The organism is Anabaena sp. UHCC 0187 (genome assembly GCF_009712035.1).
GTDB lineage: Bacteria > Cyanobacteriota > Cyanobacteriia > Cyanobacteriales > Nostocaceae > Dolichospermum.
In genome coordinates this window covers 1-46,941 of the sequence record NZ_VILB01000032.1, presented here as the reverse complement: position 1 = coordinate 46,941, position 46,941 = coordinate 1, and the positions used below count along the sequence as shown (strand labels likewise).

The following is a 46,941-nucleotide window of genomic DNA, read 5'->3' as shown; positions in this document are numbered from 1 at the left end:
CTAATATAGCAACCTCTCCTTTTCCTGTCAAGGGTTTGGGAAAATATTTTTTTTGGGAGGGAAAATTTAGTGGTTATTTTTAGCTATGAGCTTTATCTAGCAAGGATTGGAAGGATTTCGATAATCATCAAATATCTACAGGATGTTGTCCATAATAAGGAAGAGCCTCAGACCAATGGGGATTTTTTCCTTGCTGCCAATCTAAATAAGCTAATTCCAAAATACTGTTAACGGTGGCTGCTAACTGGGATGTGGCTGAAATTAACTGATAATTGGTATGTCCCAAAGAAGATTGAACGGCTAGGGTTTCTTGCCATGCGGCTGGGGTGAATACTTTATCTGGTAATAGAGCAGTGATGCCAGAATTATCAGAGTTGGGTTGATAAATAGCACCAAAAACTTGTCCCCGCTGTGCTGGCATTTCTACGGCAATTATAGGATGTTGGCAATTTTTTTGGGCTTTATAAGCTTGCCATGCTACTGCGGCTAGGGTGGAAACTGTAAATGCGGGAATTTTTAACTGTTGTGCTAGTGTCCGAGCGGTGACAACACCAATGCGAGTTCCTGTAAAACCACCAGGTCCTTTGGCAACGGCGATAAATTCCAGGTCTGCCCAGGTTCGTGGTTTAATCAGTTCAATTAAGTATTGATGGATATGACTGGATAAGTCACGCCCTAAGTTCCAAACTTGAGATTGGGGATAATCGGTAAAGTTGCTAATTGCTAAACCGAGTTCTGGTGTGGTGGTATGCAATGCTAAAGCGTATTTATCTGGTGAGAGATGTTTAATTATGTTTGTCAAAGTAAATGCAAATATATTTTTCTGATAAATAATACAGCAGAATTAAGGATTGGAGGGAAAAACATGAATAAGAATTGGTGTTGCTGATTTCGAGTGTGAATATTCAGCAACATTTCAGAAGCTATTCTCATTATGTGGGGACTAATTCACCTGGACGTAATTTAGACCATTTACCTGTTTCTTGTTTGAAGCTGAGACAACCGACAACGTCCCATTCCATTTCAATTATTTCGCCTTGTGTGCGAATATTGACGTTGATGGAGGGTTCATTGGGGTCAAAATCTGGTGTTTCTGTCAGGTGTGGCTGTTGGTGCTGGGTTTCTACGGCGTTGTAGGTAACACAGCGGTCTACGTAGTGGCAATTCACGCAAATACACATAATAGAACCAACTCTAAGAAGCTTTATAGTTAATGTAGCTTAAGCCAAAATAATCAGCATTAGTTACTAGGTTGATTTTTATGACAATGGATGAATTAGTTGTTTCTCGTCTAGCTGCCAAAAATTGGCCTTTTAGTCTGGAATATTTGCCACAACCTGTTTATATGGTGGGTGGTGCGGTGCGTGATGCGATTTTGGGTAGGGTTCGGGAATATGTGGATTTAGATTTTATTATCCCAGCGGATGCGGTGAAGGTAGCCCGAAAAATTGCTCAACGTTATCAAGCTGGTTTTGTGTTACTTGATGCTGAAAGAAAAATTGCCCGTGTGGTGTTTGCTCATGCTACGGCTGATTTTGCCCAACAGGAGGGAGAAAGTTTAATTACGGATTTGCATAGAAGGGATTTTACTATTAATGCGATCGCTTATAATCCCCATACTCAAGAAATCATTGATCCTCTCGAAGGATATAAAGATATAGACTCTGGCCTATTACGGATGATATCACCTGTAAATCTGCAAAATGATCCTTTGCGGTTAATGCGGGCTTATCGTCAAGCTGCCCAACTTGGTTTTACTATTGAACCAGTTACTCAAGAGACAATTCGCAGTTTAGCAAAAAGTATCAATCAGGTGGCAGCGGAACGAGTACGGGTAGAAATTGGTTATTTATTAGCAAATTCTCAAGGAACATTTTGGCTAAATACTGCTTGGAAAGATGGTGTTTTGACTAGTTTCTTTAAAAACGCGACTGAGGAAAGTTTCATTAAGTTAACTGCTATTGATCAAGCTGCTGCTTTAATTAGCCAAAGTTGGCAGGAGTTAGCAGAAAAATTAGCAAATTATGTGCGGGAGACTGTGAAAACTTCTTGGTTAGCTACTGCTAAACTTGCTTGTCTGGTTGACTCAAAGCCAGAAATTGCCGAAATCGAATTACAGGAACTTACCTATAGTCGGGCAGAAATTCGGGCTGTGACAACGGGATTAAGACTATTTTCGGAAATAAAAGCGGTAAATATGCCTTTGCGAACACAGTATTTTCTGTTTCGGGAAATGGGAATTTTATTTCCGGCTGTGTTGGTATTAGCTTTAGCAAATGATATTGTAGCTAAGGGAATGTTTGAAGAAAGTATGTTAGTTACATACGAACCTTTAATCAAGCGTTATCTTGACAAAAACGATGCAGTTGCCCATCCTATTCCTTTACTCAATGGTAAAGACATGATGATGGCATTAAACATTCCCGCTTCATCACTGGTAGGCGAATTATTAATGGAGGTTGGTGTTGCTCAAGCTGAGGGGAAAATTTCTACAGTAGAAGCAGCGATAGAATTTGCCAGGAATTTAGTTAAAAAGTAAACTTGCTAAATTCGCTTTTGAGTTATTTAAGTTTTATGGAGTAGGGAATGAGTCTGATTTGGCAAGCTGATTTTTATCGTAGTCCGCTGCAAAATGTGGAAGGGCAAATATTATGGGAGTTATTAGTTTGTGATGCAACTCGCAGTTTTGAATTTACAGCAAGTTGTCCCCAATCCCAGGCTACTTCTACTTGGGTTGCCCAACAATTACAATTAGCTGGCAAGGAAAAGTTACCAGATGTAATTCAAGTATTTCGTCCTCAGTCTTTAAGTTTAATCACAACTGCGGGTAATAATCTAGGTATTAAGGTAGAAGCTACTCGGAGAACTGTGGCACTAAAACAGTGGTTAGCAGCTAAACAATATCCTGTAACTGTGGATAAATTACCTCCATTACCATTACCGGAAAATCTCTGGGGGGAGGAATGGCGATTTGCAACGATTCCATCTGGTGATATTGTGGATGAGTTTATAGAACGACCAATTCCTTTTTTGCAAATACCAGATTTTCTCAAACCAATTAATCTAGGTTTAGCTTCAACAGTACCTATCCCTGGTGTAGTAATTTACGGTGGGAGGCAATCTATGCGTTTAGCGCAATGGTTAAAGGAAAGTAATCCTGTATCATTAAACTATATCGGTGGTGCGCCTGATGGTTTGATTTTAGAAGCTGGTTTGGTAGATAGGTGGGTTTTGGCGACTTTTACAGATGAGGAAGTTACTGCGGCTGGGAAGTTATATCAAGAGCGAAAACAGCTAAGTCAGGGATTGCATTTTTTGTTGGTGCAACCAGATGATTCGGGAATGACTTATAGTGGTTTGTGGTTATTGCGAGATGAAGATTAAAAGCTGACTTTAAGCGCAATTTGAATTTAAGTATGAAAATTAATGTATAATGGTAGACTTAGGCATAGACTAATAAATAATCAAACTAAATAGGAACTAGTATTGTTTGTTAGTGTATCTATACACTAAAGTCCATACACCCCAAATCAAATAATTTTATTTGTGTTTTAGGGTTCTGTCCAGTTGATTATTCATATTGGAACTTGACAAATTAACCAAATGTCTACCCGGTTTTAAAAAAATTATAGCTTAGTCAAGAAAACTTGACCTTTTTTAATAAAAAGTAGACAAACAAAAAGTGTAGTTAAAATATTCAGCTAATTCATTCAAGCTAAAAGCAAATGAGCGAAATTAGTCAGCGTAGGGTTGTTATTGGCGATGTGCATGGCCACTATGAAGGTTTGATGTTGCTGTTGGAGGCAATATCCCCTGCATCAGAGGATCAAGTCTATTTTTTGGGAGATTTAATTGATCGTGGTCCCCAAAGCGCCCAGGTAGTAGAGTTTGTTAAACAAAATGATTACCCTTGTTTACTAGGTAATCATGAGCAGATGTTGTTAAACATCCTGACTGGCAAAGATACTGCGTCAGCAAATATGCAAGCGTGGTTATACAGCGGAGGACAGGCAACGGTTGCTAGTTATCAACCTGGGACAATTCCTCAAGAACATCTAGATTGGTTTGAGAGTTTACCCACATATCTAGATTTGGGAGATTTTTGGTTAACTCATGCAGGTGTTAATCCCCGCAAAACTATTGAAGAACAGACATCAGAAGACTTATGCTGGATTAGAGAGGAGTTTCACAGTATAAATCAACCATATTTTTCTGATAAGTTGATTATAGTTGGTCATACTATAACTTTTACCTTACCTGGAGTTGCTCCTGGTAATTTGGCACAGGGGCAGGGATGGATAGATATTGATACTGGTGCTTATCATCCCCGTAGTGGTTGGTTAACGGGGCTAGATATTACCAATAAGTTGGTTTATCAGGCTAATGTGTTTAGTCACACTGTGAGAACTCTAGTCTGGGAAGAGGCAATTACAATTATTGAGCCAGAGGAATTTATAGGTGGCCGTCGTCATAAACAACGAGCCTAATTACTGCAAAAATGCCCTTATTCTAGCTTGATACGCCGGATTATCTAAGCCATTATTTTTATTACTTGGTTGATTGTTAATCTGACGTTGGAGTTCTTTGATGCGAGTATCTGTGCCGGGATGTGTACTCAAAATCGTAGGTACAGAACTGCTTCCCTGTAGTTTTTTCATGAAAGAAACCATTGCTGACTGGGCATAACCACTGCGGGTGAGGATGTTTAAGCCTCTTTTATCAGCATCTAATTCGTCTTTACGACTGCGGGGAAGATTCAGTGCTAATTGGACACCAAGACCGACGGCTTGACTGCGATCTAAACCTGATACAGTAGCTACACCACTGGTTATAGCTTGTTGTCTCATTTGTTTGATTAAATGTTTACCTTCAATATGACCCATTTCATGAGCTAATACACTAGCGACTTCGGCTTCATTTTCTGCGGCTTTGAGTAACCCTGTGTTGAGATAAAGAAAACCACCAGCGGTTGCAAAAGCATTTACTGCCGGATCTTCGACTACTTGAAAGGTGTAAGAGAGATTTGGGCGAGTGCTATTAGCTGCTAAACGTCTACCTATTTGTTCAACATAGCTATTTAGTTGTGAATTACGGGAAATTCTGACTTCTTGCTGCAATTCCTGATTCATTTGCTGGCCAAGATCAACTTCCTGGCGATCGGATATATTGGATAGGTTAAATATTTGGGTCACTTGTGGGACTATCCGGATCAGATCTCCAAAACCTATAGCTATACTCGACAAGGGTGTACTCAAGCAGACAGTTAAGGCAACGCTTACAGAAATTAATGGATACAAACAATGTCGCTGCCATAAACGGTAATTTGGCCAAAATCCTTTTAGGTTAATCATAATCTAGGGAAATAAGATTGGTGTAAGAACTTAAAATTAGAAGACGGATTTTCAGCTTACTAAGTTGCATTTTCAACTCAATACAGATAGTTAAATGCTATCACTCCAAACTACTGCTATTATGATAGACTGTCGCGTAACATTAATATCTACTTGTTGTCTGATTTAACTCAATTGTCAAGATTGCCCATGATCTTAAAAACTCGTTGGTACAATCAATTACCTAGCTTAAAATTTAACTGCAACTTATCAAAACCTGTTTATGGCTATTTTAGATTCCAAAGGTCGCTTGTTCGGTAAAATCAACCTACTAGATTTAGGTGCTGTATTAGTAATTTTGCTAGTGGTAGTAGGTATTTTTATTTTCCCTGGTACTTCCGGTTCTGTGGCTCAAGTGGGTGCAAAAACAGTACCAATTGAGGTAGATTTGGTGGTACGTGGACTGAATGTTCGTGATCCTCAACAGTTATTTAAACAAGGATTCACAAAAGGTGGTAAAACCAATATTATTATCCGCAATCAAGCCTATGGACAGATGGGGATTAAATCCATTCAACAATTAGATAGGATGCTGACTATTGGTCAACCAGATGGTTCTGTGAAAGAATTGCCAGATCCCAGAAAGAACAACTTTAGTACAGATTTTATTTTGACTTTAGAAGATAACGCAAAAGTAACTAAAGATGGACCAGTTCTGGGTAATGGTAATACAAAAGTGAAAATTGGAATGCCTTTTGAATTAGAAGGTTTTAACTATAATTTCAATGCGTCTGTAATTGATATCCGTTTACAGGATAAATAGAATTTTGCTCAGGGGTGAAATTTTCCTGATTTCATCCTCACCATTAGTAAAAAATATCCATTTATAATTTTGTAATCAAGTAGGTAAATACTGTGACACAGGCTTCGTCTTCTTGGCGACAATTCATCAATCAAATTTCAGAGATTAAGACAGGAATCCCAAAACAGCGAATTTTTAAACATTTCACTGAACCGGGTTTTTTGCTGGGTTTGTTAACAATTATTGTGGCTATGTTGCTTTGGAGTTGGCAACTGTTATTAGCTCTGATTGTTGGCATTAGTATAATGGTGTTGACTTACTCAATCCAAAAATGGAACTGGCAATTACGCTGGTTAGAAATCCGCAAGTTGATGAGTAGCACTAACAGCCGTTTAGCTTATTCTGTTGCTAGTGGTGGTATAGCAACGGTGATAACTTATATGGCCTCGGCAATTTGGGTTGATTCCCCTAGTCATTGGTTGGCTGCTGGTGCTATTGTCCAAGGTATGGGAACGCTATTAACTTTAATTTTGTTGGTGTGGCAAATATTCAGTTTTCAGGGAAATCAAGAGGAAGATTATCTTGATCAATTGTTAAACAACTTAACAGAAAAAGATCCTTTAAAACGGTTGATTTCTATGCGACAATTGCATAAACTAATTACCCGTCAACGAGTTGATGTAACAACGGAAAAAGATATTATAGACTGCTTACAATTACTACTGAGTCAAGAAAAAGAAATCATAATTCGTGAAGCAGCTTTAGATTGTTTGCAAAACATCCATGGGTTGCAAGTTCTCAAACCAATTAATGGAAAAGTGTTGATTCCTATATCAGAAACAGTGAAAAATAAAGTCCTTGTAGATTGATCTAATTTCCTATTTTGTACTTTTAACTTCAGGATTTTGCTGTAATTCTTCCTGTAATATTTGCTGGTAAATCTTGGGTAAGGAACGACTAACAGAATTAGTTTCTATACCGTATCCTAAGCTTGTCCAAGTAGGGGAGAGTTTCCGTAAAACGTCATTTAATTTTTGCTGACGTAATAGCTTAGGGATATCTACACCCCAAACTCGTGAATCATTCAACCAACGGTAAACTACAGTATCTTGATACTCGGCTTCAAAACTATAATTAGTCCAAAGCATTTTCTGTATGGGTTTTGGATGATAGCGAGGAGCAATTTCATACCAAGTAGTATTAATAATTTGATAACGACCGGCGGCTGTGGAACAATTACCTGTATTCGGTCCTGTGATAATCGTGACGCATTTTTGAGGATGATGGGTGAGATCGTTAACCTGCTCACCACCATATAAGAGAGAGTAAGGACGATTACCACTGGCTTCACTGGCAGAAATGGTTCGCATTAATGACCGCAGGTAAGGATCTCCACCTTTCATGACTAGAGGCGGCTGTTTTCTGGTAAATACAGGTTCAGGAGATGATTGTATATCTCCAAAAACATACCACTGAAACAGGTACACAAAGCCCAAAACTGAGGCTATGGGAGCAATAAGTTTTTCTACACCTTTAAGTTCAAAGCTTTTCAGAATTTAACTCCTCTTAATTCTTTCTTTTGACTAATAAAGAAAATTTATCACCTCAGTAATATTGCTATGATGACGGTATTCCAGTATTTAGCTACAATATTAACTATTGTATGATCATCATGAAATATAAAGTTAATGATAAGTTATTGAGATTTTCGTGAAAATTGGATTTTGATGTGAAAAAAGTTCCCGGCATTGGGAATCATTAATATAGACAAACTTCAAAATATACAAAAAACAAATTTATGGTTACAAACAATAGTGAATATCAATCCTGGGAATTAGCAGATGATGACGGATTAAAAGCAGCTAATTTCAGTCAAACTAAATTTTATGGCAATTATCAAGACTGCATGGAAATGTATGCACCTATAGAGCAAGTAGAGGAGTATTTCAATGCTCATGCTTCATGGTTTGGGCGTTGTGCAGAACCGATGAAGGTACACCCCCTAGGGGAAAATAGTTATGCTTTAGCGGTAGGTAAATTTGGCGCTTTTGGTTATGATGTAGAACCTCAGATTGGTTTAGAGTTATTAAAGCCCCAAGATCGTCAATTTCAAATTCGGACTATTCCTGTACCTGATTACCAAGCACCTGGTTATGAGGTGGATTACAAATCATCAACACAATTGATAGGTAATTTAAATGGGATTACACGGGTGGAATGGGAGTTGGATTTGGTTGTTGAGTTGCAGTTTCCCAGATTTATTCAGCGATTATCCCGTTCTTTAATTCAGTCTACAGGCGATCGCATCCTGAATCAAATTGTCCGTCAAGTTTCCCGTCGGCTTACATACAAGGTACAGAATGATTTTCATCAATCTCTAAATATACCTTTTCCGCAGAAGAAACACAGGTGACAATTGACAACAGACAACTGACACCTGACAAACTATGCTTTAGTCAGAATTCTTTGGATAATTTCGACACCAGAGAGAGCTTGCCATAGGAAAAGCCCTAAAATAGCAAAATTTAACAATATATGAGTCATCCGCGCCCAATTTGCTCCTTTTTGCATGAAAGGAGATAGAGATGCGGAAAAAGCAATTAAACCTGTCATCCCTAATCCAGCTAGTAGATGCGGTCCGACAAATAACTTACCATTATTAATGTAGGTAACGGCCATCCCCCCAATTGAACCTGCTACCATCAACCCTAAGATGATAGAACCAAATTGGTGATGTTTAATGGTATAACGCCCTTTAATCAGTTCTTTCTTTTCTTCTCCCTGAGCATTTCTGGTACGCTGTACTTGTAAACCCAAGTATGCAGCATACAAAGAAAGTGCTAATAATACCCACATGATGGCTGGGTGAGCAAAATTCAGCCAGAATTTTACTGTTGGAGTAAGTTCAAAAACCATATTGTTTACTTCCGTTTATTAATTCTTCATAAAACTTAGCATACATTGATTTTCTTCACTCAGCAATTTTCCGCCCTTGCTAAAGTGCTAAAACCATTTCAAACTAAATATTGAGTTGAAATCAGTAACATCTGCCCAAACAGGATATAACGAATGATAGAACATAAAGATACCTCGTTGCTAAAGGCTGTGAAAAGTGGCGATATTATAGAAGTTTCTAGGCTGCTAGTTGATGGTGCTAACGTGGATATCAGCGATGGCCATGGGACTACAGCATTGATGTTTGCGGCGAATTTAGGTTATACAGAAATTGTGCGATCGCTGTTGAATGCGGGTGCTAATATAAATTTAACCAGAAAAACATATGGTTTGACAGCATTAATGCTGGCTGCTAATGCTAATCAAATTGATGTTGTTAAATTACTAATCTCAAAAGAAGCAAATATAAATGCTACTAATGAAGATGGTAGTACAGCATTAATGATAGCAGCACTCAAAGGTAACTTTGAGATTGTGCAAATTCTCTTAGCTGCTGGTGCTAACAGAGAAATCACTGACAAAGATGATGATACCGCTTTAAAACTCGCAGTTAAACACAAACATCCAGCGGTTGTTAAAGCAATAACACAAAATAACAATATTGTCAATAGCAAAAATCCAGAGGGTGAGACAGCATTAATGATTGCTGTAGATTTGGGTTATTTAGAAATAGTACAAGCGCTGCTATCATCTGGGGCTGATGTTAACATCAAAAATGTTGATCATGGAACGGCATTGTTAGCAGCTACAGCAACGGGAAATATTGATATTATAACTGCTTTATTAGATGCAGGTGCGGAAATTAATCATCAAGATAAAGAAGGTGAAACAGCCTTGCATCTTGCCGTTGTGGAAGAATATATTGATGTAGTAAAAATCTTACTCCAGCGGGGAGCAGATGTGCAAATTAGAAACCATCTGGGAGATACACCTTTACTATTAGCAGCATTTCAGGGATATAGCGATATAGTAGCAGTTTTGCTGGGTGCGGGTGCAGATATGGAAAAGAAAAACTTTGGAGAAGTTGCTCTCACATTAGCAGTATCTAAAGGACATTTCAAAACCGTGAAACTATTACTTGAGTATGGTGCAGATATTAATAAGTTAGCCGATGATGGTAAAACTGCTTTAGTTAAAGCCATAGCTGCAAACTATCCCGAAATATTCCAATTATTGCTAGAAAAAGGGGCAAATGTGAATTTTCAAGACTCTTCTGGAGCAACTGCTTTAATGTGGGCTGTAGCTGAAGGTTATAGTCAAGCTGTAGAAATGTTATTACAAGCTGGGGCAGATGTCAACTTAAAAAATCAGGGTGGTTATACGGCTTTAATGATTGCAGAATTTAATAATTATCGTGGTATTGCAAAGATATTAAAACAAGCTGGAGCGCAGGAATAATTTAAAAGTTTAGAAAAAAGAGAAACATCAAGATGAAATTCTTACACGACAAGGGTAGAAAGAAGTAAATTTACCTTTTACCGTTACCTTGTTTCTGCCTTGATGTTTCCTACTGTGCTAGATGTGAACAATATACATTGTTTAATTTTGGTGAGTAGTATTGAAATTGTCAGTTTTTAGGTGATAAAAACTACTTTAAATCCGAATAAATCTCTCTTAGGTGTGATTTTCTGAGTATATTACACAAATTAGGGAGAGGGTAAGTCTGAATCAGGATGCTTAGGATTAGAGGATTTGCAGGATTGTTATTTGATACTTACAAATAATCAATATTACAAAAAAAAGTGCATAACGTGACATACAAAAAAATTTTATGGGTAGGAATTGGTTGTCAAAAAGGAATTTCTCAACAATTGATTAATACCGCAATTCAAAAAGTTTTTCAAGAATACAAACTTATATATAGTGAAATAGCTGGGATTGCAACTATTGATAAAAAAGCCTTAGAAATTGGTTTGCTCGAATTTTGTAAATTAGAAAAATTACCTTTAAAAACCTTTAGTGCCGAACTTTTAAATAATGTATTTGTTCCCAATCCTAATAATAATATTACTAAGTTAATGGGAACATCCAGCGTAGCTGAAGCATCGGCAATTCTCGCAGCTTCGGAAATTACATCTGCGGAAATAACGTTATTAGTTCCTAAACAGATTTTTCGATTAGCAGGGGAAGCAGGAACAGTCACAGTAGCTGTTGCTAAAAGTAATTAAAAACGGATATTTTAATCAACGGCACTGACAACCTGGTTAATAATACCAGAGACAATTGATAGAACAATTGAACCTAAAAAAGCAGGAATAAAACCCCGAATTTCAAAACCATAACCGGGAGTTATTGCACTGGCAAACCATAGAGTTAAGCCATTAATCACAAGAGTAAATAAACCCAAAGTAATTAAGGTAATGGGAAATGCTAAAATCTGTAAAATTGGCCGAACAATGGCATTTACCAAACCAATCACAACAGCGGCAATTAAAGCAGCAGCAAAACTGGTGAGAATGATGCCAGGGACAATTTTAGAGGTAATTAATAACGCTACCGCAGTACCGAGCCAAGTTAAAAGAAAGTGCTTCATGGTTTGATAATGAGAATAAGATTAACTCTACTGGGAAGTGCGTTTCAGGAAAACTTTCCATGTACCACCACCGACTATACCATCAGGTTCTAAACCATAACGAGTTTGAGCAGCTTTGACTGCTCTTTCTGTGGATATTCCGAAATCTCCATCTATCGTACCAGTTAAAAAACCCAGGTTTTGTAGTTGTTTTTGCAACTTAATCACTTCTGCACCACTCATGCCTAAACGCAAAATTGGCCATCCTTCGGGAGTATATTGAATACCAGGTATTTGTTGCTTGGGGGGAGTGGGTTGAATGCTAATATTCGGTTGATTTTTGGGGGTTGTGCGTCTTGTCGTTGGTGGTTTTGTATTCACCGGAGGTTTTTTTGTGGTTTGGGTGGGAACAGTCGTAAAACTACTCACAGGGTTAGGTGCGGAAGAGATAATATTTGATGGACTGGGAAACAGTTTTTGCCAAGTAATATTATCTACATTACCAGTGGGATTTAAGCCGGCAGCTTGTTGAAACTGAGAAACAGCAATGACTGTATTTTGTTGATATGTACCATCCACAGCACCCGAATAAAAGCCCAAGAGTTTCAAAGCGGCTTGGAGTTCTGTAACTCGTTCACCTTGACTACCCATGTTCAAAGGAGGACGATTGATTTTAACGTCTGTGTTGAGTTGGGCAATTTTGACTGGTGCTGCTGTTGATATGAAAGCAGAGGAACTAATCAACACGGGTGTGGTGGTTAACAAGAGTAAGCAATACCAAAAATTTGCGCTCATATAGTTGGGAATACTTGCTATCAAATTATTTTTCATAAAAATTTTATCTTACACTTGTTGCGATCGCTTTGTTTGCCGTTAGTCTTTTTGATATCAAGATAAAACATCACCGAATATTTCTAAGACTTTATTTTGTTGGGTAACATACGTCAACCCAACCTACTCAATTTAAAGTTTTAGAACGTAGCCGTCTGAATTGCTTCCTCTGGCCCTACCAAAGATAAGTATGGTGCTTGTAAATATTTGCAAGCTGCTGTAATTGCCTCCGTTGCAGTAACATTATTAATTAATTCCGGAAACTTTTGATCAAATTCAATCCCTAAACCCAAAATTTCATACCAACCATATATCTGTGCCATATGTCCATTAGTTTGTTTGCCTAAAGCATATTGACCGATAATTTTGTTTTTAGCAGTTTGTAATGCTTCTGCTGACAGTTCAGTGCTACATAACAATTCTACTTCCTGGTGGAGTCCATTAAAAGCAATTTTGGTATTTTCTGGTGCAGTCCCAATATAAACTACAAAGGCAGCGGGAAAAAGTCGCGTAGAATAAATAGCAGATACGTCATAGGCTAAACCTTGCTTTTCTCGTAATTCTACAAATAAACGACTAGAAAGACCATTTCCTAAATAGCTACAAAGTAATTTAAGAGCCGCATATTCTGGGTTATTTACTGATGGTCCTAAATAACCCAACATAATAATTGATTGTTGTGTATTTAAGGGTTTCAGACAGGGTTTAGGTGATATAGTAATGGGTGATAAATCAAGAGTAGGTTTGGCGAAATTTGGTATTTCCCAATCACCAAAAATCTTATTTACTAATTTCTCTGCTTGTGCTGGGGTAATGCGTCCAGCAATGCTAATGACAATATTATCAGGACGGAAATGAGTTTGATGATATTCTACTAAGTCATCACGGGTAATGCTGCTCATGGTTGTTTCATCACCTAAAACTGACATGGAGTAGGGATGATTGGGGTACATTACCTGACGCAATTGTTCAAAAGCCAGGCTAAAAGGTTGCTCTTTTTGGGAACGAATATCTTGAATTGCTAACCGCTTTTCTAATTCTATTTGATTTTCGGGAAAGGTAGGCGATCGCAATAATTGTCCAGCTAATGCTAAAATGTCAATAAAATCAGCAGTTACCGTTTTCAAAGATAGCAAAAAATAGTCTGTAGCTGCATCTGTGCCTAAACTAGCTCCCACAGATTCGACTTTTTCGGCAATTTCTAAACTCGATAAACCATCACATCCCTTTGTCATTACCGCTGATAACAAATGCGCTAAACCAGCTTTTTCTCGCTGTTCATGACAACTACCAGCGCGAATAAAAATCCGTCCAGCAATAATATCAGCAGCTTGATTTTCTGATACTAATAAAACGATGCCATTACTTAATACGGTGCGATGAATGAGAGAGCGACTATTAATAGTTTGCATTTTTCACTTAATAATTAACAAGGTTTGAGAATTGTCACCGCATAATTAGCTGGTGAAAGATACTTTTGAGCTAATTTTTGCAATTCTTGAGGATCGAAAGACTGTATTTCTTGGGGATAATTAACAGCTAATTCAGCATTGGCAATGGTATGATAATAACCATAAAAATCAGTTAGCTCATTTGGTGTTTCTGTAGAAAAGGCATAATCATTACATAAAAACCTCTGAATACGATTTAGTTCTGGCTTGCTAATTTCTTGATTTTGCAATTCTTGTAAATGATCACAAATCAAATCTTCAACTTGTTCCAGATATTCTGATTCTAACCAAGCCGTAATTGTGAATAAACTTGATTCTTGTTGTAGAGAAAAATCACAGCAAATTTCTTGAACAAGTTGCTTTTCTTCCCGCAAATCAGATACTAACCGAGAAATTCTCCCTTCTCCTAACAGCGCTGATAATAATTCTAAACCATGAACAGCCCGAAATTCTTCTACTCCCGGTACTTTCCAAGCCATCATTAACCGCGCTTGTTCCAGTCTGGGTAATATTAACTCATGACGACGAATTCCGTTAATTACTGGTACTGCAACTTTAGTAAATTGGGGACAATTATCCCGTTGGGGAAAATCTGTAAATGTCCGGTTTACCAATTCCCTAGCGGCTGTTTCACTAATTCCCCCCACCACAACCACAGTCATATTTTCTGGTTGATAGTAACTGCGATAAAAGCAGCGCATAGCCTCCGGGGAATACTGCATTAATTCTGACTCAGTTCCCAATACAGAACGTCCGTAAGGGTGCTGTTGGTAAACATTTTTAGCCAAAGATTGAAAACCAACCCAATCATGATCATCATTGTAAGAACGGATTTCTTCTAACACCACATCCCGTTCTTTAATAAATTCATCGTCAGGAATGGCTGCATTCAGGAGTAATTCTCCTAAATGGGGAAGGGTATGCTCTAGCTGATTAGCAGCGGTTGTAATGAAATAATGGGCGTAATCGTGGCTGGTAGCGGCATTACTCACACCACCAATTTTTTCAATATGATAATCAAATTCCCCAGGTAGCAGGTTTGGTGTCCCTTTGAAAATCATGTGTTCTAGAAAATGTGCCATTCCAAACCAAGGTTCTGGTTCTAGGTTAGCTCCCGCACGCACCCAAACGTCAGCTACCACTACGGGTGTAGTGGATATTTCTTGGTGAATGAATGTTAAGCCATTATCTAATTTGATAATTGAACCGGGAAACAGGTTATTAGTTAGTTGTTTTAACAATTTTTGTAGCTTCAACCATAATTTAATTTTGTTATTCTAACCTTGAATTTGCCAAAAAAGAAAGTTAAGTGATACAGATTTAGTAAATTAACAAGTTTTACGGATAAACAATACTTACACTCATTTCAGTTTCAAATTGTATGGCTGTAAAAATAACCAATACATCCAACCAGCCAAATGAATAGCTACAATAATCCAATAAACTGATTGATATGAAGACTTTTTACTTTTATGGTGAAGTGTATTCTGAGCAATAAAACCACCAATCCATCCACCGATTAACTCCCAGAAATGTAAAGTTTGTTCAGGAGTACGCCAATTTCCATCAGTTGCTTGTTTTTTGTCATGTGCATAAAACCAATAAGTAATTAATCCTGTAATTGGATAAATAGCTATCGGTAAAGGATTTCTATAAATCATTGACAGCTTGACTGTTCCCCAAATAGGTAATATTGATAGAATTAGTAAAACAAATATCCACGCTGAAATTTTTTCCTCTATGGATGCGTTGGTAGCAGTCAGTTTGCCTTTTTTATCAGTTATTAGTTGGTATTTAATAATATCCCCTTCTTGAGGACGTTTGCGCTTGTTTCTCAAACTGGAAATATGCAAGAAAACTTTCTTTTCTGTATCATCTAATTGAATAAATCCAAATCCGCGATCATCTTTCCAGATCGTTAATTTTCCTTTGTGCATTTACAAATTTTTGGGGTTATTTGATTTAATGATAGTTTGTTCAAATTATACATTATTTTTGTGTATAATCAAACAGTAATATTAAATATTCTTATGAAAAGAAGACCAGCAATTTTACTACTTACTTTAGCCATCCCTGGTTTCTTGGTAGTATTGATATCCCTTTATTATTTTGCCACTGATTATGATGCACTAATAAAAGCTGAAAATTATTTAGAAAAATTGGTAAAAGAGGAAAAGCCTAATGAAAGAACTTTACAATTTGCATATCATCGAGCTTTAGCCCATCGAATTAATGTTTTCGCAGATGCTACCTGGGGGTTGCTGGGAGGTGTGATTACAGCAGTAGGTATTCATGGTTTAGTGATGTTGAAGGAGAAAGATTAAAACACTTCCTCCTATGAAATTAAACGGCTAAATTTTCCATTTTCCAAGTTGCTAAATCTGCTAAAGAGCGATCTCGATAACGTCCATATTTTTCGGGTTTACTCTTGATTTTTACTCCCAAATCGGGAACGATGCCAAAGTTAGGAGCCATTGGTTGAAAATGTTTTGGTGCGGCGGATCTGATAAACTCAAATAATGCCCCCATCATGGTTGTAATAGGTAAAATTAGGGGTTCTTTTCCTAAAGCTAATCTAGCTGCATTTGTTCCCGCTAACCAACCTCCCGCAGATGCAGCAGTATAACCTTCTGTTCCTATTAATTGTCCCGCAGCTAGTAAAGTTGGACGTTCTTTAAATTGCAAACTTGCAGACATTAATTGGGGTGCATTTAAAAAAGTATTGCGGTGCATGACTCCTAATCTGACAAATTCGGCTTTTTCTAAACCAGGTATCATTTGAAATACTCGTTTTTGTTCACCCCAGCGTAAATTAGTTTGAAATCCGACCATATTCCAAAGTTGACCGGCTTTATCTTCTTGTCGCAATTGAATTACCGCATAGTTACGTTCTCCATTACGAGGATCAGATAGACCCACTGGTTTGAGGGGTCCATAACGCATGGTATCTTCCCCTCTGCGTGCCATTTCTTCAATTGGTAAACAAGCTTCAAAAAATTTCGCTGTTTCTTTTTCAAAGTCTTTTAATTCTGTTTGTTCTGCTTGACAAAGTGCTTCTCGAAATTGTAAATACTGCTCTTTATTCATCGGACAATTAAGATAAGCTGCTTCACCTTTGTCATAACGGGAAGCCATAAAAGCAATATCTTTATTAATAGAATCTCCCACAATAATTGGACTTGCAGCATCAAAAAAGTTGAGATATTCCATTCCCGTAAACCGCTGTAAATCTGCGGCTAAGTCGGGACTGGTTAATGGTCCAGAAGCTAAAACAACGATACCTTCAGGAATGGCTGTAACTTCCCCCCGACGGAAATCAATTAAAGGATGATTTGCTAAGGTTTGGGTTAAATCTTCCCCAAATTGTCCTCTATCTACCGCTAAAGCCCCACCAGCGGGGACTGCGTGTTCATCTGCTTTGGAGATGACAATAGAACCGAGTTGGCGTAATTCTTCGTGTAATAGACCAGCAGCGCGATCGCTCGCCATAGCCCCGAAAGAGTTACTACAGACCAATTCTGCCAAATTTTCCGTATGATGGGCAGGGCTGAAGCGTTTAGGGCGCATCTCGTGGAGAATTACAGGCACGCCGGCTTGGGCTATTTGCCATGCTGCTTCTGTTCCTGCGAGTCCACCGCCAATTACTTGTATCGGTTCTTGTGTCATAGCTGTTTTTTATACTATCAATCATTAAGAGGATGCCAACCACTTATTACCCACCGTTTACGAGCAAATATAATCACTGGGTTATTCATGCGTAGCCTAGTTATTGTAGCGCGACCGATAGCAGTTATACTTTCCACTCTTGTACCGTCAGTTTGCACGAGTTGTAAATTTAACCAGCAAATTGTCCTGATGTGACACATTTGAGACTGAAATAGCAAATAACTATAGCATTTCTCCATTTACAGCAGTCCGCTTTGACTTCCTTTTCACTGCTATAGCAATTATTAGGCTAGAAACTGATGAAAAAAGTTAATATCTACCGCTTTTGTAATTATGCGTTAATGGCTTTGATCTCCTGCTTTTTGGCGTTAAATACAGTTTCCCCAGCTTTGACGCAGACAGTTTCTCTGATTAACTCCACACCCTCACCTACTAATAGCTTGATTTGGCCAACCCAAGGGATTCTGTCTCAAGGTTTCCGTAAATATCAACATGAGGGAATTGATATTGCTGGTGCAAAAGGGACTCCGATTTTAGCTGTTGCTGCGGGGACAGTGGTAAAAGCCGGTTGGGATAATTGGGGGTTAGGCAATTTTATCGAAATTAAACATCTTAATGGCAGTGTAACGGTTTACGGACATCATAGCCGTCTACTGGTCAGGAAAGGGCAACAGGTTAAACAAGGTCAAATTATTGGGGAAATGGGTTCAACAGGCAATAGCACCGCCCCTCATTTGCATTTTGAATTTTACGCAGATGGTCGTTTAGCTAGTAATCCTCTCAGTTTATTGCCGTCCGCCACCATTGCGAAAATTCCAGTAAATCAACCGATTCCCCCAAAACCACAGCCAGCTTTACCTGTGAGTAATAATACTGAATGTAGTGGGACTACAGTTCTGACAGGGGAGACAGCAACAGTCAGTATAAAAGTTTGCGAGGAAAATAGCCAATTATTTTATATCGGAAAATTAAAACAAGAACCCAGTCAAGTTTTGAAAATTCCAGCATGGAAAGTCAACAAAAACAGATATAAGGCAGATAACGGCAGTTTTTCCTACTTAATTAGCCCCGAAAAAATAGAAATTTGGCGCAATGGTAGTCCAATTCGTGCTGATAGTTTTCTCACTTCCCATGGTTTGGGAAACTAAAACTACTAACCACCCTATGTAATTGATGATTTCATTACAAATACCTGATGTGACAGTTCAAATGGCGGAATATAGAAGCCAACGTATTGTGGTAAAGAAGTATAAAATCAATAAAGATTAAAACTAGACAAAAGTATCGCAAAAGTTTAGATAAAGGAGCAGGTGATTATGGAATATTTGGCTTATTCCTATATGTATATAGAAGATGAAAAAACAAATGAAAATTTTGCATTAAATCTTCCCAAATCGTCATTTAATTGGCGGAAAATTTTTAAATCGTCTGCATGGTTAACCTTAGCTGGTGTGACTATATTACTAGCTACAGTTACTCAAATGCAGTTTGCTTCCGCAGAATATGTCAGAACAAATGGTAATTGTCTTTATCTTCGCACAGGCCCTAGCACAGCAAATTCATCTGTAGCTTGTGTCCGCAATGGTTCATACATTGGTGAAACTGGTAGAGTCAGAAATGGATTTGCGAGAATTTCTTCGGGACGTTACCGAGGATACTATGCTGCTGAAAGATGGATTGGTAACACTCCTGGCCGTTCTCACCGCAGATATAACTCTGGATATGGTGTTGGTGGTAGAGTAACGGCAGGATATGGCTCAAGAGGCGAACGAGTTAGAGAAATCCAAAGGGCTTTAGGGATTAGAGTTGATGGCGTTTACGGTTCAAGAACCATTAATGCAGTTCGTTACTTCCAAAGACGTAACGGACTGCGTGTAGATGGTACTGTTGGCCCTCAAACTCGGAGAGCTTTAGGTATTTAGGCTAGGTGATAGGTGACAAATAATTTTTCTTAATTACCAATCACCCTAAGTAATTTTTAACAATTTGCAGGATGCGTTCTGCTGCATGGCCATCGCCAAAGGGATTAATGGCGGTGGCCATTTTGGTGTAAGCAGATGGGTTGCTGAGTAGTTCACTGGCGGCTGTGACAATGTTTGCGGTTTGTGTTCCTACGAGTTTGGCTGTCCCAGCGGTAACGGCTTCTGGTCTTTCGGTGGTGTCTCTGAGAACTAAGACTGGTTTACCAAGGCTGGGGGCTTCTTCTTGTAGGCCACCGGAATCAGTTAAGATTAAATGCGATCGCTCAATAGCTCCTACTAATTCCGCATAGTCTAAGGGTTCTGTTAAGAAAATTCGGGGATGTTTTCCTAACAACTCTTGTAATGGTTCTCTAACTGTGGGATTTTTGTGTAATGGCAGCAATAAGGCTGTATCAGGAAATTGCTCTAAAATTTGTAAAAAACTTTCAGCAATATCTTGCAGCGGTTCTCCCCAATTTTCCCGTCTATGAACTGTTGCTAATATTGTCCTATATTTTTGCCAATCTAAACCCGGTATATCACAAACTGGTTTTTGTGCCGCCACATTTAATAACGCATCAATTACGGTATTACCTGTGAGGTGAATTTCTCCTAATACCCCGGAATGTTGTAAATTTTCCACCGCTAAAGTAGTCGGAGCAAAATGTAATTGTGTAAGTTGGGAAATTAATCTTCTATTAGCTTCTTCGGGAAAAGGATTAAATAAATCATCTGTCCTTAAACCCGCTTCTACATGACCGACGGGGATTTTTTGATAAAAAGCTGCTAAAGTTGCCGCAAAGGCTGTTGTTGTATCACCCTGAACAATCACAAAATCTAACTTTTGTGTTTGAAATAATGCTTCTAAACCTTGTAAACTTCGACAGGTAATATCATTAAGAGATTGTTGACGCTGCATAATCTCTAAATTCCAATCAGCTTTGAGTTTGAACAATTTCATAACTTGTTCAACCATTTCTCGATGTTGTCCCGTCAAAATTACCTGCAATTCAAAATCTGGAGAACTTTGAAAAACTTGAATTACTGGCGCTAATTTAATCGCTTCGGGACGAGTTCCTAAAATGATGCCAATGCGGTGTTTATTAGTCATTAGTCAAATAATTACAATTTACTTTTAATTTGCACTTCCCAAAACATTAAAGGTAAAGGGTGGGGAAACCCCACCCCTACGTTAATTATGGGATTGTTTAAGCAGGTTTCCATGTACCGTGGAAACTGTGGGGGATGACGCTGGGTAATCCCAGTTTACAAACAGGTTCTGCATTTAATCTGTCGCTCGCAAATACCCAAACTTCACTACTATGAGTATGACCATCATAAACCACAGTTAACACCCAACCTTCTTCAGAGTTGTGCGGATTCTGCACATAAATAGGTTCGGAAGGATAGCGATTTTCTCCTATTTTTGCTTGGGTTAAAGTTCCAGTTTTGTGATCAAAACGAGCAATACTATTTAAAAGTTCCTTACTAGCATCTGTTCCTGGTTGAAATCCTGACATATAAGTATAGCGAGAAAATTGACCTACATTTTGGGGAGGAACACTAGGAAATTCACAATGTTGATTTGAAAGTTGTTCAATTTTAATTACCTTTCCAGTTTGAGGATTCAATTGCACTTGTGAAAATGTCCCCTGGGAATTTGTCTGAATTTCCCCGGTAACTACTTCTCGAAGATATTCATTAGTTTGAAAATCCTCATAACGGGCAATATCCACAATTACCGCACCACTAGCATCTACATAACCATTAGCAAAATGCCACTGAAACCAAGATTCAGTTTCTCCCCGACTAACTAAAGATAAACTTTCTCTATCTAGCACTATAATTTTAGTTCCCAATTCAGGATGCCATTCTAGGGAATCACTATAACTCTTTATCCCTACCAAAACAGGCCAAAGATTTAACCGGACTGGGGAAATAAAGAAGACAAGATACTGTCCTGCTAACACAAAATCATGTATTAGTGGGACTCCTTCTAATTGATGTATTGCTGTTTGGATAATTTTACCAGTCAAGTCACTTTTATAAATATTAAGTGTGGCATTTAATCCAGGAGTTACACCAAAATTAAAAATCTCCCCTGTATTTTTGTCCTGCTTATAATGGGCAGAATAACTTAATTCCTTAGTTAAACTGCCTAAATCATCTTCACCACAGGTTTCTAAAGTTTGCAAATCTAAAGCATAAGGTTTACCACCTTCCCACAATGCCAAAAGTTTATCAGGTAATGCCAAAACGGAAGTATTAGCCGCATTTTTCACGGGTTTTATCCATTGATTCCAGATAATTCCTGGTGCAGTCATGCCATAATTACCATAAAGCAATTTACCCGCAGCAGTTTCTTCTTGATAACCAGTGGTTTGCACATAACGATAAACCCCAACTGCTTCTTCATTGGTAAAATTAACAGCCAGAATTGCCCCATCTCCATCAAACCAATGTCCCACCCCAACACCATTCCGTTCTAGTCTTGCTGGTCCATTCCGGTACAGTGTACCCCGCAAACCATCAGGGATTTTACCTGCGAGAATCGGTAATTGAGTGGCAGAAAATTCCGTTGCAGGTTGAGATATTGCCCGAACCCATGCTTTTTTAGTTGACTTTTTATCAATTATTTGCATATATAATTTCTCATTTGATTTCTATATAATAGAGTAATTCTATAGAAATCATAGTTGATATTTGAAAAGTTAGGGATCTGGATATTTTAGCTATTATTCTTGTTATACTCAAAACGGCTAAAATCTGGACTTTTTTATAATACCAAGAACAAGTTCAAAGCCTCTCCAATCATAAAAGCTGCTCCTTTTCCCTCCCTTGTAGGGGAGGGGTGCGGGGAGAGGTTTACCAGAGGGGTTCTATATTTAGTTAAACTATGAACCGTTTGCAGTATACGAGTCCAGAAGAAAAAGATCAAAAATGGCAAATAATACTACCTTCACTTCTTGGGTAACTTGCCCTAAACCCAACCCCCAAGCCAAATTACGCCTATTTTGCTTTCCGTACAGTGGGGGTAATGCTGCGGTTTTTCGGACATGGGCTGATGATTTACCCACAACTATCGAATTATGTCCTATAGAAATTCCCGGTAGAGGCAGACAAATTAAATCACCTCCATATACAGAAATTCAACCTTTAGTCCGAGCAATAGCCACTAATATCATCCCCTATCTAGATAAACCTTATGCTTTTTTTGGTTATAGTATGGGTGCATTAATTAGTTTTGAGCTAATTCGGCTACTGCGTTCTGAATATAATTTTTACCCTTTACATCTTTTTGTTGCTGCTCGTCACGCTCCACAATTACTTTCTGAAAAACCGCCGATTTCTCAATTACCAGATCGGGATTTTTTGGCGGCAATATCTCAGTTTAATGGCACTCCCAAAGCTGTGCTAGAAAATGCCGAATTGATGCAGATTTTTTTGCCGATTATCCGCGCTGATTTTACAGTTTTAGAATCTTATGCTTATAGTCCTCAATCACCTCTAAATTGTCCTATTAGTGCTTTTGGTGGTTTACAAGACCCAGCAGTTAGTTATACTGCTATTTCTGCATGGCAAGAACAAACTATTGCCCCTTTTTCATTACAAATGATAGATGGTGATCACTTTTTTATCAATACATCTAAAAGCATTTTAATTAATACTATGATTCAATCTTTACAGTCGCATATCTAAGATATTTTTGTCTAAAAAATAGTCACAATCTCCTGATTTATCTTCGAGAAGATAAATTTGATTGATTCGCCAAATAGTACGGTTATTACGACGATCATATCTACAAAACCGAACTGTAATTAATTGATTTTCTAGTGTTACTATGTAATTGGGAAGCTAAAGATTAAGCTTCAAGAAGTTAAAAGTTAGAAGCTTTACCAGTAGTATTATTGTTTACCAAGTCAGAAGCTTAAGATTCAGTCTTACCAAATCAAAAAGTCTAATTAGTGAATTTTTGAGGGGGAAGTTATGACACTTGTACGTTGGAACCCGTTGCGGGAAATAGAACGTTGGGAACCATTCCCTGAAATGAGTATTATCCGGCAACAAATGGATCGTTTGTTTGAGCAATTATTACCACCCGATGGCGGTGAAGGGGTAGGATTAACTTTCATTCCTCCGGCTGAGATTTCAGAAACTGATGGTAATTTGAATTTGAAAATAGAAATACCAGGTTTGGACGCGAAGGATCTTAATGTTGAGGTCACTCCTGAGTCGGTTTCTATCAGCGGTGAACGGAAATCGGAAAGTACAACGGAAGAAGGCGGTACAACTCGCTCAGAATTCCGTTATGGCAAGTTCCAACGAGTAATTGCCTTGCCCGCTGTTGTGGACAATGAGAAGGTAGGGGCTGAATATAAGGATGGAATTCTCCGTCTGACTATTCCTAAAGCTGAATCCGAAAAACACAAAGCTGTGAAGGTTCGTCTTGGTTAGTTGTCTGCTAGTAGGCTAAAGGAAGAAGGGTGAAAGGTTGCAAAATCATTTCATCCTTCATTTTTTTATTAGAAGTAGAGGGCTATCATAATTAATTACTTATTAACTATTCCCATATAATTAATTCTTAAGATAGATGCTAAAAAGCACTGTTATGTTTATTAGTTACAATGGCAACAAAATTATCATATATTCCTTTTCATACTTTTATGTAAGGGATGAGCAAATATATCTCAGTCACTGTTAATATATCAAAAATAGGAGTTTGTACCCCTTGCTTGCATAGGATTTTCTTATTTTTGGGAAACTTCTATAAAAACACACACTGATACAGTTTCATTTGCTTGAATAGCTATATAAAGAGGATCTCGATTGGTAATTACTAATTATGGCAACCAAAGTAATTGATGTTAGAGAATATACTGTCCGAGCGCACAAAAGACAGATTCACACGCGAGTTTTCAACTTTGTTTGTAAAGAATGTAATCAGGCGACAAAGCGGGAAACTTTCGGAACGCGTCCTTTATATTGCGAAAGTTGTCGTCCTCCCCAACCTCCTAAAAAATCACTCCAGGTATCTACACCAAGTAAACCTAGAGCAATGACTTATACCAGCAATATAGATTTAGGTTGAGTGAATTTTTATGAATTCTCCAGGACAATTACAAGCACCACCGGATGTATTTATTACGCCATTGTTGGAATTACGAGATTACTATGGGAGTCTCGCACAAAAATACCAACGTCTATTCATAGAAGCGCGATCGCAATTAGATAATGTAGAATCTTTGTTGTCTACTTGGTCCTATACTGATGACAACGAACAAGTTGAGGCAGCGGAAGAAGATTCACTGTTGTTGCTATCTCCTAATCACAGTCCTCATGGGGAATATTTGGATTCTCTGGAATCAGAAATTCCTAAATCAGACTCTTTAAAAATAGATCATTCCCTTTCTGAAGTTAAAGACGCGGACAATTTTCCCTTTCAGCGTCGTCACTATGTCAGCAAAGGGGAAGACGTTCCCATGCTTTCCCACTATGACAATATGACTCGTATGGAAGCACTCAAAAAGCTATTGCGAGAATATGTGGGAACTGTCTGTCATATAGATTTTATTGTGCGATCGCTCTATGGTGATTTAGAGTCTACTATCTTTAAAGTCGTTAAAGGTAGAGTCCAATCATCTTTGACTCAAGGGAGAGAAAGTGGTTATTGGTCAGCGATTCCTAATGAACCTGGTTGTTATACCCTAGATTTAAATTCATTAGGTCCCATTCCAGGCAAAGGAATATCTAAGGGGATTAAATCCCCCAAAACCAACAAGCATTTCGTCAGACCCCAGGTGAAAGTAGTACCAATGTTGGCACAATTTGATGGTCAATTTTTAATTGATGCTCTAACCTTGTTTCTAGAACAAAATGCGGGACGAATTTTCAATGTGAATGAGATCGTCAATGGTATTTATGGACATCTGGATGCAGAGGAAGTCAGAGAGGTCAAAAATAAGGTTCTCAATGAACTATCTAGGGGTCATCGTACAGGCCGATTTGTCAGAGTTCCTCACCAAATCGGTTTGTATACTTGGGATATGAATATGATTGCCCAAAAATGACACAAAAAGGGTGCGTTAACAACTGGTAACGCACCTCTAAAAATTAGTTGACACTCTCAGGGCTAAAGCCGCTGAGTTTTACGCTTACCGGATGCTCTTATAATTTATGCTATTTAGCTCAATTGAAAAAATACATAAGCAAATCCGGACTTCTTTAAGAAATCCGGTATCTTGTTTTTTTAAATGGAGAGGGGGGGATTCGAACCCCCGAAGGGATATAATCCCTTAACAGATTAGCAATCTGCCGCTTTCGACCACTCAGCCACCTCTCCAGGTCATGAAAATCAATGTTAGCAGAAGTTATTGAGCTTGTCAATCATTATTTTTTGAATAAATTCAATGACCAATAACCAATAACCAATAACCAATGACCAATAACCAATAACCAATAACCAATAACCAATAACCAATGACCAATGACCAATGACCAATGACCAATGACCAATGACCAATGACCATTGACCATTGACCATTGACCAAGCTATAACACTTGCGATCGCATCCAAGCTGCTGGCAAGGTGCGTAACTTTTTCCATTGGGGAACATAAGCTCGCTGACTGAACACATCATAATCATTGCGCTCAATCATCTCTAAAATCTGCTCATAGAGCATGGATGCAGAACAAACAGGCCACCGAGCATCAGCAGCCAGGTAACTAATACCTTTATCTGCTTGAATATAGAATTCACGGGCGCGATCAATTTGAAACCGCATAAGTGAACGCCAGCGGTCATCCACTACGCCTTGAATACATTCTTCCTCGGTGTAATTAAATTTGGCCAAATCTTCCAGGGGAATATAGATTCTGCCTCGACGGGCATCTTCACCAACATCGCGGAGAATATTGGTTAGTTGGTTGGCAATTCCCAAAGCGATCGCTTCTTCTATAGGAAGATAAGGTTGTTGGCTTTGATGCCAAGGGGCTGTATAGATGTTATTATCTATGCCCATAATCGTTGTTGACATCAAACCCACAGTTCCCGCTACTCGGTAGCAGTAGAGGTATAAATCCTCAAAGGTTTCATAGCGACTGCGATACAAATCCATACGCTGACCGGCAATCATATCCCGAAAGGGTTGAATGTCTAACGGAAAGCGTTGAAGGGTATCTGCTAACGCTACATCATAATTATCCAATGGGCATCCCGCAAAAATAGATTCCAGTTGCTTTTCCCATAGTTCTAGGGTTTCTGGCGTGGTGATAGCAGATGCAGGACCATCCACTAATTCATCTGTACGGCGACACCAGGCATAAATTGCCCAAACAGATTGACGCTTGGCCGGACTCATCAACATTGTACCTAAATAAAAAGTTTTAGCGTACTTAGCGGTGAGTTCTCGACAAAGGTTATATGACTCATCTATAGAGACCAGCGTTTTCATGCGCGGGGGAGAATCAGGCAGTTGCAGCATTCGTGGCGGGCGGTCGTGTTGGCGTTTGCAGGTTAGAGGAATTTGCTACCGTCAGCGCTTGAAATATCGCCTGCGCTGTTAGTTTACCAGAAAGTACAGCCCCTTCCATGCTGGCTAGATAGCGTTGCATGGTGTAATCCCCAGTCAGATAGAAATTAGAAATGGGGGTTTGCTGTGAAGGACGGTACTGTTGACGACCTGGGGTAGCTTTGTAAACTGAACGCGGTGTTTTCACCACATGATATTTCAGCATTTTGGTCGGATTATCCCCCCCAAAGTCTTGGGGAAAGAGTTTTTCTAACTCAGTAATAGTTGCAGCAACAATATCCTCATCGGATTTAGATATCCAATCTTTCGCTGGTGCTAGAACTAATTCCAGCATGGAACGATCAGGATTAGCGTATTCACGGCAAGTATTACTCATATCAGCATAAACGCTCAGGAGTGGAGAACGCGAAAATAACAGATGATCAATATCTGTTAATTTACGGTCGAACCAGATATGGACATTAATCACCGGCACGCCTTCTAAACCGTCCAATTTTTGGAAAAATTCCATTGCTTTCCAAGAACTGGGCAAAATTGGCTTTAAAGGGTCAACGGGTAAGGCAGATACATAGGTATCCGCTGTAAATATTTCATCTTCTGCCCCATTTAAGCCGCGCAAGAGGAATCCTTTTACAGTTCCATCCTCATTGAGTAAAATCTCTTTCAAGGGCGCATTCAGACGGACTTCTCCACCCCGTTCAGTGATGTGGTCAATAATGGGCTGACACAATCTTTCTGTGGGTGAACCGTCAAGGAAGGCCATTTTTGAGCCGTTTTTCTCTTGGAGAAAGCGATTCAACGCCGTTAAGAGGACGGTGGCAGAAATTTCATCGGGGTCAATGAAGTTCAAGGCTTTGGACATAGCAATGAATACTTCTTTTTCTACTCTGGGAGGAACGTTTTGTTTTTGCAACCACTCCCGGAAAGAATATTTGTCCATTTCTTCGACGTACTTTTGCCCTTGGAGAATGGCAGGTATTAAGCCAATCCCAAAACTGATTTTCTCCGGCCAGGTCAACATATCGTTGTTTCTCAGAATGGCCACCATCCCATTGATAGGCGCTGGCAAATCTGGAAAATCAAAGCGGCTGTAAGTCCCTGGGGATTCGGGCTGATTGAAGATCATTGTGTGTTCTTTCCACTGCAACCGATCTTCAATGTCCAATTCTTTGAATAACTGCAACATATTGGGATAGGCCCCAAAAAAAATGTGCAGTCCTGTTTCGTACCAGTCACCATCAGCATCTTTCCATGCAGCCACTTTCCCACCCACTACGTCTCGGCGTTCCAAGACAATGGGTGTGTGACCTAAGTCGGTGAGATATTTTGCACAGGAAAGTCCTGCTAGACCCGCTCCCGCGATCGCTACGCGCATTTAAACCTACTATTCTTCAATATTTCTTAACTGTTTTGTCGTTCTCATTATACGTTGCAATCCTTTACATTTGGCACTTCAAGTCTGATTGCTTCCCAAAAAATTCCGAATATCTCCCCCTGACTATGTAATTTACGCTAATCCTGATGCTGTGATTAACACAAATTTTTTGCCGTGGAAAAATATTTAGTGTAGTTTATGACTCAACATAAATCCGTGTATCTTTTCTGGTAATTGCTTGTCATAAATACAAAAACTGGCTTTTTGCCCAAGTATTAATACGTAGACAAGATATGTATTTAAGTAAAGTAAATAGCAAAAAAAATTGGCATTGATAAGCAAAAATAATCGAAATATTAGTGATACCTGAAAACTAGATTTAAAACTTTTATTTATTTAAATACCCATTAAGGTATATGATGATCCCAGATAGTTTAATCATAATTAAATCTGAAATCTCATAGAGATCATGTAATTCAAAAAAAATTTGTGCGTCTTTCGATAAAACTCTTTTTTATTCAACCTAGGAATTATTTCCCTAGGCATTGTGCATCTACCCGGAGAATAATTAAACTATGATATCAACAGTCATGCTATGGGTGACATCCTTTACGGGTGGGACTTTGGTGTTGACGGCGAATTTACCAATGGGTGTAATAGCCAACGGATCTCCAACAGAATTTACAGCCAGTTTAGCCAAGTCTCAAAACCTATTTTTGAGCATTGCCAAACAATACAAAAGTGATTGGCAAAAAACCTTACTGTCAATAAATTCCTTCAAATCTGAGGTGATAAATAGGGGATTAGCATCAAATCAAAATACTTCTACTCCTCCACCTTCGACAACATTGGAGGCTAAAGAAACACAATTTTGTGCATCTGTGCCAGAAAATATACCTGCACAACCTCACTTGCAAAATGTTACTAACTTTCGACAGATGACATTTACTCAAGTTAGTGTTCCTAAGCTAGATTTGTCACCTCCTACCGTTGTGCGATCGCTGCAAGGTTTCTTTAATGTCATCAACAATCCAGTTGAGCCAAATGGGAGTTATGATTACTCACCAGTATTGATTGTCAAGCGTAATTCATACAATTATGAAGTATGGGTTAATAACAGCTTTTTTGCCAGAGTACCTGATCAAATTACAGCTAATGCTTTGCAAAAACGCTTGCAACAATTAGTTAAATCACAAGCTGTACAGCCTACAGAACTAAAACCAGGTTTAGTTGATGGCATTCCTTCCCTGATGATAGGTAATCAGTTAATATTTGCAATTGACAAAAAACTCTCCAATGAACTTAGTCGCAGCGGTGATATCTTAGCAATGGAATGGACTAATAATTTACGAATAGCCCTCCACGCTAAACCGCTTACATTGGTACAAGGACAAATGGAAATGTATGGATTACAGTCCTCAAAGAGAAAACTTACTGGTATAGCTTCTTGGTATGGTGGCTATTTTCATGGTCGCTTAACAGCAAACGGTGAGAGGTATGATCAAGATGATCTGACAGTTGCCCATCGTTCTTTACCTTTTAATACTTTCCTAAAAGTTACAAATTTAGAAAACAAAAAATCCGTGATTGTGAGGGTTAATGATCGTGGTCCCTATATTTCACCAAGAAGCCTGGATTTATCTCGAACAGCGGCTCGTTGTCTGGGTAGTGAACATACTGGACTCGTAACTTATCAGGCTGTCATTTTACAACAAAATGCCCCACAAATGACTTTGAAACCATCTCAACCAAAAACTGAAGACATGGCTCATAGTAAAGGTGAGTTATTGGTTTCTAATTTTTAGTAAGCTGGAAGGATAAATTCTTTAACGAACCGCAGAGGCGCAGAGGGCGCAGAGGAAGAGAAAAAAGAGATTTATGCCTACGGCATATGGTACGTTACTCGTTGGCGTATGCCGTTTATTAGCAATATACATTTTATTTAGGATCGTTATCTCTCTCTATATATGTCAATATCTCCATCATCACAAAGCTTTGGTAATCATCTTATTTTGGGTATTTCTGGCACAAGTTTAAATGATGATGATAAACGGGCGTTAAATGAGTTAAAACCCATTGGTGTCATCTTTTTTGCGAAAAACTTCCTCGATGGTGTACCATACCCAGTTTGGTTAGAACAGTTTAAAAACCTCGTTGACGAAGTTCGTCAATATTCTGAACGCGATCGCATATTTACTACTTTAGATCATGAAGGTGGGCGAGTTGTGCGGACTCCTTTACCAATTACCCGTTTTCCTCATGCTTATTTATTGCAGTCTCATGCTTATGAAGTCGCAAAAGCCACAGCTTTAGAATTAAAATCTCTGGGAATTAATCTTTCCTGGGCCCCGGTTGCGGATATTTTCTCAAATCCTCAAAACCCGATTATTGGCCCCCGTGCGTTTGGAATTACCCCGGAAACCGCTAGTGAAGGTGTGCGGGAATATTACCGAGGATTGCGGGAAGAGGGCATTTTAGGTTCTGCTAAACACTTTCCTGGTCATGGAGATACTAGCACAGATTCCCATTTGGAATTACCAATATTAAATTTAAGTTTAGCAGATTTGCGAAACCGGGAATTGATTCCTTTTCAAACTTTGATTCAGGACAAAATTCCGTTAATTATGACGGCGCATATTTTGTTTCCACAAATTGATCCAGAAGTGCCGGCAACTTTATCTAAAATCATTTTAAATGATATTTTGCGGAAAGATTTAGGTTTTGAAGGTGTGATAGTTTCTGATGATTTAGATATGAAGGCTGTCTCGGAAATGTTTATGCAATCAGGAACGGTTGCACGGGCTTTTTATGCTGGTTGTGATTTATTTATAGTTTCTCGCAATATCAATTCTTCTTCTTTAGAACGGACATATAAAATAGCTGAAGATTTTTCTGCTAGTTTGAATAATGGTAGTTTAGATATAGCAGTTGTAGAAGCTGCGCGGGAGAGGGTGGAAAGATTATTGCGGGTAACTCCTCAATATCCGGTTTCGAGTCTTGATAAGGAGACGTTAGTGAAGAATGCGGAATTGGCTATTAGTTGTTGTTGGTGAGGGGAATTTCTTTTGTCTATAATTTTTTTCTGATTTGTTGAAACTTCTGAGATTGCTGTTTAGTAGTAATTAATAAAGGATGTAAAAACTCTTTACGTCCTTCTTGATTAAGTAACATTAGTACAGCATCATAATCTTTTCCAAATTCACTTGATATCTTATAGCTATAACCACAATTAACTTGCCACCATCCATCACGTTTACCTATTACATATAATATATAAAAAGAAGTGTCAGACGGTAAATTTTTTTCAGCACATTTAAAACTAACAGCAGATATTCCAGTAGCAAAAGCTACGTCTGTCCATGTTAATATCCCACCTTTATTTGCTGCTAATTCTGAGTTTTTACCTTGTACTGTTATGTAATAGACTCTATCTGTCATCTCGGCTATATTTGATGCACCTATATATTCTGCATAAGCAGAGTTATTTCCTGTAAAAATACTAATAGCAGCAAGAAAAGGCAAAAACCGAGTCTTCATATATATCAAGTTGATTACTATCTTGTATGTAACAAAATTTATTTTACACTCAAAACCGTATAAATTGGGAGTTCCAATTCATTGACTTGAGCAAATTATTTCACTTCAGCCGGAGGATGTTCACCTATTGCATACAACACACGACGCAAATTAACTACACCCTCGCGGTTTAATTATAGTGTTTCCACCGTAGCACGTCCTGTAGGAGTCAAGCCTATAACTATAGTAAAATCATCATTCCAAGCAAAATGTTTATTCCATTGCTGTTGACGTGGATGGTAAATAGAGACAACATTACCACTGATCAGATCAATTCCTTCAGTTTTGTTATACTTATGATTATTGCAACCCTGACAAGACAAAGCCAAATTATCCAAACTTGTATTTCCACCTTGGCTTCTAGGAATAATATGTTCAATTGAAAAAGGTTGCATAGCAAAACGCGCTTGACTTCGACAATATTCACAACATCCGTTTGCGCGTTCAAAAACAGCTTTCTTCTGTTGCGCTGTTACTCTTTTTTCAGACATAACTTTGCGTCTGAATACCCAAATTTTCCATCAATGTATTCAAAGCAATTCCTTTTAAACTTGCTAACTCCGCTAAATATTCAATCTGTTGTACTTGCTGTTTTTCAATCTGTTCAGTTAATCCTAATAATTCTCTATATTCATCATTTGTGAGAATTTCTGCATCTCTTTTAGCTATTAAATCGTGGTAATATTGCTGAATATCTAACGGTATACCTTGATTAATTTTTAATAATAATTCTGACTCCCGTTGCATCAAACTGGAAGTTGTCCGTTGTGCTTGTATCGCAATAGCTTGAGAAATAAACTTCCTTAAATCTGATTGGCTTAATTGTCCAACAGCTTTAAGTAAATCTTCTGAAGAAAATTGTACTTCAACTTTCATTGTTGACATAATTTTTATCTCACCAACTAATATATTGATATTATCAGTTTTCTCTTGAGAATTTGAGAGATTGTACCTTCAGTAATTATAATATAAGCCGTCAGCTATCAGCTTTCAAGGCTGAAATACAGGGAATTAAAACTAATTATCTGAGTGTAAATTAAAGAAAATAAACACTTCCTGTTCTTGACTGACTACTGATAGCTGAACCGCTTACCATTGCTTTCTTAATTTTCAACCTGGTTTTTTCCGATTCTGACTCCCTATTCTTGAGTAGTATCCTTGCAGAAATTCAGAATCTAAATACATCCCTGAATATGGAAATTATTTTCCTGTTTTTAGTATTTCTACTAAATCATAAAAAGGTTGCCAATTATCATTTTCAGATATTGATTCCCAAACAGATTCAATTACAGGTCTTAATAACGCTGTTTTGGGATTAGATTCAGTGAGAGTTTTAGCGATTTTATCCATTTGATCAAGATCAAAATGATTGAGGATTTGATGATAGAGGAAACACCAATTATCGAAAGTTGCTGATTTCCCTAAAGCTGGAATAATTTCTGAACCATCCATTACTAAAGCTGGATCATCTCGCCATTTACTAGAAAAGGTAGCAGCTATATCAGCAAAGAATTGATGATAACCAACTTGACTATCATGTAAAAAGGTAATAGTTAACCGCAAAAATTCATTAGCTTCCTCTAATTGTAAATCTGCAAAACCCAATTTTTTCAACATCAAGGCGCGATATTCAGCTTGATAATATTCAGCAAACTTAGATAAAGCAACATCCAAATCACCTTGATGAATTATCGGCTTTAAGGGTTCTTGCAAAAGTTCTAAATTCAACTTGCAAATCCCTGGTTGTTGACTATAACAATAACGTTTATAATGATCAAAATATGCCGCCGTAAACTGGAGATCATAAGTAGGAATAAAGGCATAGGGTCCATAGTCAAAACTTTCTCCAGTAATTGACATATTATCAGTATTCAGAACTGCATGACAAAAACCCGCTGCCATCCATTGAGCCACTAATTCAGCGACGCGCTGCACTAATTCGGCATAAAATAAAGCATATCTATCATTTTCCGTCTGTAAATGAGGATAATACTGTTCAATGACATGATCTAACAGTTTTTGCGTTAAATCAGGACGTTTAAAATAGTTTAATCGTTCAAAAGTACCAAAACGAATATGAGATTTACTCATGCGAATCATGACGGAAGAACGAGTTGGAGAAGGTTCATCACCGCGCCACAAGCCTAAACCCGTTTCAATCATGCTCAAACAGCGAGAAGTGCGAACACCTAAACGATGAAGTGCTTCAGCGGCGAGAACTTCCCGCACTCCCCCTTTAAGGGTTAACATTCCGTCACCACCGCGAGAGTAGGGGGTTCTTCCCGAACCTTTTGTGCCAAAATCGTATAATTCCCCATCAATACCCCGCACTTGTCCATAGAGAAAGCCTCTACCGTCACCTAATTGGGAGTTATATTGTCCAAATTGATAACCGTGATAACGTAGGGCTAACAGGGGTTCTCGTCCCTCAAATTTACCAAAAGCGTTAATAAAATCTTCGTCTTTAACTACTTGAGGATCAACTCCTAAGCGTGGTAATAGTGCATCATTGCGCCAACGCAAAATATGTTGGGGAAATTCTTCTGCGACAACTTGATCATAGTAATCATTACCTAGAGACTCTATAGCTGGTTCATAGTTGAGGGTAAGTAAGGGATTAGTAGCATGAGTATGATTGGGAGTTTCATCCAGAGTCATAAAAATTACGCTTAATTGATATTTATTTAATGATAGACAAAAAAGCTCACCATCTTGCTAATTTAACGTAAGTTGCTAGTTAAATTGTCAGAAATGGCTAACGCCACGCTGCGCTATCACGAGCTTATAAAAATTATATATCTTCTTGAGAATGATCAATAAAAAATAAAATAGATTCCAGAATTCTTCAAGAAGTCGGGGATCTAAGGATTACAATATTCACATAAACTAGGATCAGCAAATTCTTGATTGTTAGGAAATAATTGTTGTTGGGTAAAACCGCATTTTTGACATTGAAAAATTACTGCTTTAATTAATGAAGTTGGCTGATGACAAAGTTTACAAGGTAATCCAGGTATTTTTTGATTAATCATAAAACCAGGAGTATTACATTGGGGACATAAACTATTAATTTTATTAATTAAGTCTTGGGTAGTAAGGGCAATATTTTTCATTCTGGTAGGATTATACATTGCTCTCATATCTGTTTCTATATTAAATTTATTACCATTTGTGTTTTTTATAGCAATTTCTACTGAATTTATCAGAGTTTCCTGGCTGGTAATACCTTTAATAAATTCTGTTTTCCCTGTAAATATATTATCAAGTGAAATTACTAAACCATGTTTAGGAAAACCAACCTTTGTTCCAAATTCTTCAGCTTCTTCTAAACTAGATATAGTTTGATGATTAAAATTAGTTTCTGTGGAAAATATTTCACCAATAATTTCTAAATCATTTTCTTGATCCAGAAAAATAATTATTTCTCGGTTAGCATAAATATAGGGGATTAGGGGGTGAGGTGCAAAACTTCCTTCACTAGCGAGTGCTATTTTTTCATCATACATTTTCAAGGCTTTTTTAGCTTTTAACCTAGCAGTAATAATTTGTGTGTCTGGACGTTTAATTTCTCTAGTAAAAGTCCCAAAAATATCAGTATTTAAGTCTTGAGGAACTATCAAATTAATTCCTAAATGTTCTTTCAACAAAGGAGAAATTACCTTTTCTTTATTGTGCATTGTCGCCAAAATAGCCACGCGATGATTATATAATGACATAATTTATTTCTCCATAATTATCTTTAGATTCCCTACTTATTGGAGAAATCGGGGATCTGAGGTATTATAAATGCGATCGCCAGTGGGGATTTGTCAAACTTGTGAAAATATGATCTTCCCATTTACCATTAATCATTAAATAATCTCTAGCATATCCTTCGACTACAAAACCAGCCCTTTTAAGAACATTACCACTGCGGCGATTATGGGGCATATAATTAGCCATAATGCGGTGCAGATTTAATTCTTGAAAAACATACTCAGTGGAAATAGATAAGGCTTCTGTCATGTAACCATAACCTTGGGCTGATTCTGCTAAACTGTATCCTAATTGACAAAATTGAGCAGCACTATGCACAAAGTTGCTAAAATTAGCAGTTCCCAGGACTTTTCTAGGCTGGTGTTTCCGATAAATAAATAGTTTTAATGAATAATTGTTAACAAATTCCCAGAAACTGGTTTCTACTTGATATTCCCAATATTCTTCGGTAAAAAAATTTTCATCCCATTTGGGATAAAATGGTGTGAGATATTCTTTATTTTCAGTAAAATATTTGAGTATATAGGGAATATCCTCCATCACTGCCATTCTTAATATTAGGCGATCGCTTGTCAGAATTGGTGGCTCTGATGTCATATACTCATACTTAAATTTAAATATTTTGTATCAGCTATACTAATTTGAACATTAATCCAAAAGACTGCAAAAAGGATCATAACAGTGGGAATACGCTACGATTGGCAACCAACAGAGATATTGACGATATATAATACACCATTTCTAGAGCTAATTTATCAAGCTGCTACTGTGCATCGTCAATATCACAAACCCGAACAAATACAAGTTTGTAAACTTATCTCCATTAAAACCGGTGCTTGTCCAGAAGATTGCGGTTACTGCGCTCAATCTTCTCGCTACAAAACCGAGGTAAAACCCGAAGCACTGTTAGAAAAAGCAACAGTGATGAATATTGCTAAAACAGCCAAAGAAAGCGGTGTGAGTCGGGTTTGTATGGGTGCTGCTTGGCGAGAAGTTCGGGATAATTCCCAATTTGAGGAAGTCCTGGATATGGTTAAGGACGTAACCGACATGGGTTTAGAAGTATGCTGTACCTTGGGAATGTTGACAGAAAACCAGGCAAAGCGGTTAGAGGATGCGGGATTATATGCTTATAACCATAATCTCGACACCTCACGGGAACACTACAGCACCGTAATTACAACTCGAACCTATGACGATCGCCTGAATACCATTGCCAATGTTCGCCAAACTAATGTTACCGTATGTTCGGGCGGTATTCTCGGTTTAGGAGAAAATGTCGCAGATCGGGTAGGAATGTTACATACTCTCTCAAATTTACAACCCCACCCCGAATCTGTACCCATTAATATTCTTTCCCAAGTTCCCGGTACACCTTTAGAAAATCAACCCGATGTCCCCATTTGGGATGTGGTGCGGATGATTGCAACTGCTAGAATTATTATGCCTAAATCTGACGTGCGATTAAGCGCAGGTAGGGCGAGACTTTCCCAGGTAGAACAAGCTTTATGCTTTATGGCTGGTGCAAATTCCATCTTCTCCAGCGATGATAACAAAATGTTGACGGTGACTACTCCCTGTCCTGATTATGATGCAGATAAAGAAATGTTGAATTTGCTGGGTTTGGAAATGCGTCCCCCATTCCAAAAGCAGGAAAAAACACCAACTCCAGTGATGATATAACAAAAGTAGGTTGGGTTAAGCGACAGCGCAACCCAACGATATTGATAATGTTGGGTTTCCTTGCGTCAACCCAACCTACTTGATTAAATGATCTTGGCGGAACGCAGACCAAATAACAAGCCAACAGCTACACCCATAAATACACCTAAAAATACAACATACTCAATTGCACCAGTCATGGCAGTTTCTCCAAATTAGTTACTTATTTATATTGAATCATCAATAATTATTAAAGGGAACAGGGAACGGGGAACAGGGAACAGAGAATAGGTTGCCAAATTGGGGTAAAATACGCGGACAAGTGATTATATTAGGGTTAGGGAATGACTTCTGTAATTAAAGTAGATATACCTGAAAAGTCTTATGATATTACCATCGCCCCTGGGAGTTTAGATCAACTAGGTGAACAAATGGCGAGTTTGAAACTAGGGAAGAAGGTATTACTAGTTTCCAACCCGATGATATTTAAATATTATGGCGAAAGAGCGATCGCCTCTTTGCAAAATGCCGGTTTTGAAGTTGTCAGCTACAACCTACCCCCCGGTGAACGCTACAAAACCCTCAACTCCATTCAAAAACTCTACGATATCGCCCTGGAAAATCGCCTAGAACGCTCCTCAACGATGGTCGCCTTGGGTGGAGGTGTAATTGGTGATATGACGGGCTTTGCCGCCGCTACATGGCTTAGAGGCATCAATGTTGTCCAAGTTCCGACCAGTCTCCTAGCAATGGTAGATTCGGCTATTGGTGGCAAAACCGGCGTAAATCATCCCCACGGCAAAAACTTGATTGGTGCATTCCATCAACCCAGTTTAGTTTTAATTGACCCAGAAGTCTTAAAAACCCTACCTGCTAGGGAATTTCGGGCAGGAATGGCAGAGGTGATCAAATACGGGATCATTTGGGATACCGAGTTATTTACTCAACTAACAGCAAGTAAACACCTTGATCAACTCCGCTATGTAAAATCCGACCTGATAAACAGCATATTAACTCATTCCTGTCAAGCAAAGGCAGATGTAGTTAGCAAAGATGAAAAAGAATCTGGACTGAGGGCAATTTTAAATTATGGTCATACCATTGGCCATGCGGTGGAAAGTCTCACAGAATATCGTCTATTTAAACATGGTGAAGCCGTAGGTATTGGCATGGTAGCAGCGGGAGAAATTGCTGTAAAATTGGGACTTTGGCCACAAGCAGATACAGAACGTCAAAACAACCTAATTAAAAAAGCAGGTTTACCCACCCAAATACCCGCAGATTTAGACATTGAAGCTCTTATTGATGCTTTGCAATTAGACAAAAAAGTTAAATCTGGTAAAGTCCGCTTTGTATTACCAACCCAAATTGGTGCAGTCAAAGTTACCGACGAAGTACCAACAGAAATAATTAGAGAAGTATTATTAGGGAAGTAGGGGCGGGGTCTCCCCGCCCTTTTTAAGACCACATCATGCTAAACAGGTAAAGGTGCTACACCATTTAATTGACGGGCAGCATTGATACAAACGGGGCAATCACAGCCAAATAACTTGATAGCTAGATCACTTTCTGCATCAGAAAATTCTAGTTCTTTGGGATTATTTGTATCTGCTTGTGCTATTTGCATGGGTGATTTTGCAACAGCAGGAGGAGTATTACTTACCTGTATACATACCTTTTTCGGACTTGCTGAATGGGGAGACATAACACAAGATAGATGAGTCCCACTAGCGTCCATTGTTTGACTAGCATGAGCAGGTCTAGCCATCATCACCATAGATATCATGGATGTAAACAATACGGGGCTAGAAATCAAAGTTAAAATAAATCGTTTGTTCATGTACTCTTAAAAACCTTTTCATTATCGGGAATAAACCAATTTATCTTTTCTGACAACTTGGTTGTAAATCAGTCTATCTTATCTAAAGAATGTCACAACTTCAACGCATTACTATTAATCCAAACCAACTCCAAGAAACAGAACTTTTATTAACATCCCAACAACAACATTATTTACTACGGGTGTTGCGGTTGCGAGATGGTGATAAATTCATTGCTATGGATGGTATGGGTAAATGGTGGTTAGCACAGTTAGCAGGGGAACAAGGGCAGGTTTTAGAATTACTGGAGGTAAAAACTGAATTACCGATATCTATTACCTTAATGATGGCATTACCGAAAGGAAATGGATTTGATGAGATTGTCCGGTGTTGTACGGAGTTAGGAGTAACTTGTATTGCACCAGTTTTAAGCGATCGCACTTTATTAAATCCCAGTCTCCAAAAACTAGAACGCTGGCGGCGTATAGCCTCAGAAGCCGCTGAACAATCAGAACGGGCTGTGGTTCCCACCATCTTAGAACCCGTAGCTTTTAACACTGCCATGAATGAAAGTACCGCTACTCATCGTTATATCTGTGAAGCCCGTGGTGATTATCCTCATTTAAATCAGGTGATAAATAATACTAAAAATGACATAATTATAGCTATTGGACCAGAGGGAGGATGGACAAATCAAGAAATAGAAATAGCTGTAAAATCAGGATTTCAGCCCATTTCCCTGGGTCGTCGCATTCTTCGCGCCGTTACAGCACCCATAGTTGCTATATCTTTAATAGCCGCAAATTTTGAATAATCTCCTTTGAAACCCTTAAAACAACACCTCATTATTTTTACCCGTTACCCAGAACCAGGGAAAACAAAAACCCGACTCATACCGGCTTTAGGTGAAATTGGTGCTGCTAATTTGCAAAAGCAGATGACTGAATATACGATTTCTCAGGTTAGAGAATTGGCAAAAATGACCAGAGTATCTGTAGAAGTGCGCTTTACAGGTGGTGATTTAGAAAAAATGCAAAATTGGTTAGGAAATGATTTATTGTATCAATTTCAGGGTGAGGGAGATTTAGGAGTAAGAATGGAAAGATCGCTTGCAAATGCGTTTAGTCAAAATGCAGAACAAGTGATAATAATTGGTACGGATTGTCCTGATCTAAATTCGCAAATTTTAGCAAGTGCTTTTGAGAAATTGCGGGTTTTTGATCTTGTAATTGGTCCAGCCATTGACGGTGGTTATTATTTAATTGGTTTACAACAACCAATAGCAGAACTATTTGCTAATATCCACTGGGGTACTGCTCAGGTATTCGCAAAAACAGTAGAAATTGCTCAAACTTGGCATTTATCAATCAGTTATCTGCAAGCTTTAGCAGATATTGATCGTCCAGAGGATATTGAAAATAGCACTTTTTGTCTCTAGTTTTCCCTGCCATATTCCTTATGCTAAGGCGGAAGCTTGGGGTTTGGCAAAAATCATCCTCCCAGCGGAGGTTTGTAAAGCACTGGTAACTACTACTCGCAATTCACCACCGACATAACCCCTGCCTTCTTCCACCACTACCATTGTGCCATCATCTAAATAGCCAATTCCTTGAGTTGGTTCTTTTCCTTCTTTGAGAATTTTCAAATCCAGATTATCACCCGGTAAATAAGTGGGACGCACAGCATTTACTAAATCATGAACATTCAAAACTGGGACTTTTTGCACACTAGCAACTTTGGACAAATTGTAATCATTGGTGAGTAATGTGCCATTGATTTCTTGAGCAAAACGCACTAATTTGGCATCAACCGTGGCAGTATCGTCATAGTCCACAGGGTTAATTAAAATGCGTTCGGGATAAGTTTCACGAATGCGGTTGAGAATTTCTAATCCTCTTCTTCCTCTCACCCGTTTTTGATCCTTACTCGCGTCGGCTACTTGTTGCAACTCTTGTAAAACAAATTGGGGGACAAGAATTAACCCTTCTAAAAATCCTGTTTCTAGTAATGTTTCAATCCGGCCATCTATAATACAGCTAGTATCTAAAACTTTGGTATTAGCAGGTTTAAGAGTTCCTTCCACCACCATACTTTCTACAGTATTGGGGTTAATTAATCTTAACAAACCCCGTCCGTGGGTATCTGCCAAATTCATTCCTGTCACAGAGAGGATAATACTACCAACAACGGCGACAAGAGGTTTAATAAAACCAAAATCTGGGGGAATGGGTAATAAAAATAGCGGGGCTAACATAAGATTGGCAAGTAATAGCCCAATTACTAAGCCAATGGCACGGGTGAGAATGACTTCTAGGGGTAGTTCTCGAACTTGTGACTCTAGCCGACGGTATGTAGTCTGGAAACTCAGCCCGACTGCACCACCAATAATGGCAGCAAACACGGCGAAAACTAGACGTAAGGCATCTAAATCACTGACTCCATCAAGAGTACCAGGGGGGAGTAGATCGGTGCTGAAATAACCTATTCCCGCCGCTGCCAAGATAAATGAGAGAATAATAATGACATCCAGCATGGTTGTGTTGTGTTCCTACAACGGTATGTATTCGATAAAGTAAAGTATGCTTGTTTCTATCCTTTTTGGTAAATTCAGAAATATGAAATCATACTAGCTGATCAGGCAGACAGAATATGCCAACATTATAACCAAAGGGTTTTGACTGCATATTATTTTTATTTTTAGGCAAAAAGGATGAAAAGTTGTAAACAAACTCCTCATTTTCATTATTTTTAATATTCAAATCAAATTCACTATTGATCAGAATGAGTCAACAAGATATTGGTTGGGGGATTCCCCGTTCTGCTTACGTGCATATTCCCTTTTGTCGGCGACGGTGTTTTTATTGCGATTTTCCGGTATTTGTAGTGGGCGATCGCTCACGGGGGGAAAATTCTGGGACAATTGGCGAATATGTTGAAGTTTTATGTCAAGAAATCAGGATTGCACCAACTTATGGTCAACCTTTAGAAACAATTTTTTTTGGTGGTGGTACTCCTTCACTATTATCAACAGCACAGTTGCAATCTATATTGACAACCTTAGAACAGCGATTTGGCATAGCCTCTAAGGTAGAAATCTCTATGGAAATTGACCCAGGGACCTTTGATTTCGCACATATCGCTGGTTATCGTAACTCAGGAGTAAATCGGGTCAGTTTAGGTGTTCAAGCCTTTCAAGAAGAATTGTTAAAAACCGCTGGGCGATCGCATTCCCTTGTAGATATTTTTACAGCTATAGAGTTAATTCACCAAGTCGAGATTCCCGAATTTAGCTTAGACTTGATTTCTGGCTTACCGCATCAATCTTTAGCACAATGGCAAGATTCCTTAACCCAAGCAGTCGCAGCCACACCAACTCACATTTCCATCTATGACCTGACCATTGAACCCGGAACAGCCTTCAATCGTTATTACAAACCGGGAGATGATCCCTTACCCACAGATGAAACCACAGTCAAAATGTATCAAATGGGGCAAAAAACCTTAACTGATGTCGGTTACGAACATTACGAAATTTCCAACTATGCCCAACCAGGACATCAATGCCAGCATAATCGAGTTTATTGGCAAAATCGCCCCTATTATGGCTTTGGCATGGGTGCAGCCAGCTATATTCATGGTAAACGCTTCACCCGTCCCCGTAAAACCCAGGAATATTACCAATGGTTAAAAAACGGTGCTGTCATTGATTGTGAAATCACACCACAGGCAGATGTCTTGCTAGAAACCTTAATGTTAGGGTTACGGTTAGCCGAAGGAATCAGTTTAAATTCCCTAGCAGCAAAATTCGGCAATCATCAAGTAGAGAAAATTCAAAGCTGTTTGCAACCATACTTTGCCCAAGGCTGGGTGAAGATTATTGGGGATAGCTTGCGATTTAGCGATCCCGATGGTTTTGTATTTTCTAATGTGATGTTAGCGAAGTTGTTTGAAAAGTTGGGAGAATGATGATTTTCTCTCACGCAGAGGCGCAGAGTCTCAGAGAGTAAGAATTTGAAATTAATTTCATATTTCAATTCAGGAACGTCAATTTTTCCGCCTTTGATGAATGCAGAACAAAAACCAAGTAAACTCAACCTAATTATAACTCCCTTCCTCCTCTCCGTGCCTCTGCGCCTCTGCGTGAGCCATAAAACCTAAAAAGTCACAACACTCCGAATAGACTCCCCCCTGTGCATCAAATCAAAAGCATCATTAATCCTTTCAATCGGCATCACATGAGTAATTAAATCATCAATATTAATCTTACCATCCATATACCAATCTACTATTTTCGGTACATCTGTCCGCCCTCTTGCACCACCAAAAGCCGAACCTTTCCAAACCCTTCCAGTTACTAATTGAAACGGACGAGTGCTGATTTCTTTTCCCGCACCAGCAACACCAATAATCACACTCACACCCCAACCTTTATGACAACATTCCAAAGCTTGACGCATGGTATTAACATTACCAATACATTCAAAGGAATAGTCTGCACCACCGTTTGTTAAATCTACTAAATAGGGAACTAAATCACCTGCAACTTCTTGGGGATTGACAAAATGTGTCATCCCAAATTTTTCAGCTAAAGCCCGTTTACTGGGATTAATATCTACACCAATAATCTTATTCGCGCCCACCATTCGCGCCCCTTGGATGACGTTTAAACCAATGCCACCCAAACCGAAAACCACCACGTTTGCGCCTGGTTCTACTTTAGCCGTGTAGATAACCGCACCGATACCTGTTGTGACACCACAGCCAATATAACAAACTTTATCGAAAGGGGCATCTTCCCGAATTTTAGCAACGGCGATTTCTGGTAATACCGTATAATTAGCGAAAGTTGATGTACCCATATAATGGTGAATCATGTCGCCACCGATACTAAAACGGCTCGTACCATTAGGCATTAAACCCCGTCCTTGTGTGCCGCGAATTGCTTGACAGAGATTGGTTTTGAAGCTTAAACAATAATCACATTGCCGACATTCGGGAGTGTATAAAGGAATGACATGATCTCCAGGTTTGAGACTTTTGACATCAGCCCCCACTTCGACAACTATACCAGCCCCTTCATGTCCTAAAATTGCCGGAAATAAGCCTTCAGGATCATCACCGGAAAGGGTAAAAGCATCAGTATGACAAACCCCACTGGCTTTAATCTCAATTAATACTTCCCCTGCTTGTGGTGGTGCTAATTGTACGGTTTCAATTGTGAGGGGTTTTCCTGGGGTGTAAGCTACTGCTGCTTTGACTTCCATTTGATTCTCCTGTGGGAATTTAGGTAATTTTATCTCACGCAGAGGCGCAGAGTCGCAGAGAGAGGAGAATTTTTAACTGCTTGTCAAATAATTCCCTGTGTAGTACATTAGTACCTATCACATGAGAAATCCCCCACCTTCACCAGTGGGGCTTTATTAACTACCAGATTTTGTTAAAATCGCATTCACTGGTTTAAATTAGTTAAAGGCAGTGGCTGTTTTGGCAACTATAATAAATTTTGTCTTAGCTGCAACCACCTTTTAATTTATCCACTTTTGCGATTAATTCAGTCTGTAACAAACATGATAAAACCTGCCCTTACGAAAATTGGCGCTCAAATGTCCAACTTAACTGGCGTAAGAGCGATTATGAAAGATATTAACGAAACCCTCAGAGCTAGTAAGGGACAGGAATTATATAATTTGAGTGCTGGCAATCCGTTGATTTTACCAGAGGTAGAACAGTTATGGCGCGATTGTACGGCAGATTTATTAGCTAGTTCCGAATATGGTGAAGTTGTTTGTCGTTATGGTTCAAGTCAAGGTTATTCACCATTAATTGAGGCAATTGTCAAGGATTTTAACCAGCGTTATGGGTTAAGTTTAACTGAGCGGAATATTTTAATTACTGCGGGTAGTCAAACTATCTATTTTTACGCCGCTAATGCTTTTGGTGGCTATACTCAAGATGGCAATTTGAAAGAAATTGTGTTGCCGTTAAGTCCAGATTATACTGGCTATGGTGGTGTTTGTTTGTTCCCAGAAGCTTTGGTTGCTTATAAACCTACTCTGGATATTGATACAGCCGCACATAGATTTAAATATCGTCCTGATTTTAACCAACTTTCGATTACCGAAAATACTGGTTGTGTGATTTTTTCCCGTCCTTGTAATCCGACGGGTAATGTTTTAACTAATGATGAGGTAAATAAAATCACCGATTTAGCTGCACCACATCATGTACCTGTATTGATTGACTCGGCTTATGCACCTCCTTTCCCAGCTTTGAATTTTACGGAAATGACTCCGGTATTTGGGGAAAATATCCTCCACTGTATGAGTTTATCAAAAGCAGGTTTGCCTGGAGAACGGATTGGGGTAGCTATTGGAGATGAAAATCTGATTCAGGTTTTGGAATGTTTCCAAACTAATGTGGGAATTCATTCTTCTCGATATGGTCAAGCGATCGCAGCTAGAGCGATAGAATCAGGTACATTAGCAAATATTGCCGAAAATGTGATCCGTCCTTTCTATCAGCAAAAGTTTGATGTCTTAGAAAGTACATTGGAAGCCGCAATGCCGAAAAATATACCTTGGTTCTTACATCGTGGTGAAGGGGCGATTTTTGGCTGGTTATGGTTGCAAGATTTACCTATGACTGATTGGGAATTCTACCAGGAATTAAAGAAGGTGGGTGTAATTGTTGTTCCTGGTAGTAGTTTCTTCCCTGGTTTAAAGGAGGAGTGGGAACACAAACATCAATGTCTGCGAATTAGTTTAACTGGTAGTGATCAGGAAATTACTATCGGTATGCAGCGTTTAGCTAAGGTTGCTGAACAGGTTTATCAAGTTGCGGCTGTGAGTGTGTAAGATAAATGAACCACGAAGAAGCGAAGAACACGAAGAAGAAGAAGAATGTAGGGGCGGGGTCTCCCCGCCCAAAATCTGGGTCTCCCCGCCCAAAATCTGGGTCTCCCAGCCCAAAATCTGGGTCTCCCCGCCCAAAATCTGGGTCTCCCAGCCCAAAATCCGGGTCTCTCCTCCCTCCTAAGCCCCAGTCTCCACCTATTAACCCAGTCCCCAGTCCCCAGTCTCCAGTCCCCAATCTCGATGATTGGTTGGAAATTGGCAAAATTGTCTCTCCTCAAGGTTTAACTGGGGAGTTGCGGGTTTATCCTAATACGGATTTTCCTGAACGCTTTGAAGAACCTGGAAAACGCTGGTTGTTACGTCCTGGGGAAACGGAACTTCAACCTGTGGAGTTGTTAAATGGGCGGTATCTTGATGGAAAGAATCTCTATGTGATTAAATTGAAGGGAGTAAGCGATCGCCATCAAGCTGAAAATATGCGTGATTGTCGGTTTTTTGTCCCTGTTAGCGATCGCCCAGAATTAGAAGAAGGTGAATTTCATGTGTTAGATTTGTTAGGATTGCAAGTCTTTATGCAATCATCTGGGGAATTTGTGGGAACGGTGGTGGATATCTTACCTTCAGGTCATGATTTATTGGAAGTTAAATTTGATCCTGCTTTTGTCACTAATAATGAAGAGTTGACAACTGATAAAGTACAAAAAACTGTTTTAATTCCTTTTGTGATGGAAATTGTTCCTGTTGTAGATTTAGAAAATCGTCGAGTTGAAATTATTCCTCCCCCCGGTTTATTGTCAATTAATAATTAGTTAATAATTGTTGGTTGGGTTGACGCAAGGAAACCCAACATGATCAAAACG

Annotated in this window: 51 protein-coding genes and 1 tRNA gene; 24 read left to right on the top strand and 28 right to left on the bottom strand. The window is 38.7% G+C overall.

What is annotated here, in order from left to right; genetic code table 11:
* Positions 1–127 precede the first annotated feature (127 nt).
* Together tsaB and FJR11_RS21890 are read right to left on the bottom strand one after the other, a co-directional pair.
* Positions 128–802 carry a tRNA (adenosine(37)-N6)-threonylcarbamoyltransferase complex dimerization subunit type 1 TsaB gene (tsaB, locus tag FJR11_RS21895; protein WP_168507563.1) on the bottom strand — a complete coding sequence of 225 codons (675 nt, stop codon included), beginning with the start codon at positions 800–802 and terminating at the stop codon, positions 128–130.
* A gap of 130 nt (positions 803–932) precedes the next feature.
* Positions 933–1,181, bottom strand: coding sequence for a Ycf34 family protein (locus tag FJR11_RS21890; protein WP_027403580.1), 249 nt, complete (start codon positions 1,179–1,181; stop codon positions 933–935).
* Positions 1,182–1,267: 86 nt separating this feature from the next.
* On the opposite strand from FJR11_RS21890, the gene FJR11_RS21885 reads away from it, so the two are divergent.
* From FJR11_RS21885 to FJR11_RS21875, 3 genes are all read left to right on the top strand, one after another.
* On the top strand, positions 1,268–2,539 hold the full coding sequence (locus tag FJR11_RS21885) for a CCA tRNA nucleotidyltransferase (protein WP_168507581.1): 1,272 nt from the start codon (positions 1,268–1,270) through the stop codon (positions 2,537–2,539).
* A 47-nt stretch (positions 2,540–2,586) separates the two neighbouring features.
* Positions 2,587–3,384, top strand: a complete 798-nt coding sequence (locus tag FJR11_RS21880; RefSeq protein ID WP_168507561.1) for a Tab2/Atab2 family RNA-binding protein — start codon at positions 2,587–2,589, stop codon at positions 3,382–3,384.
* A 341-nt stretch (positions 3,385–3,725) separates the two neighbouring features.
* Positions 3,726–4,487, top strand: a complete 762-nt coding sequence (locus FJR11_RS21875; RefSeq protein WP_168507559.1) for a metallophosphoesterase family protein — start codon at positions 3,726–3,728, stop codon at positions 4,485–4,487.
* Here FJR11_RS21875 and FJR11_RS21870 read toward each other — a convergent pair whose 3' ends face one another.
* Positions 4,488–5,351: a M48 family metallopeptidase gene (locus FJR11_RS21870; protein ID WP_168507557.1), complete on the bottom strand. Its 864-nt coding sequence runs from the start codon at positions 5,349–5,351 to the stop codon at positions 4,488–4,490. It abuts the gene before it with no gap.
* Between the two features lie 262 nt (positions 5,352–5,613).
* Here FJR11_RS21870 and FJR11_RS21865 point away from each other — a divergent pair, with 262 nt between their 5' ends.
* Positions 5,614–6,153 (top strand): DUF4330 domain-containing protein, encoded by a 540-nt coding sequence (locus tag FJR11_RS21865; RefSeq protein ID WP_168507555.1) that lies wholly within the window; start codon positions 5,614–5,616, stop codon positions 6,151–6,153.
* 92 nt (positions 6,154–6,245) lie between these two features.
* Complete coding sequence (locus tag FJR11_RS21860) at positions 6,246–7,001, top strand: ABC transporter ATP-binding protein (protein WP_168507553.1); 756 nt, start codon at positions 6,246–6,248, stop codon at positions 6,999–7,001.
* Between the two features lie 9 nt (positions 7,002–7,010).
* On the opposite strand, the gene FJR11_RS21855 is transcribed toward FJR11_RS21860, so the two are convergent.
* Complete coding sequence (locus FJR11_RS21855) at positions 7,011–7,688, bottom strand: glycoside hydrolase family protein (protein WP_168507579.1); 678 nt, start codon at positions 7,686–7,688, stop codon at positions 7,011–7,013.
* 242 nt (positions 7,689–7,930) lie between these two features.
* On the opposite strand from FJR11_RS21855, the gene FJR11_RS21850 reads away from it, so the two are divergent.
* Positions 7,931–8,545 carry a DUF1997 domain-containing protein gene (locus tag FJR11_RS21850; protein ID WP_168507551.1) on the top strand — a complete coding sequence of 205 codons (615 nt, stop codon included), beginning with the start codon at positions 7,931–7,933 and terminating at the stop codon, positions 8,543–8,545.
* Between the two features lie 32 nt (positions 8,546–8,577).
* Here the strand turns inward: FJR11_RS21850 and FJR11_RS21845 are convergent, their stop codons facing one another.
* A complete protein-coding gene (locus FJR11_RS21845; RefSeq protein WP_168507549.1) occupies positions 8,578–9,048 on the bottom strand; it encodes a DUF4079 domain-containing protein in 471 nt (156 codons plus the stop codon).
* Between the two features lie 153 nt (positions 9,049–9,201).
* Between FJR11_RS21845 and FJR11_RS21840 the strand changes: the two genes are divergently transcribed.
* Entirely contained in the window at positions 9,202–10,485 is a 1,284-nt protein-coding gene (locus FJR11_RS21840) for an ankyrin repeat domain-containing protein (RefSeq protein ID WP_168507547.1), read from the top strand.
* A gap of 353 nt (positions 10,486–10,838) precedes the next feature.
* Positions 10,839–11,255, top strand: a complete 417-nt coding sequence (locus FJR11_RS21835; protein WP_371417605.1) for a cobalamin biosynthesis protein — start codon at positions 10,839–10,841, stop codon at positions 11,253–11,255.
* Between the two features lie 11 nt (positions 11,256–11,266).
* On the opposite strand, the gene FJR11_RS21830 is transcribed toward FJR11_RS21835, so the two are convergent.
* The 5 genes from FJR11_RS21830 to FJR11_RS21810 form a co-directional block, all read right to left on the bottom strand.
* Positions 11,267–11,620 carry a phage holin family protein gene (locus tag FJR11_RS21830; RefSeq protein ID WP_168507545.1) on the bottom strand — a complete coding sequence of 118 codons (354 nt, stop codon included), beginning with the start codon at positions 11,618–11,620 and terminating at the stop codon, positions 11,267–11,269.
* 27 nt (positions 11,621–11,647) lie between these two features.
* The gene (locus tag FJR11_RS21825; RefSeq protein WP_168507543.1) at positions 11,648–12,430 is read right to left on the bottom strand and encodes a peptidoglycan-binding protein; all 783 of its coding nucleotides are present in this window, start codon (positions 12,428–12,430) and stop codon (positions 11,648–11,650) included.
* 140 nt (positions 12,431–12,570) lie between these two features.
* Entirely contained in the window at positions 12,571–13,842 is a 1,272-nt protein-coding gene (locus tag FJR11_RS21820; protein ID WP_168507541.1) for a pitrilysin family protein, read from the bottom strand.
* A 14-nt stretch (positions 13,843–13,856) separates the two neighbouring features.
* Complete coding sequence (locus tag FJR11_RS21815; protein WP_168507575.1) at positions 13,857–15,098, bottom strand: pitrilysin family protein; 1,242 nt, start codon at positions 15,096–15,098, stop codon at positions 13,857–13,859.
* A 144-nt stretch (positions 15,099–15,242) separates the two neighbouring features.
* The gene (locus tag FJR11_RS21810; protein ID WP_168507539.1) at positions 15,243–15,818 is read right to left on the bottom strand and encodes a cold shock and DUF1294 domain-containing protein; all 576 of its coding nucleotides are present in this window, start codon (positions 15,816–15,818) and stop codon (positions 15,243–15,245) included.
* 93 nt (positions 15,819–15,911) lie between these two features.
* Between FJR11_RS21810 and FJR11_RS21805 the strand changes: the two genes are divergently transcribed.
* Positions 15,912–16,205: a hypothetical protein gene (locus FJR11_RS21805; RefSeq protein ID WP_168507537.1), complete on the top strand. Its 294-nt coding sequence runs from the start codon at positions 15,912–15,914 to the stop codon at positions 16,203–16,205.
* Positions 16,206–16,224: 19 nt separating this feature from the next.
* Here FJR11_RS21805 and trmFO read toward each other — a convergent pair whose 3' ends face one another.
* Both trmFO and FJR11_RS23670 read right to left on the bottom strand, forming a co-directional pair.
* Complete coding sequence (gene trmFO / locus FJR11_RS21800) at positions 16,225–17,547, bottom strand: FADH(2)-oxidizing methylenetetrahydrofolate--tRNA-(uracil(54)-C(5))-methyltransferase TrmFO (protein ID WP_168507534.1); 1,323 nt, start codon at positions 17,545–17,547, stop codon at positions 16,225–16,227.
* Positions 17,548–17,564: 17 nt separating this feature from the next.
* Positions 17,565–17,786 carry a hypothetical protein gene (locus FJR11_RS23670; RefSeq protein ID WP_254444820.1) on the bottom strand — a complete coding sequence of 74 codons (222 nt, stop codon included), beginning with the start codon at positions 17,784–17,786 and terminating at the stop codon, positions 17,565–17,567.
* Positions 17,787–17,846: 60 nt separating this feature from the next.
* Here FJR11_RS23670 and FJR11_RS21790 point away from each other — a divergent pair, with 60 nt between their 5' ends.
* Both FJR11_RS21790 and FJR11_RS21785 read left to right on the top strand, forming a co-directional pair.
* The gene (locus FJR11_RS21790; RefSeq protein WP_168507532.1) at positions 17,847–18,695 is read left to right on the top strand and encodes a M23 family metallopeptidase; all 849 of its coding nucleotides are present in this window, start codon (positions 17,847–17,849) and stop codon (positions 18,693–18,695) included.
* Between the two features lie 168 nt (positions 18,696–18,863).
* Positions 18,864–19,469: a peptidoglycan-binding protein gene (locus tag FJR11_RS21785; RefSeq protein ID WP_168507530.1), complete on the top strand. Its 606-nt coding sequence runs from the start codon at positions 18,864–18,866 to the stop codon at positions 19,467–19,469.
* 40 nt (positions 19,470–19,509) lie between these two features.
* Here FJR11_RS21785 and wecB read toward each other — a convergent pair whose 3' ends face one another.
* Together wecB and FJR11_RS21775 are read right to left on the bottom strand one after the other, a co-directional pair.
* Positions 19,510–20,619: a non-hydrolyzing UDP-N-acetylglucosamine 2-epimerase gene (gene wecB, locus FJR11_RS21780; protein WP_168507528.1), complete on the bottom strand. Its 1,110-nt coding sequence runs from the start codon at positions 20,617–20,619 to the stop codon at positions 19,510–19,512.
* A 97-nt stretch (positions 20,620–20,716) separates the two neighbouring features.
* Positions 20,717–22,150, bottom strand: coding sequence for a carotenoid oxygenase family protein (locus FJR11_RS21775; protein ID WP_168507526.1), 1,434 nt, complete (start codon positions 22,148–22,150; stop codon positions 20,717–20,719).
* A 298-nt stretch (positions 22,151–22,448) separates the two neighbouring features.
* Here FJR11_RS21775 and FJR11_RS21770 point away from each other — a divergent pair, with 298 nt between their 5' ends.
* The 4 genes from FJR11_RS21770 (at position 22,449) to FJR11_RS21755 (ending at position 25,576) form a co-directional block, all read left to right on the top strand.
* On the top strand, positions 22,449–23,207 hold the full coding sequence (locus FJR11_RS21770) for a thioesterase II family protein (RefSeq protein WP_168507524.1): 759 nt from the start codon (positions 22,449–22,451) through the stop codon (positions 23,205–23,207).
* A gap of 288 nt (positions 23,208–23,495) precedes the next feature.
* Complete coding sequence (locus FJR11_RS21765; RefSeq protein ID WP_168507522.1) at positions 23,496–23,963, top strand: Hsp20/alpha crystallin family protein; 468 nt, start codon at positions 23,496–23,498, stop codon at positions 23,961–23,963.
* Between the two features lie 388 nt (positions 23,964–24,351).
* Positions 24,352–24,597, top strand: coding sequence for a hypothetical protein (locus FJR11_RS21760; RefSeq protein ID WP_168507520.1), 246 nt, complete (start codon positions 24,352–24,354; stop codon positions 24,595–24,597).
* A 10-nt stretch (positions 24,598–24,607) separates the two neighbouring features.
* A complete protein-coding gene (locus tag FJR11_RS21755; RefSeq protein WP_168507518.1) occupies positions 24,608–25,576 on the top strand; it encodes a hypothetical protein in 969 nt (322 codons plus the stop codon).
* Positions 25,577–25,760: 184 nt separating this feature from the next.
* On the opposite strand, the gene FJR11_RS21750 is transcribed toward FJR11_RS21755, so the two are convergent.
* The 4 genes from FJR11_RS21750 to pds form a co-directional block, all read right to left on the bottom strand.
* A tRNA-Ser gene (locus tag FJR11_RS21750) sits at positions 25,761–25,848 on the bottom strand.
* An 18-nt stretch (positions 25,849–25,866) separates the two neighbouring features.
* On the bottom strand, positions 25,867–26,112 hold the full coding sequence (locus tag FJR11_RS21745) for a hypothetical protein (RefSeq protein ID WP_174763167.1): 246 nt from the start codon (positions 26,110–26,112) through the stop codon (positions 25,867–25,869).
* The gene (crtB, locus tag FJR11_RS21740; protein ID WP_168507516.1) at positions 26,058–26,990 is read right to left on the bottom strand and encodes a 15-cis-phytoene synthase CrtB; all 933 of its coding nucleotides are present in this window, start codon (positions 26,988–26,990) and stop codon (positions 26,058–26,060) included. Before crtB ends, FJR11_RS21745 begins: the two co-directional genes overlap by 55 nt.
* Complete coding sequence (gene pds / locus FJR11_RS21735) at positions 26,974–28,413, bottom strand: 15-cis-phytoene desaturase (protein ID WP_168507514.1); 1,440 nt, start codon at positions 28,411–28,413, stop codon at positions 26,974–26,976. Before pds ends, crtB begins: the two co-directional genes overlap by 17 nt.
* A 575-nt stretch (positions 28,414–28,988) precedes the next feature.
* Between pds and FJR11_RS23435 the strand changes: the two genes are divergently transcribed.
* The gene (locus FJR11_RS23435; RefSeq protein WP_217358259.1) at positions 28,989–30,218 is read left to right on the top strand and encodes a septal ring lytic transglycosylase RlpA family protein; all 1,230 of its coding nucleotides are present in this window, start codon (positions 28,989–28,991) and stop codon (positions 30,216–30,218) included.
* 162 nt (positions 30,219–30,380) lie between these two features.
* The gene (gene nagZ / locus FJR11_RS21725; protein WP_168507512.1) at positions 30,381–31,466 is read left to right on the top strand and encodes a beta-N-acetylhexosaminidase; all 1,086 of its coding nucleotides are present in this window, start codon (positions 30,381–30,383) and stop codon (positions 31,464–31,466) included.
* 16 nt (positions 31,467–31,482) lie between these two features.
* Here nagZ and FJR11_RS21720 read toward each other — a convergent pair whose 3' ends face one another.
* The 6 genes from FJR11_RS21720 to FJR11_RS21695 all read right to left on the bottom strand — a co-directional run bounded on the left by FJR11_RS21720 (position 31,483) and on the right by FJR11_RS21695 (position 36,342).
* Complete coding sequence (locus FJR11_RS21720) at positions 31,483–31,950, bottom strand: hypothetical protein (protein WP_028082743.1); 468 nt, start codon at positions 31,948–31,950, stop codon at positions 31,483–31,485.
* 173 nt (positions 31,951–32,123) lie between these two features.
* Positions 32,124–32,480 carry an HNH endonuclease gene (locus FJR11_RS21715; RefSeq protein WP_254444819.1) on the bottom strand — a complete coding sequence of 119 codons (357 nt, stop codon included), beginning with the start codon at positions 32,478–32,480 and terminating at the stop codon, positions 32,124–32,126.
* The gene (locus FJR11_RS21710; protein WP_174763166.1) at positions 32,473–32,874 is read right to left on the bottom strand and encodes an STAS/SEC14 domain-containing protein; all 402 of its coding nucleotides are present in this window, start codon (positions 32,872–32,874) and stop codon (positions 32,473–32,475) included. The genes FJR11_RS21715 and FJR11_RS21710 overlap by 8 nt, the downstream gene beginning before the upstream one ends.
* A gap of 315 nt (positions 32,875–33,189) precedes the next feature.
* A complete protein-coding gene (locus FJR11_RS21705) occupies positions 33,190–34,647 on the bottom strand; it encodes a YdiU family protein (RefSeq protein WP_168507510.1) in 1,458 nt (485 codons plus the stop codon).
* A 203-nt stretch (positions 34,648–34,850) separates the two neighbouring features.
* Positions 34,851–35,705, bottom strand: a complete 855-nt coding sequence (locus tag FJR11_RS21700; RefSeq protein WP_168507492.1) for a DUF6671 family protein — start codon at positions 35,703–35,705, stop codon at positions 34,851–34,853.
* A gap of 64 nt (positions 35,706–35,769) precedes the next feature.
* The gene (locus FJR11_RS21695; protein ID WP_168507490.1) at positions 35,770–36,342 is read right to left on the bottom strand and encodes a GNAT family N-acetyltransferase; all 573 of its coding nucleotides are present in this window, start codon (positions 36,340–36,342) and stop codon (positions 35,770–35,772) included.
* A 78-nt stretch (positions 36,343–36,420) separates the two neighbouring features.
* Between FJR11_RS21695 and bioB the strand changes: the two genes are divergently transcribed.
* Complete coding sequence (bioB, locus tag FJR11_RS21690) at positions 36,421–37,428, top strand: biotin synthase BioB (protein WP_168507567.1); 1,008 nt, start codon at positions 36,421–36,423, stop codon at positions 37,426–37,428.
* Positions 37,429–37,511: 83 nt separating this feature from the next.
* On the opposite strand, the gene petL is transcribed toward bioB, so the two are convergent.
* Positions 37,512–37,607, bottom strand: a complete 96-nt coding sequence (gene petL, locus FJR11_RS21685) for a cytochrome b6-f complex subunit PetL (RefSeq protein ID WP_168507488.1) — start codon at positions 37,605–37,607, stop codon at positions 37,512–37,514.
* 144 nt (positions 37,608–37,751) lie between these two features.
* On the opposite strand from petL, the gene aroB reads away from it, so the two are divergent.
* On the top strand, positions 37,752–38,843 hold the full coding sequence (gene aroB, locus FJR11_RS21680; protein ID WP_168507486.1) for a 3-dehydroquinate synthase: 1,092 nt from the start codon (positions 37,752–37,754) through the stop codon (positions 38,841–38,843).
* Positions 38,844–38,881: 38 nt separating this feature from the next.
* Here the strand turns inward: aroB and FJR11_RS21675 are convergent, their stop codons facing one another.
* Positions 38,882–39,247 (bottom strand): hypothetical protein, encoded by a 366-nt coding sequence (locus FJR11_RS21675; RefSeq protein ID WP_168507484.1) that lies wholly within the window; start codon positions 39,245–39,247, stop codon positions 38,882–38,884.
* Positions 39,248–39,336: 89 nt separating this feature from the next.
* On the opposite strand from FJR11_RS21675, the gene FJR11_RS21670 reads away from it, so the two are divergent.
* Together FJR11_RS21670 and FJR11_RS21665 are read left to right on the top strand one after the other, a co-directional pair.
* Positions 39,337–40,041 (top strand): 16S rRNA (uracil(1498)-N(3))-methyltransferase, encoded by a 705-nt coding sequence (locus FJR11_RS21670; protein ID WP_168507482.1) that lies wholly within the window; start codon positions 39,337–39,339, stop codon positions 40,039–40,041.
* A gap of 6 nt (positions 40,042–40,047) precedes the next feature.
* Positions 40,048–40,665: a TIGR04282 family arsenosugar biosynthesis glycosyltransferase gene (locus tag FJR11_RS21665; RefSeq protein ID WP_168507480.1), complete on the top strand. Its 618-nt coding sequence runs from the start codon at positions 40,048–40,050 to the stop codon at positions 40,663–40,665.
* 18 nt (positions 40,666–40,683) lie between these two features.
* Here FJR11_RS21665 and FJR11_RS21660 read toward each other — a convergent pair whose 3' ends face one another.
* Complete coding sequence (locus tag FJR11_RS21660) at positions 40,684–41,760, bottom strand: PIN/TRAM domain-containing protein (RefSeq protein WP_168507478.1); 1,077 nt, start codon at positions 41,758–41,760, stop codon at positions 40,684–40,686.
* Positions 41,761–42,008: 248 nt separating this feature from the next.
* Between FJR11_RS21660 and hemW the strand changes: the two genes are divergently transcribed.
* On the top strand, positions 42,009–43,193 hold the full coding sequence (gene hemW / locus FJR11_RS21655; RefSeq protein WP_168507476.1) for a radical SAM family heme chaperone HemW: 1,185 nt from the start codon (positions 42,009–42,011) through the stop codon (positions 43,191–43,193).
* 188 nt (positions 43,194–43,381) lie between these two features.
* On the opposite strand, the gene FJR11_RS21650 is transcribed toward hemW, so the two are convergent.
* Positions 43,382–44,491 carry an S-(hydroxymethyl)glutathione dehydrogenase/class III alcohol dehydrogenase gene (locus tag FJR11_RS21650; RefSeq protein ID WP_168507474.1) on the bottom strand — a complete coding sequence of 370 codons (1,110 nt, stop codon included), beginning with the start codon at positions 44,489–44,491 and terminating at the stop codon, positions 43,382–43,384.
* 306 nt (positions 44,492–44,797) lie between these two features.
* Here FJR11_RS21650 and FJR11_RS21645 point away from each other — a divergent pair, with 306 nt between their 5' ends.
* Positions 44,798–46,081: a valine--pyruvate transaminase gene (locus tag FJR11_RS21645; protein ID WP_168507565.1), complete on the top strand. Its 1,284-nt coding sequence runs from the start codon at positions 44,798–44,800 to the stop codon at positions 46,079–46,081.
* Positions 46,082–46,086: 5 nt separating this feature from the next.
* Positions 46,087–46,890, top strand: coding sequence for a ribosome maturation factor RimM (rimM, locus tag FJR11_RS21640; protein WP_254444818.1), 804 nt, complete (start codon positions 46,087–46,089; stop codon positions 46,888–46,890).
* Positions 46,891–46,941 lie beyond the last annotated feature (51 nt).

What these genes read in the sequence shown, in the direction of transcription:
- FJR11_RS21890 (WP_027403580.1), bottom strand. Translation starts at nt 1,181, where the DNA reads ATGTGTATTTGCGTGAATTGCCACTACGTAGACCGCTGTGTTACCTAC.
- FJR11_RS21885 (WP_168507581.1), top strand. Translation starts at nt 1,268, where the DNA reads ATGGATGAATTAGTTGTTTCTCGTCTAGCTGCCAAAAATTGGCCTTTT.
- FJR11_RS21880 (WP_168507561.1), top strand. Translation starts at nt 2,587, where the DNA reads ATGAGTCTGATTTGGCAAGCTGATTTTTATCGTAGTCCGCTGCAAAAT.
- FJR11_RS21875 (WP_168507559.1), top strand. Translation starts at nt 3,726, where the DNA reads ATGAGCGAAATTAGTCAGCGTAGGGTTGTTATTGGCGATGTGCATGGC.
- FJR11_RS21870 (WP_168507557.1), bottom strand. Translation starts at nt 5,351, where the DNA reads ATGATTAACCTAAAAGGATTTTGGCCAAATTACCGTTTATGGCAGCGA.
- FJR11_RS21865 (WP_168507555.1), top strand. Translation starts at nt 5,614, where the DNA reads ATGGCTATTTTAGATTCCAAAGGTCGCTTGTTCGGTAAAATCAACCTA.
- FJR11_RS21850 (WP_168507551.1), top strand. Translation starts at nt 7,931, where the DNA reads ATGGTTACAAACAATAGTGAATATCAATCCTGGGAATTAGCAGATGAT.
- FJR11_RS21845 (WP_168507549.1), bottom strand. Translation starts at nt 9,048, where the DNA reads ATGGTTTTTGAACTTACTCCAACAGTAAAATTCTGGCTGAATTTTGCT.
- FJR11_RS21840 (WP_168507547.1), top strand. Translation starts at nt 9,202, where the DNA reads ATGATAGAACATAAAGATACCTCGTTGCTAAAGGCTGTGAAAAGTGGC.
- FJR11_RS21830 (WP_168507545.1), bottom strand. Translation starts at nt 11,620, where the DNA reads ATGAAGCACTTTCTTTTAACTTGGCTCGGTACTGCGGTAGCGTTATTA.
- FJR11_RS21825 (WP_168507543.1), bottom strand. Translation starts at nt 12,430, where the DNA reads ATGAAAAATAATTTGATAGCAAGTATTCCCAACTATATGAGCGCAAAT.
- FJR11_RS21820 (WP_168507541.1), bottom strand. Translation starts at nt 13,842, where the DNA reads ATGCAAACTATTAATAGTCGCTCTCTCATTCATCGCACCGTATTAAGT.
- FJR11_RS21810 (WP_168507539.1), bottom strand. Translation starts at nt 15,818, where the DNA reads ATGCACAAAGGAAAATTAACGATCTGGAAAGATGATCGCGGATTTGGA.
- FJR11_RS21805 (WP_168507537.1), top strand. Translation starts at nt 15,912, where the DNA reads ATGAAAAGAAGACCAGCAATTTTACTACTTACTTTAGCCATCCCTGGT.
- trmFO (WP_168507534.1), bottom strand. Translation starts at nt 17,547, where the DNA reads ATGACACAAGAACCGATACAAGTAATTGGCGGTGGACTCGCAGGAACA.
- FJR11_RS23670 (WP_254444820.1), bottom strand. Translation starts at nt 17,786, where the DNA reads ATGGAGAAATGCTATAGTTATTTGCTATTTCAGTCTCAAATGTGTCAC.
- FJR11_RS21790 (WP_168507532.1), top strand. Translation starts at nt 17,847, where the DNA reads ATGAAAAAAGTTAATATCTACCGCTTTTGTAATTATGCGTTAATGGCT.
- FJR11_RS21785 (WP_168507530.1), top strand. Translation starts at nt 18,864, where the DNA reads ATGGAATATTTGGCTTATTCCTATATGTATATAGAAGATGAAAAAACA.
- wecB (WP_168507528.1), bottom strand. Translation starts at nt 20,619, where the DNA reads ATGACTAATAAACACCGCATTGGCATCATTTTAGGAACTCGTCCCGAA.
- FJR11_RS21775 (WP_168507526.1), bottom strand. Translation starts at nt 22,150, where the DNA reads ATGCAAATAATTGATAAAAAGTCAACTAAAAAAGCATGGGTTCGGGCA.
- FJR11_RS21770 (WP_168507524.1), top strand. Translation starts at nt 22,449, where the DNA reads ATGGCAAATAATACTACCTTCACTTCTTGGGTAACTTGCCCTAAACCC.
- FJR11_RS21765 (WP_168507522.1), top strand. Translation starts at nt 23,496, where the DNA reads ATGACACTTGTACGTTGGAACCCGTTGCGGGAAATAGAACGTTGGGAA.
- FJR11_RS21760 (WP_168507520.1), top strand. Translation starts at nt 24,352, where the DNA reads ATGGCAACCAAAGTAATTGATGTTAGAGAATATACTGTCCGAGCGCAC.
- FJR11_RS21755 (WP_168507518.1), top strand. Translation starts at nt 24,608, where the DNA reads ATGAATTCTCCAGGACAATTACAAGCACCACCGGATGTATTTATTACG.
- FJR11_RS21745 (WP_174763167.1), bottom strand. Translation starts at nt 26,112, where the DNA reads ATGGAAAAAGTTACGCACCTTGCCAGCAGCTTGGATGCGATCGCAAGT.
- crtB (WP_168507516.1), bottom strand. Translation starts at nt 26,990, where the DNA reads ATGCTGCAACTGCCTGATTCTCCCCCGCGCATGAAAACGCTGGTCTCT.
- pds (WP_168507514.1), bottom strand. Translation starts at nt 28,413, where the DNA reads ATGCGCGTAGCGATCGCGGGAGCGGGTCTAGCAGGACTTTCCTGTGCA.
- FJR11_RS23435 (WP_217358259.1), top strand. Translation starts at nt 28,989, where the DNA reads ATGATATCAACAGTCATGCTATGGGTGACATCCTTTACGGGTGGGACT.
- nagZ (WP_168507512.1), top strand. Translation starts at nt 30,381, where the DNA reads ATGTCAATATCTCCATCATCACAAAGCTTTGGTAATCATCTTATTTTG.
- FJR11_RS21720 (WP_028082743.1), bottom strand. Translation starts at nt 31,950, where the DNA reads ATGAAGACTCGGTTTTTGCCTTTTCTTGCTGCTATTAGTATTTTTACA.
- FJR11_RS21715 (WP_254444819.1), bottom strand. Translation starts at nt 32,480, where the DNA reads ATGTCTGAAAAAAGAGTAACAGCGCAACAGAAGAAAGCTGTTTTTGAA.
- FJR11_RS21710 (WP_174763166.1), bottom strand. Translation starts at nt 32,874, where the DNA reads ATGTCAACAATGAAAGTTGAAGTACAATTTTCTTCAGAAGATTTACTT.
- FJR11_RS21705 (WP_168507510.1), bottom strand. Translation starts at nt 34,647, where the DNA reads ATGACTCTGGATGAAACTCCCAATCATACTCATGCTACTAATCCCTTA.
- FJR11_RS21700 (WP_168507492.1), bottom strand. Translation starts at nt 35,705, where the DNA reads ATGTCATTATATAATCATCGCGTGGCTATTTTGGCGACAATGCACAAT.
- FJR11_RS21695 (WP_168507490.1), bottom strand. Translation starts at nt 36,342, where the DNA reads ATGACATCAGAGCCACCAATTCTGACAAGCGATCGCCTAATATTAAGA.
- petL (WP_168507488.1), bottom strand. Translation starts at nt 37,607, where the DNA reads ATGACTGGTGCAATTGAGTATGTTGTATTTTTAGGTGTATTTATGGGT.
- aroB (WP_168507486.1), top strand. Translation starts at nt 37,752, where the DNA reads ATGACTTCTGTAATTAAAGTAGATATACCTGAAAAGTCTTATGATATT.
- FJR11_RS21675 (WP_168507484.1), bottom strand. Translation starts at nt 39,247, where the DNA reads ATGAACAAACGATTTATTTTAACTTTGATTTCTAGCCCCGTATTGTTT.
- FJR11_RS21670 (WP_168507482.1), top strand. Translation starts at nt 39,337, where the DNA reads ATGTCACAACTTCAACGCATTACTATTAATCCAAACCAACTCCAAGAA.
- FJR11_RS21660 (WP_168507478.1), bottom strand. Translation starts at nt 41,760, where the DNA reads ATGCTGGATGTCATTATTATTCTCTCATTTATCTTGGCAGCGGCGGGA.
- hemW (WP_168507476.1), top strand. Translation starts at nt 42,009, where the DNA reads ATGAGTCAACAAGATATTGGTTGGGGGATTCCCCGTTCTGCTTACGTG.
- FJR11_RS21650 (WP_168507474.1), bottom strand. Translation starts at nt 44,491, where the DNA reads ATGGAAGTCAAAGCAGCAGTAGCTTACACCCCAGGAAAACCCCTCACA.
- rimM (WP_254444818.1), top strand. Translation starts at nt 46,087, where the DNA reads ATGAACCACGAAGAAGCGAAGAACACGAAGAAGAAGAAGAATGTAGGG.